The sequence below is a fragment of the Psychrobacter sp. DWR1-2-3 genome (genome assembly GCF_049896465.1).
Taxonomy (GTDB): domain Bacteria; phylum Pseudomonadota; class Gammaproteobacteria; order Pseudomonadales; family Moraxellaceae; genus Psychrobacter; species Psychrobacter maritimus.
Genome location: NZ_JAFCUJ010000001.1, coordinates 671,884 through 729,554 on the forward strand (window position 1 = coordinate 671,884; position 57,671 = coordinate 729,554).

Consider the following 57,671-nt stretch of genomic DNA (forward strand, 5'->3'; position numbering starts at 1 on the left):
CTAATAACAGCTTCCATTTACTATTAGCATCTGTCGTTGTTTTATTCTTACCAGCTACAGGGTTGTTTATAACATCACTCATCGTGCCTCTTCCTTTCAAACAATCGTCAAAGTCGTATCGTGACTGACTCTGAAATCATATTGTCATCAAAACAACAGTGATTAACAAAGCCTGTATGAATGCTGACATATCACTAAACCATGTCAGCCCTTGTTCTTTTATTCTTGCTTTAACAAAAACCGCTTATCAAAAACAATTAAGTAATAAAGACCGCTATGCTTATATGGCGGCATCGGTATACTGCAAATCTTGTGCAAGCAAGCTTGGCATAAACACATACCAATCTTGCTCATCCTTAAAAAACTTGCCATGGTTATAAGGCGCAAATGGCGAGCTGGGCTCAAGCGCTTCTGGACGATATTGATCTTGAGTGAACTGCTCAATACCCAAGACTTGATCGACCAGCAACCCTGAGAACACATTATCATGGTCAATAACGATAACTTTACGTTGGCTCATTTGCGACAACTGACTAGGCACTTGTAAAAAACGCGACAAATCGGTTAAAGGTAACAAGCGCCCACGAATATTGGCGATGCCAAGCATCCAAGGCTTTACTAAAGGCACGCTGGTATATTCTGGCATGGTCAATATCTCTGATACCTGACCCATTGGTGCCACCAAACGCTGACCACCAATCTCAAATACCACACCTTGCCAGTCAAACTCTTTGCCTCCGCGGCGACCACTTTTGCGCGCGCGTGCTAAGTCTGCTATCCGTAGCAGTTCAATAAACCCTCTGGATGCCACAAGCTACTCCATTACTCTACGAATTATCTGGACCAGACCACTTTCATCAATCGGCTTAGTAATATACTCTTTAGCGCCTTGACGCTTACCCCACACGCGATCAGTTTCTTGATTTTTGGTACTAATCATAATGATAGGAATATGAGACGTGGTTTTCCCACGGGTAATCTTACGAGTTGCCTGAAAGCCGTTCATTTCAGGCATCACCACATCCATTAAGATGACATCTGGCAGGTGGTCAATGGCCATCTGACAGCCTTGCTCACCGTTTGTCGCTTCTAATACTTGATAGTTATTCTTCGCAAGCATGTCGCGAAATTTCGCCATCTCAGATGGCGAGTCGTCAATGACTAAAACAGTAGTCATAGGTGTTTCCTTTATTTTCGATGATATCCATTAGGATATATTATTGATACAAATCGATTAAAATAAGTCGCTATGAGTCAGTGGCCGCATTATTCTCATCAGGGTAAAAATTAAGCAGCAAACTTGCATAACCAACTTTCCTAAACAGCGTCTGTAAGCATAACTGTAAAGACAACTTATCTGCTGATTAGCGACTTATATTGGGTTTTTATAGCAGGCTATTATTTATAAGGGGCTATTTATAACAGCTTATAATAAGTTTTAAAAAACCTACCGCTATGAGCGATACTGGTTAATCGCCTCAAAAAGCTCATCTTTACTAAATGGCTTGGTCAAATACTCATCAGAGCCGACAATGCGACCACGGGCTTTGTCAAATAAACCATCTTTCGATGACAACATAATTACAGGCTTGCTGGCATAATCAGGATTGTTTTTTATCAATGCGCAGGTCTGATAACCATCTAAACGTGGCATCATAATGTCCACAAAAATAATATCTGGGTTATGATCGACAATCTTAGCCAAGGCATCAAAACCATCAATGGCGGTTACAACTTCGCAGCCAGCTTTTTGCAATAACGTTTCTGCGGTACGGCGAATGGTCTTTGAGTCATCAATCACCATTACTTTTAAACCATCAAAATTATTTTCCATTATCTCTGTCCTATTAATGACTATTTATTCGTAATGCTATCTATAAGTACAGATTATCACTCTAATCTGCCAATCTAAGCTATCAATACAAAACAATAAGCGGTTATCTTAATTTATCAGTGAACGTATTTTATCTAAAGATAAACAGCAAACCCTGTATTGTGCTCGATCATAATAGCTAAATTTTCACCATCAGTATCTGCCTACTTACCAGCGCATTACCATCAGTCACTATACGCACTTTATGGTAAATATTCTTAGCAAATTGCGCGGTATTTTAAGTGCTATTAAGCGGTGATAATACCTATATCAGCGTTGCGCAATCATATTATTCAGTCATCGATACAAATCCCAGCTAACCGAACTGCGAGCCTTTTCAGCAATCTTTCATTAAAGCTTAGTTATTAAAAGTAGTTCATTCTTACTAAAAGTAGTTGCTGTTACTTAACAGGATTTGATTTAGATGACAATAAAGCCAGATACGATATTTGGCGTTGCTATATTTTGGCATTATATAGAAATAGCGTGCACCTTACCGAATAATTTTCTTTTGTCATAAAAATGTATCAATATATTTTATTATGTTTGTTTTAGCACAGTTGCAATGCCTTTTCCAGTCATTTAGTGAATTTATGTTCAAATAAATCAGTGTAAATTCATCGCTCTAGCGCAACCCCTTTATTTTCGGCCTGTATTATTAGCGCTGCCTATCAACGCAACATTCAACTCAATCAATGCCCATTAGAAAAGACAGGCTAATCATTTCACCGCAGCAAAATTCACTATATAATGAAAATTCGTTGATAATGGTGACTGGTATGACAGATTCTATGTGCTCAAGGCGTTTAAGCACGATATTTTCAAGTGCGCTATTTCTAGCTTCTAGCCCTTTAAAAAAGAGCTTGTACCTCTTAAGTGCTTTGCTCATTATCGCCTGTCAACCCTCCCCTCCGACATCAGAGCCCGTCACTGCCGAAAATAGCGAGACGGTTAATACGCCGCTTTTGATTCGCGCTGATAGCATCACGATGACCCCTGACCATATCCTGAGCGTCAAGCCAACCCGTTATCAGCCAAGTCTTGGCTTAGAAGGTGAAATTGAGCCTATTAAAAAGGTCAATCTGACTGCCGGACAAGCGCTGACGGTAGAAAAGGTATTGGTGAAAAAAAATCAATGGGTAGAAAAAGGCGCGCCCTTATTTATTGTTCGTCGTCAAACGACCGAGATTCAACAGCCAGCTGATGTAGCAGTAGCGGCTACAAACTCAGCAGAAACCGTAGAAATTAATAAAAATTCTGATATTAAGCCTGAGCAATCGGCTGTCAATAATCAAAATTCGGCAGATAATACCGTTATTGATAGCGAAAATCAGACAAAACAAGCGGTAAAAAATGACGCAGAAAGCGATGCGAAAATGACTGCCGCTAACAGTAAAAATCCAACTACAGACAACGCTATTAGCAGTGGCAGTAATGACGAGCTTAATAACACTCAAGAGGCTGCACCATCAGAAAAATCATACAACTTGATCACGGTGCGGGCGAGTTTTTCTGGTCGTATAGAAAAGCTCTACATTAAAAACGAACAGAAGGTAGAGCCGCATCAGCCTTTATTAAAGCTCAGTGACGAGACGGAACTGCATTTTATTGCCACCCTTCCCATTGACGCTGAATCGCAAATCTCTGTCGGGCAAACGGTGAATTTTACCGCCGAAGGTTTAATAGATAAATTTACCGGCCAAGTGAGTAAGCTGACCACCACTCAGCAACCCAAACAGCTGTTGGTTGCTGTCAACGTGGTTGATAACGAAGTCAGTCGCAACCAGATAAGACCTGATATGAAGGTGACAGGACGTGTTGACTACGGACAGATACAGGTCGGTACCACTGTCCCTAAGCGTGCCCTGCATAATGTAGATCTCACTGTGCTGCACAAGCCGCCTTATAAGCCGCTGCGGCCTTTAATCGCCAATGTATGGATTATCAAACAAGACCAGCGTTTGACGCGCCAGCCTGTCGAGGTCATTGAGTATGACCCGCTGACCAAACAATATTTAATCGCGGGCATTACCAATGACAGTTTGATTTGTTTGGCAAATTTACCGGTTGAGTCTGAAGGTAAAAAGGCCGTAGTTTCATAAGCATTGAAGCAACTAGTTACATTGTGTAGAAACATTAACAAAGCATGTCTTGTTTAATAACATCCTGTTTAGGCAATATAGCGTATGCTAAATAGCAGTGATTGAAAATTAAGGGCGCAGTACTTTTAAAGCAGTACTTTTAAAGCAGCACTTTGAAAATGCAGGTTTAAAGCAGTACTTTTTAAAATGCAGATTAAACAAACTATAACAACAACTAGAGGAAAAATTATGAGTAAGCAGATTTTACTAATTGAAGATGATCCAGATTTAGCCGAGTTAATCAGTGATTATCTGACCATGAATTATTACGATGTACACCATGCAGGATTGGGTCAAGAAGGTCTAGATTTATTAGACACCAAAGAGCGTGATATTGACCTAGTCGTACTGGACTTGATGCTTCCTGATATGGATGGGATGCAAGTTTGCCAAAAAATACGTGGCAACAAAAACAACATGACCAATAAAGTGCCGATTATTATGCTGACGGCAAAAGGCGATACCACTGACCGCGTATTGGGTTTAGAGATGGGTGCCGATGATTATATCGCCAAACCATTTGAGCCACGTGAGCTATTGGCGCGTATTCGTGCCGTTATTCGTCGTCATGAGCAGCCAAACCAAGCCGACAGTCAATCAGACAGCCTGACTTTCGGGCGCTTGAGCGTCTTTCCTGACAGTCATGAGGTCACTATCGATGACCAACCGGTACGTCTAACGACGCATCAATTTCAATTGCTGCATTATTTTGCCACTCATTCTGGTAAAGTACTAAACCGCGAGCAATTATGGCAAGCGATGCCAAATGATGACAGCTCAGACAATATTGATCGCGCTATCGACGTGCATATTTCGCGTTTGCGTGCGCTTATTGAAGACAATCCACGTCAGCCAAAACGTATTATTACCGTACGCGGTGTGGGTTATCAATTCGCAACCGATCAAGTTTAAATGGCGTATGTAATCAAACGACGTTAGGTTAAGCGATAGTGCCAACAACACCGATAAAACGGTTATGAGCGTTTGATAATAGAGATGATTTAATGCAACAACTGGGTTTTCGTTCCGTATTTGCCAAGCTATTTGCCAGTGTCATGCTGGCACTTATCTTATTTGCGGTAGCGATGGTGTTATTGACGCAGTTGGTCCATGACAAAGACGCTGGCATTCGCTCAGAAATCTTAGCCACGCAAATCTTGGGTCAAATAGACCCTTTTTTGCATGAGCTAAACATCGCGGTCAGCAAGGACAATCGCTTACAGTCGCGCTTTATGCTGGCGGTGGTCAAAAAAAGTTTTGATATTTTTGATGAGTCGTTGCAGGCAAAGATGGGTTTGTATGACAGCGAAGGTCATTTGCTTATGCAAACCGACAATAGCGATTTGCCGTTAGAATTGCCGGCGCCGCCCTCTTTATTAGCACGCGTTTTTCCATCATTTGCTGAAACCTCCCCAACCAAGCAAGCCCAAGTCTATAGTAGTACGGGCTACACACTATTATATGAGTCACGCTTAGCACCTAAAAAGCCTGTGCTCTCAGCGGCGCTAAACTTATTTACCGGTACCTTATTGCTGCTGATTATTATGGCAGGCGTGCTTTGGTGGATTGCTCGTACCATTACTTGGCGTATCAATCAGATGAGTCAGCAGATGGCTGAACTTGGTGATGGCGACTTTAGCGTGCGTGTCAATGCACGCGGTAATGATGAGATTGCCTCACTCGCCCGCGGTTTTAACCAAGCGGCACAAAAGATTGAGCACCTTATTAATGCCAATAATCTATTGTTGGCACACGCCTCGCACGAGCTGCGCACGCCTATCACCCGTATCCGTTTACAGATTGAGATGATGGATATGCTAGCAGCAGCCTTGCCGAGCGATACCAAAGAAAAATTTGATAAACGTGCCCATGCGATCAATCGTGATCTGTCGGGATTAAATGATTTGGTTGAAAGTATCTTGCTCGTCAGCCGATTAGACGCCGGTCATGCGCTACAGCAAGTTGAACATTTAGACTTATATGACTTGGTCAATCAGGAACGCCAGCATTATCCTGAAGCGACGTTGATTGGTGAACACATCGTCATTGACGGTCAATCATCTATGCTTACCCATTTAATTCGCAACCTACTGACCAATGCCATGCTACATGGCAAGCCGCCTGTTACTGTATTGCTTTATGGCGTGCAAACCTTAGAGGAAGCCAATGATATCCCTGACTTCCTACTGCAAACCATACTGTGCAGCAGCTTTGTCGACTATAACAGCTCCGACTTTGATTCTTATGAAGAAGTCACTCATAGCGTTAATCAGCTTGAAAACGCGCAAAACAATCAGCATGGCGATAATGACTCTATTGACGCTAGTGACAGAAAACCTAAGCCAACGTCAGCAGAAGCAACAGAAATAGCATTATTACCCGCCCCCGCTATTTATAAAAATGGTGAAAACGTCACGGCGCTTACTGATGCTCAGAATGAAATCATTGAGGTTGAGGGTGATAGTGATAGTGATAGCGATAATGATACGAGCTTAGTCACGGATAAATCACAGCCTTCAGAACTTATTGACGTACCTAGTAAGGTAAACACTGACATAAGCAATGCCATAAACACTGACATAAGCAACGCCATAAACACTGATATAAATAGTAATGATGAGTCTAAAACTATTAATGAGCCTTCGCTTAGATCCAATTATCAACGCTTCACGAGCGATTTAACCGATAAAATTAAAAAAGTCATTTGGCGCGCGGTTCCTGAAAATCAGGAGATATCACTTCTCAGTATTGAAGACAATGCTATCAATCAAAATGCAGAAAACACCGATAAAAACAATAGTACTGAGAAAAATGACGCTAAAGATAACTCTAAGAGCAATAATAAAGAGAACGCCAAAGATAATGGCGAGACAGCAAATACACCACGTAAAGAAGGTTTGTTTAGTAAGCATCTAAAGAAAGCAAAAACCGAACCAACCCGCCCGCTACCAAAATATGCCGTGTTGGCAGTGATTGATGAAGGCGACGGTATCCCTGAGAATAAACGCGAAGAAGTTTTTAGTCCCTTTGTACGCTTACAGCAAAAGAATAAAGGCTCAGGACTTGGCTTATCCTTGGTTGCCCAAATTGTCACCGCGCACCAAGGGCGTATCCTCACCGACACCATTAATGGTCATACGCGATTTTTAGTGGTGCTACCTGTGAAGCACGACCCTCATTATCATCATGAAAGCCGTGATTAATCCTATAGCTCAGTCTTAAAAAACTGCGTCTTAAAAAACTAATTCTTAACAAGCTCAGTGGCAAAAAACTTACTGCTAAAAAATCAGTGCTACAAACATGCTTGAAAATGCCTGCTGATGTTATATTGCTTCTTTATTTCATAACCATTTATTCGAAATGACGATAAATTTACGCGCTACCAGTTTTGATTGCTTGGTTACTTAATAGCAAGCAAGCCAAGATTATCCTTAAGTCATGGATGTCCATATCCAAAACACTGCATAATATGCTATATTAGCGCCCCTTATTATGGGGTTATTGAATGTTGTTTTTAACTGTGCTCTTTACGATGTAAGAGACCCTACAACCGCTTCATGACTATTAAAGTATTTATTGAATTTTGAGCCCTCCATGAGTGACATGATTGTCTTAAACGATGTGACCAAAAGTTTTCTAAGCGACCGGTCTATAAAAGATAAAGACGGCAAGCCACATTGGTTTACTGCTGTCGAGCCGACGTCTTTAACTGTGCAGCAAGGCGAGATATTTGGCTTGATGGGCTATTCGGGCGCGGGTAAATCTACCCTCTTACGCCTGATTAATTTGCTTGAGCGTCCAGATTCCGGTCAAGTCATCGTCGATGGTACGGATTTGACCACCTTATCCGCTAGTGATTTACGTATCGCTCGCCATAATATCGGTATGATTTTTCAGCAGTTTAATCTGATGTCCAATCGTACGGTCTTTGATAATGTCGCCTTTAACTTAACGGTGGCAGGTTATCCGAGCGCCGATATCCATAAGCGCGTGATGGACTGCTTAGAAATCGTCGACTTGATCGACCGTGCCGGGCATTATCCCGCGCAGTTATCAGGGGGACAAAAGCAGCGTGTCGGTATCGCGCGCGCCATTGCGCCAAGCCCGAAAGTATTATTGGCGGATGAGCCGACCAGTGCGCTTGACCCTGCGACCACGCGCAGCTTATTGACTTGTCTACGCGATATCAATGAACAGCTTGGCGTCACCATCGTCATTGTCACGCATGAAATGAGCGTGATTCGCAGGCTATGCGACCGCGCAGCGTTGTTACATCAAGGGCAATTGCTTGAAGTTGCTGATATTCGCGACGGTCTGATTCAGGCCACCACAACGATTGGCAAAGGCTTGGTTCACGAAGACTAAGAGGTAGGAGAATAGACATGTTAACTGGTGCTGAATTATCCGCCTCGATAGACAAACTGCTCGCGCTGCGCAAAGAGATTTGGCAGGCGTTTGTAGATACCTTTATTATGCTTGGTATCTCAACGACGGTCGCCATAGTGATCGGCGGTTTGTTTGGGGTTTTCTTATTTTTATCTAGTGATCGGCAGTTTTTGCAAAACAAGACGCTATACGGTGTGCTTGGGGCGATTACCAACTTTATGCGCGCCTTCCCATTTGTGATTTTGATGATTGCCATGAGCCCTTTTACCAAAGCCATCGTTGGCACCGGTATTGGACCGATTGCCGCCTCTTTGGTACTGGCGATTGCGGGTTCCTTTTACTTTGCACGCTTGGTTGAACAAAACCTGCGTGAAGTGCCACGTGGTATTATCGAAGCAACTGAATCGATGGGCGCCCGTCCTTTTACCATTATCAAAGTGCTGCTTAACGAAGCGCGGTCTGGCTTGGTATTGTCGGTCACCATTTTATGTATCAGCTTACTGTCGTTTTCGGCAGCTGCCGGTATGATTGGCGGTGGCGGTTTGGGTGATTTGGCGATTCGTTATGGCTATTATCGCTATCAGACTGAGGTGATGGTATTTATTGTCGTCATGCTGTCGATTATGGTTATCGGCATTCAGGCCTCAGGTAATTGGATAGCCATGCGTTTGGATAAGCGCTAAATTTTATCTATAAAATAAATATAAACAGTATTAGTCATTGGCTCTTAAAGTACGCATATTAAACGTTTGATATGAATAATGCTCAAGCTTTAATGCCGATTCATCCTAAGCAAATGCTTGACTTTGTAACTGATTCCCTTTAATTTTGATACTATCTTAACAACCCTTAACTTAGCAGCATTACTATTCATAATGTTGCTTTTTTAATGCGGGTTTTAAATGTTGATACTCAATCCCCTATTCCCATCCCTTATTAAGGAAGTTTCATGAAATTAACAGATATCAGCCGTCAAGTAGCCACAGCATTTGCTGCGGTTGGCGTATCAGGTCTTGTATTGGTCGGTTGCAACAACTCATCAGCGCCAGAAGCCAACAAAGAGCCAGTCACTGAAGGCGCAACGGAAACAACGACCACAGAAACAGCCGCGACCAGCGATATCGATCCTGAGCATAGCAAAATTGTCATCGGCACCACCGAAGGTGACTTTGCCGATATGGTACGTAACCAAGTAAAAGGCTCGTTAGAAGCACAAGGTTATGAAGTTGAGCTCGTCACATTTACCGATTATGTGCGTCCAAACATCGCCTTGGCTGATGGTGATTTAGACATCAACATCTTCCAGCATAAGCCTTATCTTGATACCTTCAAAAAAGAAAATAACCTTGATTTGGTTGAAGTCTTCCAAGTACCAACAGCCCCACTTGGCATCTATTCAGGCAAAAAGACGAAAATCGATGAGGTCTATAAAGGCATGAGCGTTTCTGCGCCTAATGACCCAAGTAACTTTGCGCGTGCGTTAGTGATGATGAATGAGCTAGGTTGGATTACGTTAAAAGACAATATCGACCCATTGACCGCCTCAAAAACCGATATCGCTGATAACAGCAAATACGACATCAAAATCGTTGAGCTAGAAGCTGCCCAGCTACCACGTGCGCGTGATGAAGTTGACTTTGCTATCATCAATGGTAACTATGCAACTGATGCCGGTATCAAGCTGACTGAAGCGCTATTCCAAGAGCCAAGCTTTGCTTATGTCAACTGGTCAGCTATCAAAACTGCTGATAAAGACAAAAAATGGGTAAAAGACGTGACCAACGCTTATAACTCAGAAGCCTTTAAAAAGTATGCGCATGATAGTTTCCCAGGTTACAAATACCCAAAAATCTGGGGTACTGATACCGCTGCTGCCCCTGCGACTGCTTCTACAACAGCTACTGCTCCTGTTACAGAAGCTGCTGCTCAGTAATTGCTTGCCTCATGATTTGAGATAGTTTATGCCAATAAAGTATCTTAAAAATTAAATAGAAAAAGCCCATTATTAAATAATGGGCTTTTTTTGATCTGTATTTTAGTAATGATAAACAAAAAATAATTTAAATGACGTTACAGCCTGTTTGTCGTTTGTAGGAAAGCGTCACCCGTCCTTTCACTTACCGCTACTTTTTTCTATAGTGGTTAGGTTAAGCTTAATAGAAGCTGAGGCTAATAGAAATTGAGAACATTATATTTCTGATTAAATCCTATATTAATAAATATAAAAGCTATTAATAAATCACAAAAACAACAAGGACAATAATATGCGTGCTAAAACTTATAATATTCGCACCGCTGGACAAGCGAACATTCCGGTACTCGGACTGGGTACATGGCAATCAACGGGACAAGACTGTATCGATGTCGTCAGCCAAGGCCTAAAAATGGGCTACGAGCACATTGATACCGCCCAAGCTTATGATAATGAAAAAGAGGTGGGAAAAGGCATTAAGCAATCAGGTGTTGCTCGCGATAAGTTCTTTTTAACGACCAAAATATTCCCTGATGACATGAAGTTTGAGCCAGAAAAGCTTATTGCTGCTGCTAAGCGTTCATTAGAAAACTTAGATACCGATTACGTTGATTTGCTGCTACTACATTGGCCTGATGATCGTGTGCCTTTATCCGAGACCATCCCCGCGCTTTGTGAGCTCCAAAAACAAGGGCTGACGCGCAATATCGGGGTGTCTAACTTTAATATCGCCAATATCATCGAAGCCAAGCGCTATGCTGATGTGGCTATTGCGGTCAATCAGGTGGAGTTTCACCCCTTTATTAAGCAAAAAACGTTGCAGACCTTTTTAAATAATCACCATATTTTATTAGAAGCGTATTCGCCGCTTGCCCGCGGAGATGTGTTTGATAATAAAATCATTAAAGACATCGCTGATAAGCATGGGATTACCCCAGCACAAGTGTCGCTGGCGTGGATTTTATCCGACAAGCAGCGTCTTGCGATTCCAAAAACGTCCAATCCTGAGCACTTACAAGGCAACTTAGATGCTGTCAAGGTAACGCTCAGTGCAGATGAACTTGAGAAAATCGGCAGCTTAGCGCGTAGCGACGGGCGTAAAATTAAGCATCCGGATTATTCACCAGAATGGGATGATTAATAAATAATATTTATTTGAATACTAGCAACAAAAAAGCCAGTGATAAAGGTCACTGGCTTTTTTATATTTAACGCTTTTTACGATAACTATTGATAATTATTATTGTCAGCGCGATTACTGCTGTAAAGTCTTGGTTTCATGTACTTTTTCAGCAGGATTATATTGCTCAGAAGAAGGGATTGCGCCATTACGATTGTTCTCTTTCATCGATTTGGCCACTTCTGGCGGCATATAATTTTCATCATGCTTGGCCAATACTTCGCCTGCGACAAAGGTGTCGCCTTGCATTTTACCGGTTGCAACCACGCCTGAGTTTTCAGCGAACAAATCTGGCAAGATACCTTGATAAGTCACGGGCACGGTCGATTCAAAGTCGGTGATAGCAAATTCAATGCTTAACGGGTCATCTGGCGCACGTTGGACACTACCAGCAACTACCATACCGCCAGCACGGATACGCTTATCCTGCGGCGCTTCACCTTGTGCAATGGCGGTGGCGTCAAAGTAGTAATCGGTCTGTTGCCCAATGGCATAAATCACCAACACCACGGCAATCGCCGCCCCTGCAAGCGTAAACATAACCCACATCAGTTTTTTGCGACGAACTGCGTTCATACCTCTACCTCATTGATGAGTCGCTGTTTTACAAACTGCTCGTCTGCAAAACAGAAAATATTAAAGAAATTCCTATTAGACTGACTTGATAACAAGCCCGTCCAACCGTACTTTTCTAATACCTATATGGTAGCATTTTTTGCCCAAATCAATAAGCCCCCTCGCAACTGATGAGATCATATATTTACTATTGGATAATAATAATTTTATAAGCTAAAAATTTGATATTAAAAAGGACTGTTTAAGGAGAATTGTTAAGAGGATTGTTTGGTCGCAGGATTAGGGGTTTTAGCAGCGCGCTGTGCTTGACGCGCTTGCTGAATCGTTAGCTGCTTGATAAGCGCTTGCCGCTGACGACGGCTATAGATGATAAAAATCAGCATCATGCCGACCGTAATTGCCCAGCATGACCAGACAAACACCCCATGCTCACCCATGGCGATAAACTCAGAGACGCTATAAAAGTAAGGCTGCATCATATTTCCCTAGCCGTTATTTGGTTTGTTCATGGTTATATTTTATGGGACTATTTATTTTGTCCACGAACGTATTCTTTTACCCACGCTTTACCTTGGTCACGGTATAAAATCAGAGTATTGGTACGATAAATAGCCAACGTTGCAACCAATAAATAACTGCCAATAATCATCAGTAATAATGGCAGCCACATATCCGCCGACATTTTTGGTGCTGCAGTCAGCGTAAAGGTTGAGCCTTGGTGCAAGGTATTCCACCACTGTACTGAGTACTTGATAATGGGTAAGTTGACAGCGCCAACGATGGACAAAATAGCCGCCGCTTTACCACGATTGGCGGTATGTTCGAAGGCGGCAAACAATGCCATTACCCCCGCATACAAAAACGCCAAAATGAGCATAGATGTCAAGCGCGCATCCCAAACCCAATACGTACCCCACGTCGGTTTTGCCCAAATAGAACCGGTCAGCAAGCTAATCACACAAAGCAAAAAACCCATCGGCGCTAACGCTTGCGCCACAAGGCTCGCGGTTTTAATTTTCCATACCAGATAAATCACACCCAGTACGGCTAAAGCAAAGTAAATGGAGATAGCCAAACTGGCGGCTGGTACATGGATAAAGATAATGCGATAGCTATTGCCTTGCAGATAATCAGGCGGCGCAAATGCCAAGCCCCAAACGCTACCGATGAGCAGGCAGAGACCGGCTAGTATCGCCAGCCACTTAACCCAAGGCGCAAAGATGCGAAAGAACTCCTTAGTACCCACTGTGGTCAAGAAAACTTGCCAGATGCGTTGCCACAGGCTAGGAGATGAGACATTATTCAGGTTGGGCATGGGAATAAACCTATTACGCAGCTAGTAGTTATCGAGTAAAACGCATGATTCATACGACTACCCGCTAACTTGCTGGCGTTGAACGCTGGATAGAATCTACACGTGACTGTTTGTTTAATAGACTATTATAGCAAAGTTGCCGGTTTTCACCATGCTGTTAATATAAAGGGTTTTAATGAGAAAAATAATGACATACCAGCATGGGTTTTTAATTAAGCCATGCCATTTTTAACGTCATTGCAATCACCCATGGCATCACCAGTACCGAAATAATACTACCTGCCAATAATAAAGCCAAAATCGGCAAGCCATTGAGACCTGTGGCAAATAAATCAACCGCACCCGTGGCAAAAATCAATACCGGTAATTGCATTGGTAAGGCTATCAAAGGCACTAACACGGCACCATTTTTTAGCGATAACGTCAGACTACTGGCAACCGCTGAAAGCATAAGCAGCATCGGACTGCCAGTGATAATAGACGCCATCAATATCCACGCCTCAAACCAGCTCAGCTGAAATAAAGGCACGGCAAGCAAACTTAATACGGCCACGATACCACTACTAAAAATCCAATGGATAACCAAACGAATCAGCACCCATAATGGCAGCGACGCTTTGGCGACGACCAATTGTGCCAGCGTACCATTATCAAGGGCAGGTTTAAACAAACCGTCAACACCCATCACCAGTGACAATAGAGCTGCAATCCAAACTGCCGACACCCCAAGGCGTTGTAATAAAGCAGGCTCGCTACCAACGGCTAACGGAAATAAGGTGATAATCACTAAAAACAATACCAGAGGATATAACCACTGTACTGCCCCTTGCTGCTTGACCTGCCATTCGCGCCGCCAAAGCTGCATAAAGCTGATAGCGCGCGCAGCAGCTGCACTAGCATTCGAAGTATTAGCATCCGAGCTTGTATTCACGGTTTTTACTGCACTGTCTGTGTCTATCATTTATTCGCTCTTCCACTAATGCTTGTCGCACTTATATTGACGCTTGTTGCAGTTAGATTGATGCTTATGGCAGTTATATTGCTAGAATTTACACCATATAATCGGACAAATCGAGTACTTGATTGGCAACGCCGACGGCCTGATGACTGGTCATTAATATCGCACCGCCAGCCGTGGCAAATTCGCGCAATCTGTCTTCCATGCGCGCCACCATATCGACATCAAGCGCGGTAAAGGGCTCATCAAGCAGCCATAAAGGGGTGACGTCCGGCGTTAATAAATACAAGCGTGCAAGGGTAATGCGCCGCGTCTGTCCCGCAGATAAATGGCTTGAGCTGATGGTCTCAAAGCCTTGTAATCCTACCCACGTAAGGGCGTCATCAATATCAGCCGTACTTGGGCTAATGCCATATAAATTGAGCAAAAAGGTAAGATTTTGGGCGACGGTCAGGTTTGGATGAATGCCCAATTGATGCGACACATATAAAGGCTGCACGGGTAAGCTTACTGCTCCTTGATAAACAACTTCACCGCTTAGCACTGGCAATAATCCAGCTAATTGCATCAGTAGCGTCGTTTTGCCCGTACCATTAGCACCAACCAAGTGACAGATGCTACCGGCAGCCAGATTGAGCGTCACCCCTTCACATAAAGGAGTTTCACCGCGCTGAACCGTCAGCTCATCGAGCGCAAGTAAAGCTGTATTCAGAGCTGTCATCCAAACCTCTCATTATTTATTAAGCAGCAGGCAATATTCATCACAAACACAGATGAGGTTCATGGCATAATACTTTATGCTTACCACAACCACACAGTATAACAAATTGTCGATTACTATGACCTCAAAACCTATGCAGACTTCAAAAGATATTCAAAACCCAGCGCAAAAATCAGACACGCCGATGCTAACCCTAGACAGCTTAATCGAGGCACAAGTTGCCTTTATGCAGCAATGGCTATGTACACAAGCGCAGCCGCTATCAATGCAAGCTTGGCAGTGGTTTGGCGAGCAGCCACTGAGTAAATATATCAGTAGCGATGATTTGCAGCATCTTATTAATGACTGGCTTCTTAAACAGCCGCTCAGCGAGGTGGTACGTCGCGATATTCGTGATATTTTGCATACTATTATTTATCATCCCGTTAATGATAATGTGCCTTTATCAGAATTGGTCGATGACACGCAAGTTGAGATTCTAGCCAGCTACGTCGGTAGTCATGAAGAGCAGCGTAATATCTTGGTTCATACACTGGTCGGTAATGAAACCTTTGCAGACTTATTAACGCAAACGCTGTATCACGCTATCAATGATTTTATGGAATCCACGCTAGATAAAGCCGGTGCTGCCGGTAAACTCATGAAGTTTGGACGTAGCTCGTTTGAAAAAGCAACCAATCGCAATCTTGATGAAAAACTGCAGACGTACCTGCATCGCAATATTAAAGATTTAGCGCATAAAGCAGAAGCCAATGCCCAAGCGCATTTATCCAATGAAGAGGTTGCGCGTTTATTGGTAACCGGTTGGGGGCGCATCAAAGAAAAGCCGATTAGCGAAATCCAAACTTATTTACGTGATGAGCCTAACGATAGCAGTATTGAGCATATTGAAAACAGCATCCAACAAAGCTATAACCGTTTGCGCCTATCCCCTTATTTACACAGCCTTGTGGCAGCGGGCGTCGATACTTGGTATAGCAACCATCAGGCCGATAGCATGGCCAATATCGCGGCAAGCCTACATATCGATGAGCAGGCAATAATGCAATTGAGTACTGCCCTGCTCCCTGTCGTCACTGACGCCCTTGAAAGCTCATGGGTTACGGCGCATATAACAGATATGCTGCAAGCGTTTTACGCCCAGCCTAGTATCAAAGCAGGATTGATATTTGGCAGCGATTAATCTGCTGTTGTAGCGTACGGTTTATGATTTAGTTTTTAAATTTCACCTTTTATTAGTTAGCCTACTATCCTATGAGCCAATCTCCTAAACTCAGCTTATGGCAAAGAATTAAACAGCTGCTTAACATATCGGCTGTGCAGGCTATTATTGATGATATCAAGGCGGCTAAAGACTTAGACTTAGATTTGGGTTCAGATTTAGACATAACAGAACAGGATAATAATAACTCTCATCCTTCAAAAAATAAGAAAGATAGTATTCAAACTCGTCCTAAAGACAGTGACAATGACAATGACAATGACAATTATGATACGGATGTCAGCGGCTTTAATCCTGATTTAAATAATAATTTAAATCGCAACATAAACCACAGCTTTGATGACCGTTCCGATGACGTCATTTATAACAGCCTTAGTAGCAATATTGATAGTAGGTTAGATAGCAGCACTGATACTGATACTGATACTGATACTGATACTGATACTGATACTGATACTGATACTGATACTGACGCTTATTTTGATAATGATATCGAAGGTATGACAAAGCAAAATAGTGATGATGACACCCCGATTGTCAATTATCTTAAGCAGTATTTTGACGAGCAACAATGGCACTATAACCATTATCGACCTAGAACCAGTGGCAATAAAAATATTGACAGCCAGCAATCACACCATTTGTCTTTGAGGATGCGTAATAAAAAGCTTGATTGCGGCTATCTTTTTCGTGTGCAAGAAAAAAGCAACTTACTGGCGGTCTACGGTATTTTGCCGTTTTTGATACCCGAAAGCCATCAAAGCGCCGCCATGTTACTGATTACCCAAATCAATTACGACATGCTGATTGGCAATCTTGAGATGGATATCAATGATGGCGAGATACGCTACAAAAACGCCATCGATGTCGAAGCGGTCGGTATGGATGAAAACACCATTGAGCATTTACTACAAAGCGTCATCGCGATGACCACGGTTACTTATGAGATATTTAGTGACTTGGTCAACAATCAAAATCCTGCTACAGAATTGCAAGACTTACTGATGACGCTACATCAGCAAGAGGATGCACGAACTTTTTTCTTACCAACCCAATTTGTTCAATAATCAATCAAACTAGATATCTGTGCTTTTATAACTTCTCATTAGTATCTTATTCTCAAAAGCCTATTTTCAAAATCTTACTTTCAAAGTCATTAAAACCCTTTAGTCTTAAAAACTCTCTCAAATAGAAACCATTTAATATTATGCTAAAAATTGCTTACTCTGACATTTTTCGTTATTCCGTACCCGAAAAGCACCGCTTTCCCATGCAAAAATACACCATGATTCCTGAGCGCTTATTGGCTGAAGGAACCATCAATAATGAGAATTTTTTTGCTCCGAAACGTCTAAGTGAAGAGGAAATTTTAACCACCCATACAGCGGACTATTGGCAGCAGCTTAAAACCCAAACCTTACCACGTAAAGAAGCGCGCGCCATTGGCTTTGAGATGACACCAGAATTGGTAGAGCGCGGGCGTTATATTGCCCATGCCACTTATGAATGCGCGTTATTCGCCCAGCAATATGGCGTGGCGATGAATGTCGCTGGTGGCACCCATCATGCCTTTGCCAATCATGGTGAGGGATTTTGTGTTTTTAATGATGTGTGTATTGCCAGCAATTTATTATTAAATCGCGGACAGGCGCAACGAATTTTAATAGTTGATTTAGACGTTCATCAAGGTAACGGCAATGCCAGTATCATGGCGGATGAGCCGCGCGTTTTTGTCTTTAGTATGCATGGCGCGAAAAACTACCCGTTTCGTAAACAAGTATCAGACTTAGATATTGAGCTGGATAATGATACGGGTGATGTAGAATACTTACAGATATTAGAGGATACGCTGCCGCGCTTAATCAATGAATTTGCGCCAGATATGATCTTTTACCAATCTGCGGTCGATGTATTAGCAACTGATAAATTGGGCAAACTTAGTCTGACGATAGAGGGTTGTAAGGCGCGTGATGAGTTTGTCCTACAACAAGCTAAAGCGGCCAATATTCCCGTGGCTATCGTCATGGGCGGCGGCTATTCAGAAGATATCGAAGATGTGGTTGAAGCGCACTGCAATACATTTCGTTTGGCACAACAGCTGTTTTTTGCAGAATTGATTGAGTAATGTGCAACTGAGAAAAAGGCGCGACAAAATAACGTAAGAAAATTAGAGAGATTAGCGAGAGTCTAGATGGCAAAAATATTGATAGGCATAGGCATTTTTCTGGTTATTATCGGCGTTATTTGGCTGCTGTTTCCAAATGCGTTTTCATGGATAGGCAATATGCCAGGCGATATCAAACACACTTCAGGCAATACCAGAATATATTTTCCAGTCGTCACCATGATTATCATCAGTATCGTTGCCACCATACTGTTAAATTTGTTTAATCGCTAAACTTATTCAATCGCTAAGTTTATAGCAACGCCGTTATCCCCTGCCAACCCACGCGAATACCTAGCACGATGAGAATCAGTAAAATAAGCTGGCGAAAGCGTGCTTGTGGCAAGTAGCGGCGTAAGCGAATACCAACTAACAGCGCGGCGATAGATAGAACACTAAGCAGAGTAATCAGCTGCCACTCACCGTGACTGAGCGCCATGATAGGCTCACGCAAGACAATAATCTGGGCAATTTTACCCAAGAAATAGCACATGTTGCCGACTTTGGCGATGGTATGCTTATCGTCACTTGCGGACAATAAATACATCATTAATATGGTCGACATGGCATTGGTCGCACCGCCAATAATGCCTGCACTCAGACCAACGATAATCAGCACAGGCTTGGTATTGGGCAGACGAACTTGCTTACCGAGCAAGCTACTGACGACATAAAAGCCAATAACCGCTGCCAATACCAATAAGATATAAGCGCTATCGACCCACAGCAACAATTTTGCACCGAGCATACTACCGAGCAGGCTGGTGAGTGCCAACAACCAATAGCGCCTGCCGTAATAGATGAAATTTTGCCAAATAGTACGCCCGCCACCCGCTAGCCAAGTCATGGCATTAAGTAATAATGAGGGAAAAATCACTAGAACAATAGCATGGGGTAACGGATAGATACTGGCAAGCGCGGTGGTGGTTACTAACGTCACACCCAATCCGCTAATACCGTGCAGCAATGATGCCAGTGCAAAGATTGCTATCAGTAATAACGTCTGGGTGCTATCGTTATCCATCATATTCGTCATAGAAACTTACGACCTAATAGCGATATTGACAACAGATATCGACGACAGTAGAAACAGCATCACGAGGCGGTTTCTTATGATTGGTTATGATTGATGACGTTGCCAAATTGTTTCGCCAATAATAGTAGCCAGCTGCTTGGCTATCTCATCTTTGCTCGCTTTCTCAAGTACTACGCTATCGTGCTCATAACGCTCTGAGAAAAATACTTGCATGGCATTATCATCACTGGCAAAACCAATATCTGCACGTGAGACGTCATTACAAGCGATTAAATCTAAATCTTTAGATACTAGCTTGCCACGCGCATAGTGCTCGACATCTTGCGTTTCTGCTGCAAAACCAACGACAAACAGCTCAGGATGGGCAAGCGAAATCGTCGCTAGGATATCAGGGTTTTTAACCAAGCTTAGCGTCATGGCATCTTGGGTTTTTTTGATTTTTTGCGGCGCCGCTTCTTCAGTACGATAATCAGCGACCGCCGCAGTGGCGATAAAGATATCAGCAACTTTTACGCTGTCATCGGTGATAATCTCAGCATGTTCATGTTCATGTTGATGCGCTTCACCGCAATCACAATCGCCATGCTGATGAGCATGGTCGTGGCTGTGTTCATGAGAATGATCGTGAGAATGGTCATGATCTTCTTCAGGCAGATACTGTAGCGCGATATGCGTACCATCGACACATTGCTGCGCTGCTATCAACATGTCCTTAGCTGACAGGACATCAATGCGCGTGACATTGAGCGGTGTTGGCAGCGCAACTTTGCCACCAGCAATCAAAATAACCTCTGCACCAGCGGCCACACAAGCACGCGCTAAGGCAAAGCCCATTTTCCCTGAAGAATGATTGGACAAATAACGCACCGGATCGATGGCTTCTACCGTCGGACCTGCAGTAATCACCACGCGTTTACCTGCCAATAACTGCGGCGTGGTTTGCATGGCATTAAAAAGCAGTACTTCGGCTAATAACTCTTCAGGCTCAGGCAAGCGCCCTGCTCCGACATCACCGCATGCCTGCTCGCCGCTGGCTGGTTGGATAATTTGGTAATTCATATCGCGCAGGGTTTGCACATTCAGATTCACCGCCGGATGCGCCCACATTTGCTGGTTCATCGCTGGCGCAATAATGACCGGCGCTGTCGTTGCAAGGCAGACAGTGGTCAATAAATCATCTGCCATACCCATCGCAAGCCGTGCCAAAGTATTGGCTGAGGCAGGTGCAATGATAATTAAATCGGCCCATTTAGCAAGCTCGATATGACCCATCCCCGCTTCTGCTTGCTCATCAAGTAATGAGATATGTACCTCATTGCCCGTCAAAGCCTGCAAGGTAAGAGGCGTGATAAACGCTTGTGCGCCTGTGGTCATAATGACGCGCACATCAAAGCCCGCCTTGATAAGTAGACGGGCAAACATAGCAGATTTATAAGCGGCGATACCGCCGGTGATAGCAAGCACAATATTTGACATAAGCATGGCATCAATAAAAAAATGAAAGATAAAAATTGCGCTTATAGTAACAATTATGCGATAAGTTAGGGGAAGTTTTGTAGATTTATCTCCGTTATCTGACACTTATCCCCATTATGAAGGAGTGACAATGGCAATTAAAGACTGGCATGAAGATGATAGACCGCGTGAAAAACTGCTGAAATTTGGCGCCGCTCATTTATCTGATGCTGAGATATTAGCGATATTTTTGCGCACAGGTACCCAGTCGCAATCGGCCATTGAGCTTGCCCGTCATTTAATAGACCAGTTTGGGAGCTTAGCTGAGCTGTTGGCCGCGCCGCAAGAGACGGTACTTGCTTGTCACGGTATTGGTCCTGCAAAATACGCCCAGATACTGGCATCGCTTGAGATGGGCACGCGCTACTTAGACAGTCAGCTTAAGACAGGTCAGGCCCTTGGACGCTCGCAAATGGTCAAAGACTATATCAGCACCCAGCTGCGCGGTGAGCACCGTGAAGTCTTTGCCGTACTATGTCTGGATAATGCGCTGAATCTAATCAATTTTGAGATACTGTTTACCGGCGGTATCTCTTCTTGTTCGGTCTGTATCAAACACGTTTTGCGTCATGCGTTGAGCCATGCTGCCAGTCAGCTTATCGTCGCCCATAATCACCCGCATACCAATGCAACCCCTTCAACGGCCGACAACTTATTAACTTACGAGCTAAAAAAGGCTTGTGACTTAATAGATTTGTCATTGGTTGACCATATCATTGTCGGACGTAATGATACCTTATCTTATGCCGAGAGCTGCTTGCCACCTTTTGGCTAAAGATCGATAACAGCTGGTTATATAAGCAAAGCTTGATACATATTATCGACACAGCGTAGCATTTTGGCTCTTGATAGTTATAAACAACTGTTTCATATTGGTAGTTAACTTTATTTTTGCTGTGGCAGTTATCGGTAAGCCTACTATTGATAGATTTATTTAGTCGTGGGTTTACCCTTATTAATTTTAAAAACTGCTAGAAAAGAAGTACCAAACAGGCATTTATTTTGTCATACACATTAACTTATCGCATAAAAAATCTGATGGAAAAATAAAATAACAATTAGAATTATTCCATCAGTTTTTATTCATTTAAATTTTACGCTTGTGCATTCAGCGTTATAAAGGAGACAGTCATGGCCATCGGCTTATTTATTTTGGCAGTAATCATTCAGTTAGCCATGGTCTTGGCCATCTTTTTATTATCCTTATCCCGTGTCACCGGTAGTATCGTCGCCCTCGTGACCGTCCTTGTCACCGCCTTTATCAGTCCATGGTCGCTCATCTTAGGCATACCGTTAGCGCTATTATGCTTAGTATTGCTAATCGCGCCGCTGCGCCAATCATTGATTACTAAGCCTGTTTATAAAGCCTTGGGCGGTGCGATGCCAAGCATGAGCGATACCGAACGTGAAGCCCTCGATGCCGGTACCAGCTGGTGGGAAAAAGAGCTGTTTATGGGCGCGCCAGATTGGGACACCTTTGCTAAGTATCCGTATCCTGAATTATCAGAAGAAGAGCAAAGCTTTATTGATAATGAAGTAGAAGTGCTGTGTGCCATGCTTGATGAATGGCAAATCCATCATGAAGATAAAGAGCTGTCACCAGAGGCGTGGCGCTTTATTAAAGCCAATGGCTTTTTGGGTTTAATCATTCCGAAAGAATATGGCGGATTAGAATTTAGCTCGTATGCTCAAAGTCGGGTGATGAGTAAAATCGCTTCGCGCTCACCGACCGCTGCCGTTACTTGCATGGTGCCGAACTCGCTCGGCCCCGGTGAGCTGCTGATGCATTACGGTACCGATGAGCAAAAACAACGCTGGCTACCAGGTTTAGCCAAAGGCGAAGAAGTTCCTTGCTTTGGTTTGACGGGTCCTGAAGCGGGCTCCGATGCAGGCGCGATTCCTGATACGGGTGTGGTTTGCTATGGCATGCATGAAGGCGAGCAAGTGCTCGGCCTGCGTATGAACTTCTCTAAGCGCTGGATTACTCTAGCGCCTATTGCCACCGTCGTTGGTTTGGCCTTTAAGATGCATGACCCAGAAGGTTTGCTTGGCGACCCTGAAAAGACCGATTACGGCATTACCTGTGCGCTCGTTCCTGCTAGCCATGAAGGGGTTGTTACCGGTCCGCGCCATAATCCAATCGGCTCGCCATTTATGAATGGTACAGTCGATGGTAAAGACGTCTTTATCCCGCTAGATTATATTATCGGCGGCGTTGAAAATGCCGGTCGCGGTTGGCGTATGCTGATGGAATGCTTGGGCGTTGGACGCGGTATCTCTTTGCCAGCGCTATCGACCTCTGCCAGTGAAGTCACCTATTTGACCGTTGGCGCATTTGCAAAGGTTCGCGAGCAGTTTAAAATATCTGTTGGTAAATTTGAAGGCGTGCAAGATGCCACCAGTCGCATGGCCAGTAACACTTATATGCTCGAGGCCTTTCGTCATCTAGTCACCTGTGGCTTGAACCAAGGTGGTACGCCATCGGTGATGACGGCAATGGCAAAATACTATGCCACCGAAACCATGCGTATGGTGGTCAATGATGGCATGGACGTGGTTGGCGGTCGCGCCGTACAGATGGGACCGCGTAACTTTTTAGCGATTCCTTATCAAGCCATTCCCGTCTCTATCACCGTTGAAGGGGCGAATATCTTAACGCGCTCATTGATGATTTTTGGTCAAGGGGCAATGCGTTGTCATCCTTATCTATTTGATGAGCTGCAATTATTGCAAAGTGATGATAAAGAAGGCGCGCTCAAGCAGTTTGATAATTTATTCTTTAAACATTTAGGCTATACCTTTAATCGCGGTGCCAAGGCATTTGTCGCAGGCTATGTCGGTGGCAGCAGTCATGCACCAAGCTTTGCCGATGGCTTTACCCGTCCTTATTATAAAGACATCAACCGTTTAAGCGCAGGCTTTGCCCTAACCGCCGATATGTCTTTAGGTTTATTAGCAGGCGATTTAAAACGTAAAGAGATGCTGTCTGGGCGCTTAGCTGATATCCATTCGCATCTATTTATCTGTACAGCGATTTTACAATTTTATGAATATGGCTCTAAATCTAAAGCCGAACGTTTACATGCAGAAGTGGCACTAAAAAATAGCCTTTATACCATTCAAGAAGCGTTCTTGTCTTTATTTGCCAACTTCCCAAATCGTATGGCGGCAAGCTTAGTCAGCTTTGTCACTTTCCCAAGTGGGCGTATCTTTGCGCCGGTCAGCGATGAGCTAAAACGCCAGTTGGGCGATACCTTTATGGATGATTTTGAAGCCAATCCATTCCGCGATTATCTTAAAACCATGGTGTATTACAATACTGAGCCTGATGATGTCACCGGACGCATGGAACACGCTTATCAAACGCTGCTTGACGTTGAACCTTTATGGCAGAAATTTAAAAAGGCGGAGCATAAAGACAGCTTTGAAGGTCTTACCTTTGAAGATCATGTGGTCTATGCCAGCCAAAACGGCGATATTACCGAAGAAGAGGCTGAAGTCCTTATTCAATATAACGCCATCCGCTATGATTCGTTATTGACCGATGTGTTCGATAAGCATTTATCTAAAGCGCAAGAACGCACCAATCCGCACAGTTTAGAAAATGCAGTTTATAAGCTAACGGATTATGCGCAATTGAAAAACGATGCCCAAATAAGAAACGGCATCGCGACTGCTAGTACTGCGCAAACAGCTGAGCCAATGACTGATAACCTTGAGCCTACAGCGGATGATAAACAAGAAGCAACCGGTGATGCCAATCCTGACCATGGTTATGAAAGCGATGGCGATGTCAAAATGGTCAGTGAGCAAGACACCGTAAAAGAAGTTCAGGCACAAACCGATTTTGCAGAGTCAAACCCTGAAGCACAAGCGCTTGACCCGCGTCACCGTGATGCAGAAACGCACTTAAGCGAGCGCATGGGTCATAATCACCGTTTGAATCGAGCGGCTGATACTCATGCTGATAATGCAGACAGCTTAGACAGCTCAAATGGTCTTGAGAATTCAGAAAGCTTGCAAGCAAAAACAGACCGCTTAGACAAATCGTCTAACGCTGATAACAAATGGCAAGATGGCTTACGTCGTGACGAAAACGATAAGGTCTAAATAGCTAAAAACCAGCACTTTTCTAAAACTTGTTTTTCAACTTAAGCGAGATTATCCAACATGGATAGTCTCGCTTTTTTTGACTGCACTATGGCTATTACACCTAAATCTACGCCAAAAACCCTTATGTTATTCAATTTAATCTAAAAATTTTTGCCGTTAAATAAATCCTGACCACAGCAAGGCGACAATGTCACGTTATTAAAGTCATAAAAATTTCTTGCAGTATCCCCAACAATTCTTTTATATTGTCTCCAAAATCTGACTTAAATGACAGATAACACACTTATAGACGTAATAAACACAGTAATAGACACGATTTTGCCGCTTATACGGCCTGATATATCGTGTTTATTGCTGTGCATTACGGCAACCAAGGACAGTAGTTATGTGGAAAAATATGGGGCTGACTGGCAAAATCATTGTTGCCATGGTGCTGGGTATCATACTGGGTTTATTTATAAACTATTCGGGATTGAATGCCGAAGGTAGCTTTGTTAATACCTATATCACCAATGGGTTTTTTGCCATTATCGGCAAGTTATTTGTTAACTCGCTAAAAATGCTGGTTGTGCCCTTGGTACTAATCTCGCTTATCTGCGGGGTTTGTGGCATCGGTGACATCCGCTTGCTTGGTCGTATCGGCACCAAAACCTTTTTCATCTATATGATGACAACGGCACTGGCAATTGCGACTGCCATCGGACTTGGCGTACTCTTTGGTATCGGTAAAGGCATGGATATCAAAACGGATGCGGCGTTTGAAGCGCAATCCGCACCGCCATTGCTTGATGTGTTCTCCAATATTATCCCATCAAACCCCATCAGCGCGATGGCGAATGGCGATATGCTATCGATTATTTTCTTTGCTATCTTAATCGGTATCAGTATCTTGATGGTTGGTAAGCCTGCTAAAGGCTTGGTGCAAAGCTTGGAGCTTATCAATGAGGTCATCTTAAAGATGGTGACCATCATTATGAACCTCGCCCCTTATGGTGTTTTTGCGCTGTTAGCAAAAGCCATGTCTGAGCTTGGCTTAGACCTTATCTGGTCGCTGCTTGGTTATGTCGCAGTATTGGTTGGCTCGCTTGCCTTCCATTTCTTTGTAACCATGATGATTGTCCTGAAGCTGGCTTCAGGCTTATCGGTTAGAACCTTTTTAACAAAAATGCGCGAAGTACAGATTTTTGCGTTTAGTACCTCAAGCTCAAACGCGACGATTCCAATTACCTTGCGTACCGTGACCAAACGTATGGGCGTCAACAACTCTGTCGCCTCGTTTACCGTGCCATTTGGTGCTACCATCAATATGGATGGTACGGCTATCATGCAAGGGACGGCGACCATTTTTATTGCCAATATCTATGGTATAGATTTGGGCATCACCGAATATCTGACCGTTATTTTAATGTCGGTACTTGCCTCTGTTGGTACGGCGGGCGTTCCTGGTGTTGGCCTAATCATGCTCTCGATGGTATTTGCGCAAGTAGGCTTACCAATCGAAGGCATTGGTCTTATCCTAGGGGTTGACCGTATCCTTGATATGTTGCGTACTGCCGTCAACGTCAGTGGCGATGCCGCTGTGACCGCTATCGTAGCAAAGTCAGAAGGCAAGATGGATTTGGCAATTTATAACGACCCTGATGCGGGTGCAAAAGACGTATTCGATGGTCATATCGATGAAAACAGCGAGCGCGAATTCTCTGAAGTCTTTAGCGATGGCATTATGGGCAGTGAATACGACGATGTTAAGCGTGATTAAATGAAACGCGGCTAGCTTTAATACAAAATAGCCAATGATAAAAGTTTAGAAATAAAAAAACCTCAGTTCACAATCGGCTGAGGTTTTTTTCCGTCTTGAATAAGGTTTTTGAAATTAATATATAGACAAAATAACTTAAAGCCATGACGTTACTGCTGGAATAAATTTTTTGAAGCCTCTGGAGTGCGAAGCACACAGCAAGCGAAAAAAATATTCCAGCAGTAGACGACTATAAACAAAGCGCTTTTAATTGACACAGACTATCCCAGCCTCAACATAGCTAACCTTAACCAAACACATATTTCGTCAGCATCGCCATACAAACCAAAACAATCATTGGACGAATAAGTTTACTACCGCCTTTGACAACCATATGCGAGCCAAAATAAGCCCCTATCGTCTGCCCTACCATCATTGCCAGTCCCACTTTCCACAACACATTACCGCCCAAAATAAAGAAAATAAGCGAGCCAATATTGGTGGACAAATTCAGCACCTTTGCCGCCCCTGTTGCTTCAATAATTTGACGTCCACGCAGCGCCACATTTCCTAAGGCAAAAAACATTCCCGTACCCGGTCCGATATAACCATCATAAAAACCTATCAAGGGTGCCACTACTTTTTGCCACTTGCTTTCTGAGATGCGCGGTGCGGCTTCCACTTCACCCAGTCTTGGGGCAAATAAGGTATAAATACCAATCGCCGCAATCAAAAACGGAATCAGCTTTTCTAATAAATCAGGCGGCGACAACTGCACGGCAATCGTACCAAGAACAGAACCGATAAAAGCCGCGATAATCGCCGTTTTTATATTCTTCGGTTTGACGACACCTTTTCTAATCATCGTAATGGACGCCGCAAGCGCGCCTGATGCTGCTTGTAACTTATTCGTCCCCAAGGTTAGTACGGGTGGAATATTGGCAAGCAGCATGGCTGGAATGGTCAATAAACCACCGCCGCCTGCGATAGCATCGATAAAGCCTGCCAGCGCGGCCACGACCGTCAGCATTAAAATAATCTCGATAGAGAGCGATATGTCCATGACACCGACCTTGAAAATTTATGACATAAAAAAAGCAAGCCTGAAAAAATCAGGCTTAGAATACGTTGGTTGATAAAATAGCGGCTATTTTTTTAATCGATACCACTCTTTCATCAGTACCAAACTGGATATGAGGATTTGCTTAACGGCGCTCATTATAAAGATAAAAATGTAAAAAAAGCCAAAAACCTAACAAAGTCTGCTAGATTTGTCATATCGACTGTCTTATCGATATATCCTTTGATAATCGTTGAGTCTTCAAGGAAGAAGCATAAAACCGTTAACGTATTTAATTGTTTATATGAATAAAATTGTGAGAAACTAGAGACACCTATTTGTTATATCAATCTATATCACTATTATCTATGTCATTATTAATGGTGGTCTATCGCTTAACTATGCTGAGTAGTCCTGAGCTGAGCTGAGCAGAGCTAAGCAAACCAAACCAAATAACAATAGGTACTTGAAGTTCTTGAATGATTTAGCACGTTTTATTTAGTTAATGAGGATAATATGGCAATACAAAGAATCAAAGCATTTTTCAACCTCGAGGCGTCAGGCGGCATTGTCTTAGCGCTGGCAGCTATCGCGGCAATGATTATTGCCAATACCCCTCTGAATACTTGGTATGAATCCTTTATTCATGCCCCCGTTGTCATTCAAATCGGCAGCTTTGCGATTGCAAAAGACGCCCATCATTGGATCAACGATGGTTTGATGGCAGTGTTCTTTTTCTTAGTCGGTCTTGAGCTCAAGCGTGAAGTGCTCATCGGCGAGCTCTCGAACGTCAAGCAAATTATCTTACCAGCTGGCGCGGCATTGGGCGGCATGATTATGCCTGCTATCGTCTACTTGCTTTTTAACTATAATGAGCCTGAGTTTTGGAAAGGTTGGGCAATTCCGGCGGCGACCGATATTGCTTTTGCCCTTGGCATCTTAAGCCTACTTGGCAATCGGGTGCCAAACTCACTCAAAGTCTTTTTGGTATCCATCGCTATTTTTGATGATATTGGCGCTATTTTAATCATCGCTTTATTTTATACCAGCGACCTATCACTTGGTTCATTGGCTATCGCCGCTTTGTGTTTACCGTTCTTATATCTACTCAATCGCCGTAACGTCACCAGCATTACCCCTTACATATTAATCGGGGTAATTATGTGGATTGCCGTGCTCAAATCTGGCATTCACGCGACCTTAGCTGGGGTGGTACTCGCGTTATTCATTCCGTTATTTGACCGTACTGACCCTGAACATTCCCCGCTTGAAGAGCTTGAGCACGACTTACAAAACACCGTATCTTACGGAATTTTGCCATTATTTGCCTTTGCCAACTCAGGTATATCGCTCAAGGGCGCAGGCTTTGCAGAGCTATTTCATTCCGTACCCTTGGGTATTGCCGCCGGACTGTTTATTGGTAAGCAAGTGGGCGTGATGCTTATGTGCTGGTTAATTTTCAAACTGGGTATTTCTACCATGCCAAAAGGCATGAACTTTAAGCAAATCTACGGGGCAGCGTTACTTTGTGGCGTTGGCTTTACCATGAGTTTATTTATCGGCGGCCTTGCTTTTGGTGGCGCGACACCATTATTTGATGAGCGCTTAGGTATCATTATGGGTTCAATCGTTTCTGGTATTGCCGGTTATCTGATGCTAAAAGCCACTTTAAAAGACGATGTTAATAATACCTCAGTAGATTTAACCCATCACTCATAATGACTGATTGAGTAACTTTATAATAAAGTTGCTCAAAGCGTTTAATCTTGGTTAATAAAAAGCAGTTGCTAAAGAATGGCTTATAAAAATGGATTCCATCGATATTACTAAAAAAACCGCTAAAACAATTGCTGCCAGTGGTCGGGGAAATGCTAATTCCAATCAAGCGCCTGATTCTTATCAGCGTCATGGGCGCACGACGGCGATTGACGACCATAGTGACCTGCAAGTCTTAAAGCGCATCAAGCGCTATTTATTGCCAAAAGACTTTGTTATCTCGCAAGGTTTATTAGAGGAAATGGTTGCGGGTTACGATATCGGTGATCCAGTGGCAGATGCATTAGCGGCTGATGGTATTCGTTTTGCAAAGCCCTTACAGCAATTTATTATCAGCGACAGTAACAGTGGCAGTAACTTCGACGCTAACCTTACAAATAACCCTGCATTTAACGCCTTAACCGAGCAATTTAGCAGCCATCCTACGTGGTTTGACCCCAAGCTTGCACAAATCGGTGCGGTTGCCTATCGCCGTTATCCGCTTATGCTGATTTGGTTATTACGTAACGTGGCGCTAATGGCAGGATATAGTATTCCTGCCCTCTCCCTGCCGCTCATTCAAACAGGCGCATTGATGCACGATGCTCTACCGCGTTTGATGCGTACCTACGCTTATATCCTAGCTGTCTCTGAGCATCCTCCATTACACAAGTCGCATACGAGCGCAGGCAATCAGCGTCAGCCTATCGAGCAGGTATTGGCGATTGGCTCAGAAGGTTGGCGGCAGTCTATCAAGGTGCGGCAGATTCATACCCTAGTACGGCAAAACCTGCTTAAAGGTAAAGGCAATCCGGCTAAGGGCGTCATACCCAACGCCGAGCAGCACCATAATCCAGATGGCAGTTGGAATAGCGCCTATTGGGGTATTCCGATTAATCAAACCGATATGATTGCTACCCATTTGCAGTTTTCATTGTTGATTATGCGTGGGTTACGACTGCTTGGCGCTCGTATCAGTACTGAGGAAGCCGAAGGTATCCTGCATTTATGGAATCTTGCCAGCTATTGGATGGGCGTTGATTTACAGCGCTTGCCTAAAGATGAAGCTGCTTGTTGGGAATGGCTCTATACCTATTTATCGATTCAGCAGTTGGATTTTAAAATGGGCCAGCCGCTAGCAAAAGCCCTGCACGATTTGCCGCGGCAGCTGATGGGCGAGGACAATCGCCGTGGACGTTTCGTTGAGATGGTCAATGCCAGTGTCACCCGTACCTTGGTCGGCGATGATATCGGCGATGGGCTGGATTTACCAAAATCAAAAATCCGTTTTGGCGTTTTATCCTCAGTACCCATTCTTTTCGCCCTCGATACAGCACGTCAGCACAATCAAACGGTGGCTGAAAAGTTAGAAGCCTTCCGTGCCAAACGCCAAGACAATATGAATTGGTGGCTGAAGAAAAATGACGATTATTATAAATAAAGGATGATAAATGCAGAATAATAAAAGCAGAAAAACCGCTCAACATTAAGTAAATCTATAACAAATAACAGTATTAAAATCTATAAACCATAACTACAAAGCATATGTCGAATATTATTAGTAGTAAATAGAATATGTTAAGCCATTATCAACAGCGTCTACAATAACTATAATAAATCCGCAAAAGACGCGCTTGGTTTAACTAGAGAATAGTGATGGTGTAGATCATTCAGTCCATAACCTCAGCCACTTTACGGGTTAATTACGCGTATTTTGGATGCGGTAATACCACTCAAGCTGCCTATCAAAGCCCGTCTCTAACAAGCTGGCAATGACGCGTCCTGTCAGACCCCAAACCGTTTCACCATCAACCTGCCAGCTGGGCGTGAGAATGGTCGCGGTCTGATCTTGCATCGTATACTCTACCGCATATTCTACGGTAGGCTGAGTCAGCAAGGTCTCAAAATCTGCCCAAAAAATACGTGAGATTTCGCCAAGCTCAGGCACTAACAATAAATCCGGTGCAATCAGCGCCACAATAGGACGGACACTCATACCGCTTTTAGAAGTTTGAATCGGTAATTGACCAAGTAGCTGCACCTTATTGGGCGGTAAGGCGGTCTCTTCACAGGCTTCACGCAAAGCGGTGACAACATTATTACCATCGCCGGCGTCATGTTTTCCGCCTACACAAGAGACTTCGCCGGCGTGACTGTTCATATGCGCGGCGCGGCGCGTCAGTAGCAGTTTGGGATGGCGTTCATGGGTGATGGCAACCAATACCGAGGCATCGGCAATGGGTGTCTGATATAAGCTATCTAAAATGCGAGCGCTACGAGAGGTGTTAGAGCCGTCGTACAGCGCCGGACTGGTGACCGCATTTAAGGTTTCATGCTGCACCCGTTCCGCCAACTTTCGAATGGTCGGATAGCGAATAAAGTCTGGCACAGCGACTGAAAACTCATCAAAACGTAGCGACTGCGGGGGGAGTAACATTATTATTGCCCTATATTTTTATCAGTATGAAGCATCAATGCAATTAACTATAAATAGCAATTAAATATCAATATTGACTACTCAAGTATCAATGTCAAAAACCAAATGTTTTTAGGATATGCTCGTGGATAAGATTTTTTCATTAAATAAAATGCAGGGCAAGACTGATGATTGCCCGCAAAGATTGCCATTAATCATCATCGCCATAGCTTGGGTTGGCGGTACGTTTGCCACTGCCATACTGGCGCTACTGGGCAATTGGCAAAATGTCGCCATGATTTTGGGCTCATTTGGTGCCAGCTGTTTGCTTATTTTCGCTTATCCCGAGAGCCCCTTTGCACAGCCTAGAAACATCGTTGGCGGTCATCTTATCACCACTTTCACGGGCTTATCATTTTTGACCTTGTTTGGTATCGAATGGTGGAGCTTGTCGCTGGCAGTTGGTACGGCGATTGCGCTGATGCTATTGCTGCGCGTACCGCATCCACCGGCTGGCTCCAATCCATTAATCGTTATGCTTGGCGGCGTCAAATGGCACTTTTTACTTACCCCTACTCTGGTCGGTGCGCTCGCCTTAGTGGTGGTTGCCCTCATTTATAACAATATCGGTCGCGGCCGCCATTACCCACGTTATTGGTAAAGCTATCCTTCAAGGTAAAGCTATCTTTTAATAGTTAGCGTGAGTCTAGCCTAGCGCAATCTGACTAAAGCTGCATAGACTTTATGTGACTGGACTGGATTAGGCGGCGTTGTCTGTTGCGCTTAACAATGTATTTATTAATCAGGGCAGCTTTAACGGCAAGCAGTTGCGCAAACCTGTAGGGTTTTTATTATCACTGCCAGTGCGATGAGAATTTGTGTTATCTTAGGCTTAATGGCTATTATCAAATAAAAATTGATAAGCTAAAGTCATACTATTTTATAAAACAAGAATTATAATTCTTAAAATACCGAAAACCTTTTTCTCATTTCTCCTTTTCATTATATAAGGCAGTTGATATGCGCTATTGTCTACAATGCGGTCATGAAGCAGAACGCAAAATACCAGCCACCGATAATATCCCGCGCTTGGTATGCCCAAATTGCAATTATATTCATTATGAAAACCCAAAAGTCATTTGTGGCTCATTGGTCGTACATAAACACCGTGTACTGCTATGTCGCCGCGCGATTGAGCCACAATATGGCTTATGGACGCTGCCCGCAGGCTTTATGGAAAATGGCGAAACCATGGCAGAAGGCGCCGCCCGAGAAAGCTTTGAAGAGGCGGAGGCAGTCGTTACCAATCCGCATTTATATTGCCTCTATGATATTCCTGATATCGGGCAAATCTATAGTATTTATATCACCGAGTTAAAAGACGGCGCTTACGGTATTGGCTCTGAAAGTCTCGACTGCGCTTTGTTCACCGAAGAAGACATTCCATGGGATAAACTTGCCTTTGAAGCCGTACGTCGCACTTTAAAAAGCTACTTTGCCGACCGTCAGCAATACGATAACCATGAAGATTTCCCCATTCATCAAGATATGATTGGCAAAGACCAAGCGATTAAGCGCTATTAGCCACAATCTTATAAAAACGCACTTTAATAAAGCGCTTGAATAACAACCTGCAGACTAAATAGTAGCAAAGCGGCTTTACAAAAATGCTTGGTAAAGACCATTGATAAGAATTATGCTAAGTTTCGAATATAGCGACTTATCAATGGTTTTTTATTGCCTAAAATTAATCGTTTAAGCTTATTTGCGAGGATGCCATGCTGACTTTATTGCAACGTGCTTTGCCCCTGTTCCCCTTAACCATTGCCATGACTCTTATCAGCATGCCAAGCCATGCCGACGATGCACGCTTAACGGCCAAACAATCAGACCCACAAACCCTTGGTTGGATGCAAGGTTTTCCGCCGCCCCAAGATAAGCTTATTGCGCAGCCCTCCTCTGATTTCTTTAGTTTCCCAAAACTGCGTTGGACGGTCTGTCATATCCGCGAGTTGATGCCCACCACTGACGTCAGTCGCGGTATCGGCGCACCCTCCAAGCTCAACTACGAGTTAGATAAAAACATTGATGACATCACCTTTACGCCCACTAATAGTAAGCGCCCGATGACGTGGAAGCAGTCACTGGATGCCAATTATACTGACGGCATTATGGTCATGCATCATGGCAAGGTAGTGTACGAGCGCCAAAATGGTTGCCTCAATAAGCTTGGCAATCATGCAGCGATGTCGATGACCAAATCCATGACTGGGCTGCTAGCAGAAATCCTTGTCACCGAAGGTAAGCTTGACGATAAGGCGTTAGTCGCATCTATCATTCCAGAACTTAAAAACAGCGGCTTTGGGGATGCAACGGTCCGTCAAGTGATGGATATGACCACCGCCCTCGATTATAGCGAAGACTATGCTGACCCTAATGCCGATATCTGGCAGTATTCAGAAGCAGCAAGCCCACTACCGAAACCAAAGGATTATAGCGGGCCTAATGGTTATTTTGAGTATCTGCAAACGGTGAATAAAAAGGGTCAACATGGGGCAGAATTTAACTATCGCACCATCAATAGTGATGCGCTTGGCTGGATTATCTCGCGTACCACTGGCAAAGCGGTCAATGAGCTACTCTCAGACCGTATTTGGCAAAAAATCGGTGCTGAACAAAGCGCCTATATGACTGTTGATGCTAAAGGTACGCCATTCGCTGGCGGCGGTATCAGCGCAGGCCTGCATGATATGGCACGCATTGGTAGCTTAATGCTCAATAAAGGCGAAATTAATGGTGAACGCTTATTCCCAGCGGCGGTCGTTGATAATATAGAAGCCGGCGGTGATAAAAACGCTTTTGCAAAAGCGGGCTATAAACAGCTAACCAACGGCAGCTACAAAAGCATGTGGTGGTTATTTAATAATCCCACGCCCATCTATGCGGCACGCGGCGTCCACGGTCAAACCATTTATGTTGATCCCGCAGCCGATATGGTTATCGTGCGTTTTGCGTCATATCCAGATGCCAGTAATAGCAAAATTGACCCAACCTCACTACCCGCTTATAAAGCGCTGGCAAATTATTTAATTAAAAAGTAAGCCTTTAAGAAATAGCGCTTTAAAACACTAACCCAAAATAAAACCGCCGCTTTCATTTTTAGCGAAAGCGGCGGTTTTTCATAGCAATTAAGTCAATAGACTTTAAGTAAACTAGCTTTTAATTTTACACACTTTAAAGCCAAGCGCTTTCACTTGCTCTTCTTTATCATAAGGTGCTAGTACCGCACGGACATGCTTTTGCCCTTGCAGGTATTGCTTAGCAACACGCTGCAAGTCAGCAACTGTCACGGCCAATATGGCTGCACGCATTTTACGTTGCCAGTCGACACCGCGATGATGCAGATTGGCAAAGCAGGCTTTGACCGCTTCACCTGCTGGAGAGCCTGGTTTATCCATACCTGAGATAATACCTAAGATGGCTTCTTCTAATTGCTCATCGGTTTGCGGCTCATTTAATAGCCATTCGATACTGGCATCGAAATGCGCAAAGGTCTCAGCACACTGCGGATCGCGGTAGCTAAAGAACTTAAAGGCGCAAGCATTGGCATCGTAGCCTGCACCGCCACCATAAGCACCGCCGCGCTCACGGATAGCACTATGCAAGTAACCATTACGCAGATAAGGCGCTAATACCATCAAGGCAGCGGTATCAGGATGGTCGGCTGCTGGCACGGTATATGCGCTAGCATTATGATAGACGTTGGTCGGAACTAGCCACGCCAAATCTTCAACATCGAGCGCCACACCACTTTCTATTGCTTTGACCGCGTCTGTTTCGCCATTTAACGCCGCATCAAGTTGCAACTCGGCAAACTCGCTTGGGATATTGTCTTCAATACCCGCATCAGAGTTTGTGATTTTTTCAGCAATTTTTGGCGCTTGGCTGTCTTTCCAGCTATCAACGATTAAGTTACTTAAGCGTTCGGTTTGCTCAGCTTCACAGATAATAACGGCGTGCTTAGGCAAGCTGATTAAACGTTGATGTAAATCCATCAAGCTGGTTGCCAATTTATCCCACTGTGCATCATCAGTACTGGCATGGGTTAAGAAGTCTTTTAGCGCATTCAATGCTGGCAGACCGCTGCGCACATATTCTAACTGTGCTTGGCGACTCATGCCGCGACTGGCAGTTTGCATCGCATACGAATGCCCTGAACCGGCAAGGTTTGATTGCCAACCTGCTTGACGCTGCTGCAAGATTTCTTTGATACGGTCATGCTCACTAAAGACGCTATGCTCCATGACTTCTTTGAGCAAATCAATCGCTTCAGGTTTACGATTTAGCGCGCGCGTTGCCACAACAAAGTAGCTGCTAATCGCTTGGCTGTCATCGATGTTGGTACGTTGACTGATACGCGCCGTCACCCCTGATGAATGCGCCGCTTGCTTAGCTTGCATTTCATGAGCGCTTAGCGAATCCGTGCCCAGTTCTGACAATAAACTCAGGTAAATAGGCAACAATGGATGATTAATCACTTCATTAACGGGTAGCTCGCTGGTGTCCTGATTACCAATCGCATCGGTCAACGGCACAATCACTTGATAATAATACAAGCCATTGGTACCCGCTTCATATTCAAATAAGGTGCTGTCTTGCCCGCTTAAATTCACTTGTTTTTGCGTGCCTTGCTTAAAACTAATATCCGTTGGCACATCTTCTAAACCAACTTTTGGCAATAGGCTTAAATCATCAGGTGCTGCTTGGCGCGCTGCCAAATCAAGCGCTTGTTGTTTTAAGATAGCTTTATCATCAGCGGTCAAATCCATCGCAATCGTATCAAGACGGGTTTGCTCAGCTGCTGCAAGGCGGGCAGTTTTTTCGCTGTCAGGTGTCAAAGTGACACGGACACGATGCTGATTATCAAGTAAATGAGTCTTGATTAGATTCGGTAACCACTGCGCATCTTTTACTTGTTCACGTAGCCACTGCAAATGCTCGTCGACTTCCCAGACATCGATAGGGTTGCCATCATGAATCGCCGTACTAAAGCCTTCTAACATAAGATTCAAACCATACGGCATGCTATCACCGCCGATATGGCGCTGATCAATCTCAATTTGATGCAAAATGGTTTCAATGGTTTCATCATCAATCGGTTTGCTCGCGACCTCTTTAAGCAAATCAATAATGCCCTGCTCCACCGCTTCGGCATGCTCAGGGTTTGAACCGCGCAGACCGGTATAAAAGACCATTTCATAATGACTGTCGTCGAGTCCCAATAGCGGACTTGGCGCTTTACCAAGTGGATGGCTGTCCAAATACGCACGCAATGGCGAACCAGCATGCTCAACCAATACCCCTTCTAATAGACGTAACGCCAAACGCTGCTTTGGATCAGTAATTGATGGTAATAACCACGCCACCACGTGATGCGTTTGGTCAGGACCGGCTTCATCTGCAGTATAAGTATCAACCGCGCTAATCGGTGCAGACAGGCGTTTTTCAGGACGCGAGACGTGTTTTTTGCCTGCTTCAAATTGAATCAAGGCATCTTCATGGATTTTCGCCTGCGTCTCAGCGACCGGAATATTACCAAAGCTCATAATCACGCTGTTTGATGGGTGATAATGGCTTTGATGAAATTCAACCAGCTCATGATGGGTCAAGTCAGGAATATCAGCAGGATCGCCGCCCGAATTATAATGATAGGTTGTCGTTGGGAACAAATGATGGGCGACCGTATGATATAACTGGTCAATCTCGCCGCTCATCGCGCCTTTCATCTCATTAAAAACGATACCTTTAAACTGCGGCTTATCATTTTCGTCTAACTCGACACGAATACCTTCTTGGGCAAAATCAAGCGGATGAATATTCGGGAAAAATGACGCATCAAGATAAACGGCAAGCAAGTTAAAGTAATCGTTTTTATTTTGCGTCGCATACGGATAGGCGGTCCAATCGGCAGCAGTCATCGCATTCATAAAAGTGTTTAGTGAACGTTTAATCATCGAAAAAAATGGGTCACGTACAGGGAATTTCTCAGAGCCACATAAAGCCACGTGCTCTAGAATATGCGCCTCACCTTTTGAATCCATTGGCTGAGTGCGAAAGCCGACCAAAAAGGCATTTTCATCGCTCGGATGTGCCAAATGGTAATGCATGGCCCCAGTCTTAACATGCTGACTGATCAGCACATCCATCGATAGCGCCTCAATGTGGCGATGCTCAATCAGCTCAAACGCTGGATGTAGCGTTAAATCCGCAGTAAATGGCGTGTCAGTCATAGTTATCCTTATCAATGATAATGTATATCGTGCCCTGATTTTCAGGGCTCATAAAATGGTGTCTATAGCGCTAATAGATGGGGCTTACCTATGGATAAGTCAAGCTAGCCATATGGTAATAACGGCTCACTAGGTAAGATTTATCAATGAATATTTTAAAAGTAGTATTAAGGCAATATCCATAATCAAATAATGGTTTTAACCCTTAACAAAGGTAGCCAGCACTGCTACTATAAAGTTAACTACTATTTAGGAGCCCCTGATGAGCTACCAACATATTTTACTGGTCACCGACTTATTGTCCGATGCTGACGAGGTTGCCCTAAAAGCCAAACGTATCCTTGCAGGCTCGCCTGAAGCTAGGTTATCTGTCTTACATATTGTTGAAGATGATATGGTGCGCTTCGGCTTTGAGCTGGTGCCTGCTTCTAGTTTGTCAGGTGATTTCGATGGCGAACATTGGCAAGAAGCACGCACTAAATTGGCGCAATTCTTAGAACGCAATGAGCTAAACGCGGTCAATTCTGAGGTCACTGCTGCTATCTCTAACAGTAAAGGCATCGTCAATTATTGCCGCGAAAAAGAAGTCGATTTACTGATTATCGGTCGCCATGAGCGCCGCGGTATCGCCGCTTGGTTAGTCAAGGCAACCGCCGACAGTATCTTGCCAAACGTACCTTGCGACAGTCTCGTGGTAAAACTCGATCAGCCCGTACCAAAATAACGAGATAAGCAAGCAAGGCACTAAAAAAGCTACTGTTAAGCGTAACAAATATCCTTATAAGATATAGACAAAGATAGCTCAGCAGCACTTAACAGAGCTCGGTAGGAGTGCTATAGTAAATACTATCTGACATGAGGAAGACGCTATGAGTTACGAACATATTTTATTGGTCACCGACCTAATGTCCGATGCTGATGTGGTCGCCCAAAAGGCCAAACGCATCGTTGAGAATCGTCCTAACGCCAAGCTATCGGTGCTTCATATCGTTAAAGATACTATGGTTGGCTTCGGCTATGAGCTGGTGCCTGCCTCAAGCTTATATGATGAAATTGACGATGAACGCTGCCAAGAAGCGCGCGCCAAATTGGCACAGTTTTTGGACCGTAACGATTTACATGCGGTAAATTCTGAAGTGACCACCGCCATCTCTAACAGCGAAGGTATCGTCAACTATTGCCATAAGCATGATGTTGATCTATTGGTCATCGGTCGTCATGAACGTCATGGTATCGCTGCTTGGCTCAGCGGCGCAACAGCAGATAATATCTTGCCCAATGTCCCTTGCGACAGCTTAGTGGTGAGACTGGACAAACCGGTTAATAAATAACTCTAAGAGCAGACTTAACGTCGTTCCCAAGTTATTTGAAACTATTAAAAAAGCTCATTAACAAAAGCGCATTGTCTGACATTGCGCTTTTTTATTATTCATTAAAATAGTAAGTATCCTCGTCAGTACCTCTATATTCACCATTAAAATCAATCTTCTATCAAAATATCAATAAAGCTTTGCCAAATAGGGCTTTGATGGCGGGCTTTGTGCCAAACTAGCCACCACGTACGTGATAAGTCTATACCCGCTACTTTTACCTGCACCAATTTTCCTGCTGCCAGCTCCCCCTCAATAACATGCTGCGATAAACAACCAAGCCCAATATCGGCGCTTACCATATGTTTAATGGCTTCTGATTGCTGAATCGCCATCACAATCTCAGCATGCGGCAAGTATTGCAATAATTGCTCATCAATAATTTGCCGCGTACCCGAACCCGCCTCTCGTACCAACAGCGGCAGTATTGCCAATTGTTCTGCACTCAGCTCATAACATTTTCCTTTATCGTTATAATTCATACCTGTCAGCCACTTACTATGACGCTTAGCAAAGACCATCAAGGTATCGGTCCGCCAAGCGCGCTGCTCAATCACCTTCATATCTGTCGGGCGCGGCATGCCCTCTACGAGCGCAATATCGATGTTTAATTGCTCAACCTCGCCGACTACCTCTTGGGTATTGGCAATATACATATCGATATGAGCATCCGGTAGCGCTGCATATAGCTTGGCAAGCAGCGGCGGCAGCACATAATTGCCGATAGTGGTACTGGCACCAATATGAATCTGCCCCGCTTGGTGCTTATGATAATGCTCTAGAGTAAAGGCCTGCCCCAAGATGGCTTGCGCCTGTATATAGACGGGATGAGCATTTGGATGTTGATTAAGCCTACGCCCGACGCGCTCAAACAATGGCATCTGCAATCTTGCCTCTAGCTCAGTGAGCGCGCTACTGACCGCCGACTGCGACAAATGCAACTCCTCACTGGCACGGCTGGTGCTGCCAGTTTGATAAATACTGACAAACACCGACAACTGCTTAAGGGTAATCTTCGGCAGCATCTGTATGGGTTTTTTCATAATGGCTCTGACATCCTATGCTGCCTATAAATTCCAAAAACCTAAATTTCAAAATCGCTTCTTAACCTAAAAAATCGATAGCTTGTATCTTATTAATCTGTTTTTATTATAAATCGACATGACTTATACTGTCTATTCATAAGCTTATGCTTATTTCGATTATAGATGATAAATAATAGGTGCGTACGACATGAACGCTTTAGCACAAAACATGCATAACTACTTTCCGCATAACCGCCATATTTTGGGGCTGATTGTCGTGCTGATTGGTAGCTTGTTTTGCTTGTGGCTGAATATGAGCTTAGATACGTGGTCGGACGGGCGTATTATTGGGCTATCTTCTTTAACCCTAGCAATCTTGCTTGGGATGATATTGGGCAATACGCTATATCCAAATTTTTCTGAACAACTTAGCGATGGGGTTAACTTTGCCAAAGGTCAAATATTGCGCCTTGCCATTATTTTTTATGGCTTTAAGCTGACTTTAACCCAAGTTGCTAGTGTCGGTATGCCAGCGGTAATGACGGATGCGCTGGTATTAACCTCAACGTTTTTACTCACCTATTGGCTTGGCATCAGATGGCTCAAAGTCGATAAGCAAACGACGTTATTGATTGGTTCTGGCGCCAGTATTTGCGGCGCAGCAGCGGTGATTGCCGCAGAGCCGGTCGTCAAAGCGGAAGCGCATAAAGTCACTATTGCTGTCGCAACTGTGGTGGTCTTTGGCACGATTGCCATGCTGCTCTATCCGTTTTTATATCAGCTTGGCTGGCTGCAACCTTGGCTAAACAGCCAACAATACGGCATTTATACTGGCTCAACCATTCATGAAGTCGCGCAAGTGGTGGTCGCTGGTAATGCCGTTAGTACCGAAGTTGGTAATACGGCGGTCGTCACTAAGATGATACGGGTGATGATGCTTGCGCCCTTTTTACTGATTTTATCGTTTGCCTTAACCGCAACCAGTAGCAAAAATGGCAAAAAACTGTCATTGATGAAGCGTGTACAACAAGTCAAAGTGCCATGGTTTGCCTTTGTCTTTATATTAGTAGTGTTACTACATACTTGGGTGCCAATGGCGGCAAGCTTTGAGCGTAGCATGGTCATGCTCGATGATGTGTTGCTTACCATGGCGATGTTTGCGCTGGGCTTAACCACACACCTAAGCGCCATTAAACAAGCAGGGGTTAAACCGCTTATCTTAGGCGCAATGATGTTTGCTTGGCTTATCATTGGCGGCGGACTGATTAATATCGGCATTGCTTCACTCTAATCACTTCACTCTAAAACAGTTACTGACTACACACCAAATTCTTAACACCAAACCAAAAATGCCTACGACTATAGTGATAGTCGTAGGCATTTTTACTTTAAAAGCTTTGCTTAACGCCCTATTATTAAGGCATTTACCATAAGCGATAAACATAAATAATAGACGAAAAAAAACGAACCCGAAGGTTCGTTTTTTATTCATCTTGCTCTAGTTGTCTATAAAGACAAATTAGATAGCAACGATGTTATGAGCTTGTGGACCTTTTTGACCTTGAGTTACAGTGAACTCAACTTCTTGGCCTTCAGCTAAAGTTTTGAAGCCTGAACCAGTGATTTCGCTGTAATGAGCAAAAACGTCTGCGCCAGTTTCTGGAGCGATAAAACCAAAGCCTTTAGCTTCGTTGAACCACTTAACTGTACCTTTTTGAGTATCTGACATATTGATAATCCTACTTTTTAATTTATTAATGGTCTAGTGACCGGTAACGCTTGCAAATAGCTACTGAACGATAAATATTAAAACGAAGGATTATAACTAATACTACGAGGTAATGATTTGGTGCAGAACTGCTCTTAAGCTTGGTCGTATTATAGGGAGGTTAGTTCAGTATCGCAAGCCTTATCTCACCTTTCGTGTAACTAAGTGCAAAGATTGACTGTTTTTTGGCCCTATTCAGCCTATTTTTAAGCATTGGGCAGACGAAATAAAAACACCGCTACGCTAGTACAGACAACGGCTAGCAGCCATGCGACCCATATCATATCGGCAGGAATGTTAAAAAATAACATTATTGTTGATATGGTCATCATTATAGTTGCTAACCACTTCGCATATAGCGGTACGGCGCGGCGATCTTCCCAATCACGGACGTATTTACCAAAATATTTATGATTAATCAGCCAAAAATGGAAGCGTCGTGAGCTACGCGCCCAGCAACCCGCTGCCAATAAGATAAAAGGCGCAGTCGGCATCACTGGTAGCAAGATGCCAATGATACCCAAGACAAAGAATACCCAGCCCAGTATCAAAAACGTCCAACGTACGGTTGGGCTGTTATGCTGATTGGTCTTAGGTCGATAATAAAAAGCTTTTTTTGGTTGAGTCATGGGAGTTTTATCAGTCAGTATGAGACATTCGGTCGTTAGGTATGGACTACCTATATAAGCTATCAAAGATAAAGAAGTTCAAAACTAGGTTCAAGACTGATTTTGCGCGGTTTTGCTACCGCTACGTAGTTTGTTTAGCAGTTAGGTAAATGTCGGGCATTATTCACTACGATTTGGCAGGATAGCTTTCCCAGTAATCGGCGATTGCCTTTGGAAAGCAGTATTCTTTTGGCATCACGGTAATGGCGATTGGTACTAATATGGATTTGGTCACGCCGCCAACACTCTCACAAGTGGCATCGGCAGGTACGTCATAATAAATCACCCGCAAGGTGTTTTGCGGACAGAGGTCTGAGCACTGGAATGACTTGACCACTTCGATACCGTTATGCACGCCAATGATTCTCTGCTGTGCGCCTTCAGTTGGTGAGGATTCTTTTTGCTCAGCAGCTCGAATAAGATCGGCATCTGTTAAAGTGTCTTCATTGGTCGGTAAAGAGACGCAAGCAGTTAAACTTGCTATTAAGAGGCTTAAGGTAAGAAATTTAGTCGTATGCATGGTGTTTCTCCTTTAGTTATTAATAGTATAACAGCCATAAAAAAACCGCTACTGCATGATACGGCAACGGTTTTTTTAGAAAGAGAAGTTTAATTTGAAACCAGTTTATAAGAAATATTTTAGACTATACCAATTTTAAATCTAGATCTAATATTATTTGTTCTTTTATCCTGTGAACTAATTCTGGACCTTTAGCAACTACGTTCGTTCCACCTAGTTCATCATAGAACTTGTAAACAATACTAATGGATTGTTCAATTTCTTTACTAGAAATTTTATTAACATCTATGTCAGCAATGTCTGTATTGGTAGGTTGTTTTTTCTGAGTAACTAGACAGGTAAGATACATCGATATGTGAAACTTTATGTCACCAATTTGTGTTCGAGTGAGTTTGGGGTTTTCGAAACTCCTTAGACAATCCTCTACTTTTTTCTGTATAAGTATAGCCTTGTAGTACATTTCGATAGGAAACTTCTTTTCGAAAATCTTCTCGTAATCTTGATCTTTCTTCAACAGAGTTGAAGGTCTAGCTCTTGCGTAATCAGGTTTCTGATTATATATTGCTGTTATTATTTGTGCTAGGTAAGAAATCCCAATGATTTTACTAACAGGCTTGCCATGGTTTTTATGATAGTTCTTTCTTCTATCGTAGTAAAAATCATGATGAATTAAGTAATCTTCTATATCTCTATGAATAGGATCTGTTGATTTCAAAGAAGCAGGGGGAATATTGGTTTGACTATTAGTAGCTTTAATAACATTGAGTCTACTTTTCTCATTCTCAACTTTTATAACTCTTATAAGAATATTTCTATCATCGTGATGACTTATATTGCTTTTAAAGTATTTATAGATTTCGAAGGATGTCTGTAAGCCATTTACTACTTGAGGATCCTGAATATCTATTCTCTTACTGGAGAAAGAGGCATTCGAAGCTGTGATAGTTACACCATTATTTAACCACCAGAAGTCTTCATTAAACTTTCGATTTTCTAATGTATCTTTAATATCGTTGTTTATATCTACACTACCCTGATAATCTCTAATATTTGCATCAAAGAAATAACGGATCAAACTATTTTCTTCGTCAGTTATAAATTCAAAGTAGTTCTTAATAGGTACAACAGCTATATAGCCACCGTCGTTTGTGGAAATCGGACTATCAGACAATGCAATCTCTTTACTTCTCAATTTTTCTCGTCTTGAAAGATTTAATAATTTGTCAGTTGTAATAAACTCAAAACTTACTTCTGCTTTATCAAACTTTTTCTTTATAGTATCAATTAGTTTCTTTGTCTTCTTTTCAACATTGTTATGAACAGTATTACCCTTAGCAACATAGAAATAGTGAAACTTTAGAAGTGGAAATTTTGAAGCTAAGTGAAGATATTGATTTCTAAAAATGTCAACATTTTCCAAAAGCTTAGCATTATATACAGGCTTTAAGGTATCTATATTATCACTCAAATCGAATATATCTTCTGCTGAAGAAATACATTTATCAACCGCAGTTCCACTAAAGCTTTTTGCATTTTTAGTCTGTATTACATATACATCAATTTTACAGTTTCTTTTAGCATCTATAAGATCAATCTTATCTTTGACTAACTCTTGATTGACGAAGGTATAAAATCCATCTATACCTCCATCTCCAGAGTCATCAACCGTACCCAAATCTATTTCTTCATAAGACAATTCTAGATCTTTCATTATTTGTTCAGTAGCAAACAAATGGAAATAATCGTTTTCAGTTAGTTCAGGATAAACGCGTTTTTGCGTTTCTTTAATTATGGTATCTAAAACTACGTGACTATTATCTGTCATTGAATATTCCCAATATGTCATTCTAATGCTTATTTAAGAGCATATAACATGAAAAACTAAATTATTGATGAAAAACGATCTACAACGCCTTCAACTCTTCCATCTGCCCCGCCATAGCCGTTAACTGCCCTTCTAGCTCAGCCAGTTTCGCCTTCTCAGCATCGACCACTTCCGCTGGCGCTTTACTGACAAAGCCTTCATTACCGAGCTTACGTGCGATACCTTCGGATTGACCTTTCAACTTATCATATGACTTACCTAAGCGTGCCAGCTCAGCCGTTGGATCAATCAGACCTTTCATCGGTACGAGTACACGTAGCTGACCGACCATACTTGATGATGATAGTGGCACCTCATCGCCCTCTTTCAGTATCTCTAGGCTCTCGACTTTGGCAAGCGCTTTAAACTGGTTTTTGATACGTGATAGGCGCGCATCTTCGTCGCTAGAGATATTTTGTAGTAGCACTGGCAGACGTACCGCATTACCGAGTTTCATCTCACCACGGATATTACGCACGCTAGCGATTAGCTCTTGTAGCCACGCCATATCAGCCTCAGTTTGCTCACTGATTTGGGCAGTATCGGTTTGTGGATAGTCAGCAACGACGATGCTGCCGGTATTCTTACGACCCAGTAGCGGTGCAACCGTCTGCCAAATTTGCTCGGTCAGATACGGCATGATTGGATGGCTAAAGCGTAGCGCGGTCTCAAGCACATGCAGCAATACATAGCGGATTTGCGCTTTACGCTCGCTTGATACCGAGTCATCATTGAGGCTGGCTTTGGCAAGCTCAACATACCAATCACAGTATTCATTCCAGATAAACTCATAAATATCATGACTGACCATATCGAGGCGATACTGGGCAAAATGCTGATGGATATTACTAATCGTCGAGTTTAGACGACTCATGATCCATTTTTCTGGCAATTCCCAAACATCCATGTTGGCCACTTGGTCAATCGCTTGGGCATTGCCTTCTTTATCGACACAATTCATCAGTACAAAGCGGCTGGCGTTCCAGATTTTATTACAGAAGTTACGATAGCCCTCGACACGCTTTAGATCAAAGTTGATATCGCGACCAGTACTAGCAAGGGAGGTAAAGGTGAAGCGCAGCGCATCGGTACCGTAAGCTGGGATACCTTCTGGGAACTCTTTACGCGTTTGCTTTTCAATTTTGGCCGCATCTTTTGGATTCATCATATTGCTGGTGCGTTTTTCTACTAGTGTTTCCAAATCGATACCATCAATCAAATCAATCGGATCTAAGACGTTACCTTTAGATTTTGACATTTTTTGACCATTGCCATCACGTACCAGACCATGCACATAAACGGTCTTAAACGGTACTTGCGGCGTGCCGTCTTCGTTTTTCACGAAGTGCATGGTCATCATGATCATGCGCGCAACCCAAAAGAAGATAATGTCAAAACCGGTGACCAACACGCTGGTCGGGTGAAAGGTTTTAAGGACGCGTGGATCGGCGTTAGGGTCTGCCCAATCAAGCGTACTAAACGTCCACAAACCCGAGCTAAACCAGGTATCAAGCACGTCATCGTCTTGGCGCAATTTTACGTCGTCGCTTAAATTGTACTTAGTACGTACTTCCGCTTCATCACGGGCAACATAAATCTCACCTGTCGCGTCGTCATACCACGCAGGGATACGATGTCCCCACCATAGCTGACGGCTGATACACCAGTCCTGCAAGTCGGTCATCCACGACATATACATGTTTTTATATTGTGCAGGGACGAATTCAATACGGCCATCTTCTACGGCATCAATCGCAGGCTTGGCAAGCTTACTTACTGCTACATACCATTGATCGGTCAACCACGGCTCAACGATCGTACCGCCACGCTCAGCACGCGGGGCTTTGAGCGCGTAGTCTTCGATATCTTCTAGCCAGCCTTGCTCGCCCGCTTGCTCAACAAGGAATTTACGCGCCGCAAAACGCTCAAGTCCAGCGTATTCACTTGGCGTGGTTTCTAATGTTGGCTCACGTGTTTGTAGATCAGGATAAACTTCCATCGCTGGCAAAATGTTAGCGCGCTCATCAAGGATATTAATCAATGGCAAGTTATGACGACGACCAAGTTCATAGTCATTAAAGTCATGGGCTGGGGTAATTTTTACGCAACCGGTACCAAATTCGATATCAACATAATCATCGGCAACGATAGGCACAATGCGACCAGTGATTGGCAAGGTAATGGTTTTGCCAATCAAATGCGCGTAACGCTCGTCCTTTGGATTAACCGCAACGGCGGTATCACCCAGTAAGGTTTCAGGGCGCGTGGTGGCGACGACCAGATAGTTTTTACCCTCTTGGGTTTGCAACTCTTTATCAGTGAAATGATAGCGGAAATGCCATAAGCTACCTTTTTCATCGACGTTTTCTACTTCTAAATCCGATAGCGCCGTTTGGAACTTAGGATCCCAGTTGACCAAGCGCTTACCACGATAAATTAAACCATCGTCAAACAGACGCACGAACACTTCTTTAACCGCATTGGATAAGCCATCATCCATGGTAAAGCGTTCACGCGACCAATCGACCGAGCTGCCAAGCCGACGAATCTGACGGGTGATATTATCGCCCGACTCTTCTTTCCATTCCCACACTTTATCGATAAAGTCTTCACGCGTCATATCACGGCGCTTAATACCTTGCGCTTCTAGGCGACGCTCAACGACCATTTGGGTAGCAATACCTGCATGGTCGGTGCCCGGTTGCCATAGCGTATTATCACCATCCATACGATGATAACGGGTCAGCGCATCCATAATGGCATTATTAAAGCCATGACCCATATGCAGTGAACCGGTGACGTTCGGTGGCGGCAAGGCGATAGAGAACGACTCGTCTTTATCAAAGCTTGGCTTAAAATAACCACTGTCTTCCCAGCCTTGATACATGCCTGCTTCGACATCGCTTGGATTGTAGGCGTTCTCTAATTGACTTAAGGCGGCTTGAATAGATTCGGTCAGGTTGCTCTTGGTATTTTCAGGGGTATTAGGAGTACTCATAATAGAATGGTCTTTTATTAAAAATGAATGTGGTCAAACAAAGTTATCGAAAAATAGGGAAAATAATTAATAGAGTGATTTTAACGCAGATGGGCAGATTTTGTTAGATGCTAAGGTAATTTATCAGCCTTACAGCGCGTCATTGCACCACTAACACCAGCAAATACCAATAAACAACCGCAATCAGCTGAACTTCCCACAAAATAAATCCTAGTCGTGTTATAAAATATGGGTCATGCGAGAACTTATATACCTATCGTATATAGCTATCGTATATAGCTATCGTATATAGCTATCGTATAGCATGATAAATGGCGTCTTTATCCTAAAATAATAATCTGATAAACAGCGAGCCGACCGTGTCCCAAGAGACTGAGCACACCTATAGCAATAGCAGCCATTCTAAAGCTGACAACATAGATGATAAGCGCTTGATTGATGAGAGCGCTAACCATCTATCTAGTGCTAACAACAAGAACGTTAGCAACGCTGATGTGCCAGACGACACCGATGCAACAGAAAATTTAGAATATGAGGATTTTTCTGAGGATATTAGCAAAGAAGACCAAGAAACCATCAAAAAATTCGCCAACGATGACAATTTAAGTCAAGCAAAAAGCTATGCCAGTATCTTAGTTGAGCAAGTGATGGATGCTAGAGAAACCTTTGAGCGCTCGCTTGGCTCGCTATTTACCAGTGCTTTTACCGCTGGCCTTGAAATTGGCATCAGCTTCTTTATGATTTTATCGGCTTTTGCGCTTTTGAGTGGCGTGCTACCAAGCCATTATGCCGTGGTACTCGCCTCCCTACTTTATCCGATTGGTTTTATCATCGTCGTCATCGGTCAGTCGCTATTATTTACCGAACAAACCTCACTCTTAAGCCTACCCGTCCTCAATAAAATCGAACCGCTCAATAAGCTGCTACGCCTGTGGGGCATCGTCATCGCTGGCAACGTCGTTGGCGGCTGTTTATTTGCGGCATTGATGATAGGTTTAGGTTTAAATATGCAGCTGTTTAGCGTCAGCGACATTGATACTTATGCCGAGCATATCTTAGGGTTTAGATGGTGGGTGATATTCGGCAGCGCCATCTTAGCAGGCTGGATGATGGGCGTCACCGCGTGGCTTGTGACTTCAGCGCGCGATACCCTTAGCCGCATCGTCTTGGTGACGCTTATTACTGGCAGTATCGGCTTTTTGGGTTTGCATCATAGTATCGTGGGCAATATCGAAATCTTTTCAGCCTTGCTCTATGGCAATACCGTCAGCTTAGGGCGTTATTTGCTATTTTTAGCCGTGGTGTTGGTCGGCAATACCGTTGGTGGCGTGGTATTTGTCGCGATACTTAAAAACCGTACCTTCCTATTTGAATTAGCCAAAGTAAAGGAAGAAACAGCTAAGGATAAGCTAGAGGCAAAAAACAATATCCGTGGACCTTACTAGAGATAATCAGCACCGTATTTTTAAATTTAACGCTAAAATCCCATAACCGACGTTAACTATAATAATTCCATTTAAAAATAGTACAGGGCTGCTGGGATAAATTTTACGCCGCCTCTGGCGTGCAAAGCACACAGCAAGCATGGAAAATTTACCACAGTAGCCCTTTATAACATTTGTACTTATTTTATTTAGCACTGACTATATCGAAAGCGGGTATGCAGCTTTATAACTAAAAAATGATAATCGAGCAATTATGCCTGAATAATTGTACAAATAACGCATCCCTACTTACAGCATACGCGCTGCCAACACACTACTTTCTATCTCAGACTTTCTCAGCTTATTGTGCCGAGCGCTAAATATACGCACCAAAATCCCTGCCGTTAGGAACATTACTAAGGTATAAATGGCGGGCATCATCGACATGTCATAATTAGATAATAGCGTTAATGCCATAAATATCGATAAAGTACTGTTTTGTAGACCGACTTCTAGCGTCACCGAAGTTCTTTGCGCTAAGTTAAGGCCGAACCATTTGCTACTATAATAACCGAGCGCCATGGTTGAGACGTTTAATAATACCGATACAGGGCCAGTAGCGATAAAGGCATCGACAATGATATCGCGTTGCACATAACCCAAAAACAGCACTAAAAACGTTAAAAATATCACCCCAAATCGAGACACATAGACTTGTGAGCGATCGGCAACTTTTGGGGCGTAGCGTTTAATCAGCATTCCGATACTAATAGGTACAATCGTCAGCACCACCAAGGTAAGCACGGTTTTTACTACCGGCAATTCAAACTCACTACCGCTACCCATAAAATAAATCAATGAAAAACTCAGCACAATGGGAATGGTAAATACGGTAATAACGCTGGCAATCGCTGTCATCGTCACCGACAGCGCCACATCGCCTTTAGCCAAATAGGTAAATAAGTTTGAGGTAGTGCCGCCCGGACACAGAACGAGGAGCATAACCCCAACGGCGTATTCCGGGCGTAATGGCATGATATTAGCTAGGGCAAAGCCAATGATTGGCAACAGTATCAGCTGATTGGTCAAGCCAATACCGACAGCTTTTGGGTATCTTAATACCCGTTTAAAATCATTGGTAATCAGGGTCAAACCCATACCCATCATGATTAAAAACAAGCAAACAGGAATAACAACGGTATTTACTAAGGTGACTAGAGCCAGACTTTCCATAACTACATCCCTGTAGATATGACCTATTGCTAGGTCAATTTATAATGATTAAATGATGCCTGATTAGCAATCCTTGCTAATGCTTATAGATAACGGACATCACCCGTTTTAAACAATACTTATTTTGAACGATTTTTTATAGCATCTTTCATAGCATGTTATTGCTAACTATCAACAATAATTAAGAATTAATAAAGGGAGTATATAGGGCAAAAGTTAGGTTTAGCTGTTTTATTCAACGACTCACCAGTCAAATACGGCATATAGAGATTGAGTAGGAATAACAGAGGTTTAAACGGGGGCATTTACGGTGTAATTTTAGAGAATTAGCGCTAAATACTACTTTTAGTTAAATAGCTATGACGGTATAAACGCTTATTTTTTGGAAATGTTGATTGAGGTTTTGGTAGGCATAGTGATGGAAGCGTCAGTAGGCGCTTTAGTAGAATTTTCAGTACTAAGCACTGCCGTACCGTAAGCAATGGCTTCGACCATGCTGCCCAACTGATTGATATTACTCACTTCAAGACGTAAACCATAGATATGGTTATAACCTTGCGCCTGCGCTTGGGTGCGCATACGTACCAATGCTTCACGGCGAGCGCGGTCAAGCAAGGTTTCATAAGTGGTCAGATTTTTGCCAAAGATACTTAAGATGCGCGCTATGACCATTTTGAAATAATCTTGTGCAATCACCACGCTGCCCATGACCAACTGGCACTCAGTATCCGCAGAAAGTTTTGGCACATAAAAGCGCTCACTTGAGACGATAATATGACTGAGTTCTTGCTCTGCGACTCTTAATTGCGCCAAATGCTGCCGCTCATGCCGCGCCCCAAAAAACCAGCCCAGCACAAACAGAACGATAAGCGGCGCGTAGTTCATCAGCATTTGGGTAAGAGAGTTATTCATCGGACGTCTCGTATCATCAAAAAGCGTTGCCGCTTTTTATGGTTTATTAACCAAAAGGGTTGAAACGTGGCAAATCATCAGCAGCGGTGCTGGGCGATTGAGGCGCCGCTTGGCTGTGATTGTGACTCTGATCGTTATTGTGATTATTGAAACCCGTATGACCAGAGTGATTGCTCGGTGGTTGCTGCGGCAGCGGGACGGCTTTGACCGCTGTACCATAAACAAACAACTCTGATGCACCTTGGGCAATGCTCGAGGTCGAAAAACGCAAGCCCACGACCGCATCAGCGCCCAAAGCTTCTGCCTTAACCACCATACGATCGATCGCTTCTTGACGTGATTCTTCTAACAGCTCGGTATAAGCCGTCAACTCACCGCCGACGATATTTTTAAGCCCAGCAAACAAGTCCTTACCGACATGCTTTGAGCGCACGGTACTGCCATATACGACATCTAAGCGCTCGGTAATCTGATAATTGGGTAAGTGCTCAAGATTGGAGAGTTGCACAGTCATAGTACAGCCTTATCGGTGACTTATAGGGAGTTCAAAGAATATTTAAGGATTCAGCAAATAGTAAGGAAGAATGCTTATCGACAGTATTAATTTATAGACAGCATCTACTGGGATAAAGATATCCATTAACGCTGCCTATCTGTTTCTTTATTTAGCTATCTGTTCGTTCGTCTGTCTATTTATATACAAACGGCTCTAGTCGTTAGTATGGAACAATAAAAACAGCTCAGTCAAATTACCTTCGATACTATTAGCCATTTGCGCCATTTTATCTTCATCGGCACGCATTTGCGCAAGCTCAGGATCTTCATCATCGATGCCACTGAGTACAATCATCGGCAAGGTTAAGACCGCCACATCTTCTGCAGTTTCTTCATCTTCAAACCAATCACTGGCTTCATCGCCATACATCGCATCAACAAAGCCAATCGACCAAGCTACGATATCTGACTCGTCTGAAAAATCGACCGCCACTTCTTCGTTACCGGCATCTTCACCAAATGGTAGCTCAATCGGCGTCTCGTTTTTTAGTTCCGCCATAATCGATTCGCGCCAGCGCTGGATACCGTCGATAACATTTTCTGGAATTTCACTGACATGACCTTCAAACAATGCTTCTATCCAATTTGGCAACGGACGGCCAATGACAGTCGCGGTCAAAAAACCATGGGTGGCAACACTATCGAGCACAAACGCGCTTTCTTCATTGTCCAAATAGTCTAATAATTCATCGAAACTGAGTGGGTTATTCATAGTGTGATAGTCCTTGGAGGATAGATTACGTCAGGCGCAATAAATAAGTTATGAAATACAAGAAATATAAAAGGCGGGAAAGCTAAAAATCAAGGTAGACAACAACAAAAACTGTCTGAACGCATAAAACCTGTCCAAAGCACTTTTATAAAATATGTCTATTGAAGAGCGCTGATTGCCGCGTTATTTTTAATAAACCAATAGCATTAAGAAGAATAAAAGTACTTAGAATAATAATACTAAGAACCCTCATCTTAAAAACAGTATTGAGCAATATTATCAAAAACACCTAACAACCAGCTTAGCACAATGCATTCGACAGCAGGATTTTAAGCTTGTGAATCGGTTTAATCAGTTAACAACTTTCGGCTAAAAATCACGGAACCAAGCCATTTTCCTGATCCGTTAAATGGCAGCTGCAACCCGATAATGGGCATGACGATTTAGAGATCGTCATCATCCCAGTCATCACCATCTTCATCAAAATTATCGATGTCATCAAGATCGTCTTTTAGCTCTTTGGCCAAACGTTTTTCTTCTAGCAAATTATCGATCAAACGGCGTTTCTCTAGGCTGCTTAAGCGTGTACGCACACTTGTTTCGGCCTCTTCCACCATCTTTGCATCATCATCATCTACAAAATCATCATCAAAATCGTCATCAATATCAGCGTCACTCATGACAAACTCCTATCATTTTTCGGCAAGGGTATTAAAAATACATGAATATATATATGCCTTATAAAGTCTCTATTGAGTGTTGTCAATCCTTTTTATCACTATCATAGCATCACGTACAAAGTTAAAGCCTGCGCAAACGCTTATCGCACAGGCAATTGTAGAGGCTCACCTGTATCTAACGCTACGATTTACTCTTGCTCTTCTGTCTCTTCAATCATTAATACTGCATTGCGCACATCGGCCAAACGCTGAATCATAGCGTCATTGCCGCCATCAAATATCGCGCATTCGCGCTCATAAACAGTGGTGGGACGCATGATGCTTTGTACTTGTACATGATGGCTGATTTGTTTAAGACCAGCATTGGGCAGCAAGATAAGCATTTGCTCCTTTTTACCCACGCTATCTAACAGATGGCTCATTGCCTCGACTTGCGCATTATCGCTCACCCCCGCTTTTGCTGGTAAGGCAAATCTTGATAGCTCGACATGCTTATCATGAATGATTTTATTCAGCATCAAATACAGTTTGCCAAGCATCACACCTGCCAACGCGACTTTGGCGTGGCTGTTGTCTGCTTTTAGCATCACATAAGCGCCGCTTTCATCAAAGTGTGGCTCATTGAGCGCGCTGACCCCAAGCAACAATGGCTGCTTAAGTAGCTCATTCACTGCTTGGTTCAATAATTGGGTACATAACGCCAAATAAGGCAGGCGCTGCGATGGCGCTAGGCGCTCAAGCATGTTGAACTCATCGTGAAAGACTATCTGAACGCTAACACTATCGAATGGACGCGTAGCCGACAAGCGCGCAGCACTAGCAGATTTATGGCTACTGCCATTCTCATGACTAGCCGCTATTTCGTCTTGCGTGCTGTCCGTGTTATTACTGCCCGCACTATTTACCGTATAGTTTTCAGCGTCATTGACATTATTGCCCTCATTACCATTATTATTGTCATCAGTGTTCAGCGCGGTGTCCTGACCTTGTTGCCCTCTGACATACTGATTTACCGCACTATGAATGTTTAATTTTCGAGTATGCGGTTTTTTGCTACTGGTATCGTGAGCGGTTTCTTTAATCGCGCTATCGAAACCAGTTGGGTTAGAGGCAGATCCAGGGTTAAGCCCACTGTCTGATTCGCTTTCACGTTTAAGGTTGCGCTCATAACCGCGCTCAAATTCACGTTGATCAAGTTGTCGATACTGCTCGCGATGCAAGTCTTGAATATCACGGCTTAGCGCATTGATTTGCTCTCTACTTGGACGCGCAATATAACCATATATCAGCCATAACAATAAATGCAGCAACATCGAGCCAATGACAAACGGCCATTGCATGGCGATAATCTCACCCTTGCTAATATCTTTTAGCGTTAACGCCACACTACCGATGACCGCATCGCCTTTGGTGGCGATTTGGCTAATGGTATCACCCTGCTGCATCGGCGCATTCCCGACCGGCACCAAGACATCACCATTATTGTCTTTAATCAGTATGCGGGTCACGTCCTGCTCACTGGTATAGCGATTGGCTATGACGCTGAGGCTGACGCGGTCTTTATTTTCTAAAGACAAGCGCGCCTCATCAATAAGCTGGGCGACCATTTGCTCGCCCTTTTGGGCACGGCTATTGCTCAGCTGCTGATCGGTACTGATGACCAATAATAGGGTCTGCAAACAAAAACTAACCAGGAGAATAATGGCAAACAACCCTTGCCGCGGCGCTAAATACGTCATGATATGTTAAACTTTTTTGGATAAATGGAATTAAAAAACGAGGCTATGGCTCATTTTCTGGAAGAGTATGCAGCTATCTTTTTTATATTTACTTTGGCTCAATTTACTACCGCAGCTACTCGCTAAATAATATTTAATCAAATGTCATTTACGAGACCTGACTATCGTACATGAGATTTGTTGTGCAAGTATGTTTGGCGCACGCGCACATCGACAAATCCCCGTTTATTTTCTCTACTATATCACCATACTAATGGTTATGGCGTCAGCTAATATCATAAATTTATTGTAAGAATTTTCTTTTATTCAACGGCGATTTTTGCTCATACCAAGCATTTTTATCTGACTGTGAGACTTTGTACCTCATCTATAGGCGCTGCCCGGTAAAACTGTTATTATTCCTAATCTTATATCAGCATACAAGGGACAATTGAGCGATGCAAAAAAATACATCTTACTCGTTACCAAAAGACAGCAAAGCATGGCAACAAGCCGTCGATTCTGTAGCGTCATTATTGCCTGCGGGTACTAATCTGCATGATTTTGATGCGCTGCAATCCTTGCCTATTTTTGCGTTGATTGTGGTATTGCCTACGCATGTATCTTCGCTCGATATCCATCAATATGTGCAATCATGGGTGGATGAGCAGCCAAACTGGCATTTGGTGACCGTAGCAGAAGATGCTGATGCCAATTTTGTTGATGTTGAGATTGCTGATATAGATACTACGCAGCCATTTGCCAAGCACTCGTTTATTGATGTGCAAGTGTTCCGCTATTTGCTGGTGCCAGTCACCGATACGCTGATGCACCCTGCTAAAAAGACAGCAGCAGCGCACATTATCGATGACCAATTGACCACGCGTCTACGTCATGACTTAGCCGAAGACTATAAAAACTCGCAAAGTGCAATGAGTAGCGACCATTTAGATGTTGTCGATTGTCATATCTTATCGCTCGGTCATATGTTACGTACCCATAAGCTTGCCTGTTTCGATATGGACTCTACGTTGATTGAGCAAGAAGTCATCGTTGAGCTGGCAAAAACCGCTGGTATCGGTGAGCAAGTCGAAACCATTACCGAAGCGGCGATGCGCGGTGAAATGGATTTTGACGAATCTTTTGCTCAGCGCGTGGCCTTATTAAAAGGTATTCCAACCAGCGTGCTCGATGATATATGCAGCCGTTTGACCTTGTCGACAGGTGCGCGCACGACTATCAGTGCGCTTAAAGCCTTGGGTTATCATACGGTCTTGGTGTCAGGCGGCTTTACCTATTTTGCCCGTTATATCGCTGAACAGCTGGGCATCGATGAAGTACATGCCAATGCGCTAGATATCGAAGATGGCGAAGTCACCGGTCATGTGCAACTGCCGATTATTAATGGCACGAAAAAAGCAGCGATTGCTGAACATACCGCCGAACGCTTAGGTATTGATATGTCGCAAGTGGTCTGCGTCGGTGATGGCGCCAATGATTTACCGATGATGGCACTGGCAGATTTGGGTGTGGCGTTTAATGCCAAGCCCATCGTTCAAGCGCGTGCAGACGCTGCGGTCAATGTCACAGGGCTTGAAGGCGTGCTTTATGCGCTTGGCTATCCAGCCTTTGTACGTACAAAATAACGCTTCACTATTCTAAAAAATAAGCTAGGTTAAGGATTTGTCTTTGACCTAGCTTTTATGATTGAAGACTTTATGTTAAAGCCTTTATATACCTATATCTCTTTTATCCTATTCATCTCACTTTTATCCTGTTAAATAAGAAAGGAA

The 57,671-nt window shown here is 43.5% G+C and carries 49 protein-coding genes; 24 read left to right on the forward strand and 25 right to left on the reverse strand.

From position 1 onward, the window contains the following. Positions 1-280: 280 nt before the first annotated feature. From ACP7AA_RS02770 to pilG, 3 genes are all read right to left on the reverse strand, one after another. Positions 281-811 (reverse strand): chemotaxis protein CheW, encoded by a 531-nt coding sequence (locus ACP7AA_RS02770; RefSeq protein ID WP_201565077.1) that lies wholly within the window; start codon positions 809-811, stop codon positions 281-283. A 3-nt stretch (positions 812-814) separates the two neighbouring features. Next, complete coding sequence (locus ACP7AA_RS02775; RefSeq protein WP_183620243.1) at positions 815-1,177, reverse strand: response regulator; 363 nt, start codon at positions 1,175-1,177, stop codon at positions 815-817. A 276-nt stretch (positions 1,178-1,453) separates the two neighbouring features. Beyond that, positions 1,454-1,834 carry a twitching motility response regulator PilG gene (gene pilG, locus ACP7AA_RS02780; RefSeq protein ID WP_149488687.1) on the reverse strand — a complete coding sequence of 127 codons (381 nt, stop codon included), beginning with the start codon at positions 1,832-1,834 and terminating at the stop codon, positions 1,454-1,456. An 818-nt stretch (positions 1,835-2,652) separates the two neighbouring features. On the opposite strand from pilG, the gene ACP7AA_RS02785 reads away from it, so the two are divergent. From ACP7AA_RS02785 to ACP7AA_RS02815, 7 genes are all read left to right on the forward strand, one after another. Beyond that, positions 2,653-3,975, forward strand: a complete 1,323-nt coding sequence (locus ACP7AA_RS02785) for an efflux RND transporter periplasmic adaptor subunit (protein WP_426222581.1) — start codon at positions 2,653-2,655, stop codon at positions 3,973-3,975. 228 nt (positions 3,976-4,203) lie between these two features. Further along, positions 4,204-4,926 carry a response regulator transcription factor gene (locus ACP7AA_RS02790; RefSeq protein WP_057761578.1) on the forward strand — a complete coding sequence of 241 codons (723 nt, stop codon included), beginning with the start codon at positions 4,204-4,206 and terminating at the stop codon, positions 4,924-4,926. A 92-nt stretch (positions 4,927-5,018) separates the two neighbouring features. After that, a complete protein-coding gene (locus ACP7AA_RS02795) occupies positions 5,019-7,217 on the forward strand; it encodes an ATP-binding protein (protein ID WP_426222582.1) in 2,199 nt (732 codons plus the stop codon). Between the two features lie 391 nt (positions 7,218-7,608). Then, positions 7,609-8,379: a methionine ABC transporter ATP-binding protein gene (locus ACP7AA_RS02800; RefSeq protein WP_201565075.1), complete on the forward strand. Its 771-nt coding sequence runs from the start codon at positions 7,609-7,611 to the stop codon at positions 8,377-8,379. A 17-nt stretch (positions 8,380-8,396) separates the two neighbouring features. Next, positions 8,397-9,083 carry a methionine ABC transporter permease gene (locus tag ACP7AA_RS02805; protein ID WP_149488683.1) on the forward strand — a complete coding sequence of 229 codons (687 nt, stop codon included), beginning with the start codon at positions 8,397-8,399 and terminating at the stop codon, positions 9,081-9,083. A gap of 266 nt (positions 9,084-9,349) precedes the next feature. After that, complete coding sequence (locus tag ACP7AA_RS02810) at positions 9,350-10,333, forward strand: MetQ/NlpA family ABC transporter substrate-binding protein (protein WP_426222583.1); 984 nt, start codon at positions 9,350-9,352, stop codon at positions 10,331-10,333. 331 nt (positions 10,334-10,664) lie between these two features. After that, positions 10,665-11,513 (forward strand): aldo/keto reductase, encoded by an 849-nt coding sequence (locus ACP7AA_RS02815; protein ID WP_426222584.1) that lies wholly within the window; start codon positions 10,665-10,667, stop codon positions 11,511-11,513. A 114-nt stretch (positions 11,514-11,627) separates the two neighbouring features. On the opposite strand, the gene ccmE is transcribed toward ACP7AA_RS02815, so the two are convergent. The 5 genes from ccmE to ccmA all read right to left on the reverse strand — a co-directional run bounded on the left by ccmE (position 11,628) and on the right by ccmA (position 15,122). After that, a complete protein-coding gene (ccmE, locus tag ACP7AA_RS02820; RefSeq protein WP_426222585.1) occupies positions 11,628-12,128 on the reverse strand; it encodes a cytochrome c maturation protein CcmE in 501 nt (166 codons plus the stop codon). A 254-nt stretch (positions 12,129-12,382) separates the two neighbouring features. Further along, complete coding sequence (gene ccmD / locus ACP7AA_RS02825) at positions 12,383-12,607, reverse strand: heme exporter protein CcmD (protein ID WP_372830399.1); 225 nt, start codon at positions 12,605-12,607, stop codon at positions 12,383-12,385. A gap of 47 nt (positions 12,608-12,654) precedes the next feature. After that, positions 12,655-13,443, reverse strand: a complete 789-nt coding sequence (gene ccmC, locus ACP7AA_RS02830; protein ID WP_201565070.1) for a heme ABC transporter permease CcmC — start codon at positions 13,441-13,443, stop codon at positions 12,655-12,657. Between the two features lie 208 nt (positions 13,444-13,651). Beyond that, on the reverse strand, positions 13,652-14,308 hold the full coding sequence (locus tag ACP7AA_RS02835) for a heme exporter protein CcmB (RefSeq protein WP_426222637.1): 657 nt from the start codon (positions 14,306-14,308) through the stop codon (positions 13,652-13,654). A 184-nt stretch (positions 14,309-14,492) separates the two neighbouring features. After that, positions 14,493-15,122, reverse strand: a complete 630-nt coding sequence (gene ccmA / locus ACP7AA_RS02840; RefSeq protein ID WP_296173975.1) for a heme ABC exporter ATP-binding protein CcmA — start codon at positions 15,120-15,122, stop codon at positions 14,493-14,495. Positions 15,123-15,198: 76 nt separating this feature from the next. On the opposite strand from ccmA, the gene ACP7AA_RS02845 reads away from it, so the two are divergent. The 4 genes from ACP7AA_RS02845 to ACP7AA_RS02860 all read left to right on the forward strand — a co-directional run bounded on the left by ACP7AA_RS02845 (position 15,199) and on the right by ACP7AA_RS02860 (position 18,742). Continuing rightward, complete coding sequence (locus ACP7AA_RS02845) at positions 15,199-16,305, forward strand: hypothetical protein (protein ID WP_426222586.1); 1,107 nt, start codon at positions 15,199-15,201, stop codon at positions 16,303-16,305. A 71-nt stretch (positions 16,306-16,376) separates the two neighbouring features. Next, on the forward strand, positions 16,377-17,411 hold the full coding sequence (locus ACP7AA_RS02850; protein ID WP_426222587.1) for a YbjN domain-containing protein: 1,035 nt from the start codon (positions 16,377-16,379) through the stop codon (positions 17,409-17,411). 140 nt (positions 17,412-17,551) lie between these two features. Continuing rightward, the gene (locus ACP7AA_RS02855; RefSeq protein ID WP_426222588.1) at positions 17,552-18,469 is read left to right on the forward strand and encodes a histone deacetylase family protein; all 918 of its coding nucleotides are present in this window, start codon (positions 17,552-17,554) and stop codon (positions 18,467-18,469) included. 66 nt (positions 18,470-18,535) lie between these two features. Then, positions 18,536-18,742, forward strand: a complete 207-nt coding sequence (locus tag ACP7AA_RS02860) for a DUF2905 domain-containing protein (RefSeq protein WP_201624653.1) — start codon at positions 18,536-18,538, stop codon at positions 18,740-18,742. Positions 18,743-18,761: 19 nt separating this feature from the next. Here the strand turns inward: ACP7AA_RS02860 and ACP7AA_RS02865 are convergent, their stop codons facing one another. Together ACP7AA_RS02865 and coaBC are read right to left on the reverse strand one after the other, a co-directional pair. Next, entirely contained in the window at positions 18,762-19,544 is a 783-nt protein-coding gene (locus ACP7AA_RS02865) for a TSUP family transporter (protein ID WP_426222589.1), read from the reverse strand. Between the two features lie 84 nt (positions 19,545-19,628). After that, the gene (coaBC, locus tag ACP7AA_RS02870) at positions 19,629-21,020 is read right to left on the reverse strand and encodes a bifunctional phosphopantothenoylcysteine decarboxylase/phosphopantothenate--cysteine ligase CoaBC (RefSeq protein WP_426222590.1); all 1,392 of its coding nucleotides are present in this window, start codon (positions 21,018-21,020) and stop codon (positions 19,629-19,631) included. 130 nt (positions 21,021-21,150) lie between these two features. Here coaBC and radC point away from each other — a divergent pair, with 130 nt between their 5' ends. From radC to ACP7AA_RS02885, 3 genes are all read left to right on the forward strand, one after another. Next, a complete protein-coding gene (gene radC / locus ACP7AA_RS02875; protein ID WP_426222591.1) occupies positions 21,151-21,834 on the forward strand; it encodes a RadC family protein in 684 nt (227 codons plus the stop codon). Positions 21,835-22,190: 356 nt separating this feature from the next. Next, on the forward strand, positions 22,191-25,169 hold the full coding sequence (locus ACP7AA_RS02880; protein ID WP_426222592.1) for an acyl-CoA dehydrogenase: 2,979 nt from the start codon (positions 22,191-22,193) through the stop codon (positions 25,167-25,169). Positions 25,170-25,557: 388 nt separating this feature from the next. After that, positions 25,558-26,931, forward strand: a complete 1,374-nt coding sequence (locus ACP7AA_RS02885; protein ID WP_201628284.1) for a dicarboxylate/amino acid:cation symporter — start codon at positions 25,558-25,560, stop codon at positions 26,929-26,931. A 286-nt stretch (positions 26,932-27,217) separates the two neighbouring features. Here the strand turns inward: ACP7AA_RS02885 and ACP7AA_RS02890 are convergent, their stop codons facing one another. After that, the gene (locus ACP7AA_RS02890) at positions 27,218-27,973 is read right to left on the reverse strand and encodes a TSUP family transporter (protein ID WP_201628285.1); all 756 of its coding nucleotides are present in this window, start codon (positions 27,971-27,973) and stop codon (positions 27,218-27,220) included. Positions 27,974-28,486: 513 nt separating this feature from the next. Here ACP7AA_RS02890 and nhaA point away from each other — a divergent pair. Continuing rightward, positions 28,487-29,689 (forward strand): Na+/H+ antiporter NhaA, encoded by a 1,203-nt coding sequence (nhaA, locus tag ACP7AA_RS02895; protein ID WP_201619224.1) that lies wholly within the window; start codon positions 28,487-28,489, stop codon positions 29,687-29,689. A gap of 88 nt (positions 29,690-29,777) precedes the next feature. Further along, positions 29,778-31,166: an oxygenase MpaB family protein gene (locus ACP7AA_RS02900; RefSeq protein ID WP_426222593.1), complete on the forward strand. Its 1,389-nt coding sequence runs from the start codon at positions 29,778-29,780 to the stop codon at positions 31,164-31,166. A 258-nt stretch (positions 31,167-31,424) separates the two neighbouring features. Here the strand turns inward: ACP7AA_RS02900 and ACP7AA_RS02905 are convergent, their stop codons facing one another. Next, the gene (locus ACP7AA_RS02905) at positions 31,425-32,162 is read right to left on the reverse strand and encodes an NUDIX hydrolase (RefSeq protein ID WP_201565058.1); all 738 of its coding nucleotides are present in this window, start codon (positions 32,160-32,162) and stop codon (positions 31,425-31,427) included. A 118-nt stretch (positions 32,163-32,280) separates the two neighbouring features. On the opposite strand from ACP7AA_RS02905, the gene ACP7AA_RS02910 reads away from it, so the two are divergent. The 3 genes from ACP7AA_RS02910 to ACP7AA_RS02920 all read left to right on the forward strand — a co-directional run bounded on the left by ACP7AA_RS02910 (position 32,281) and on the right by ACP7AA_RS02920 (position 35,242). Further along, complete coding sequence (locus tag ACP7AA_RS02910; RefSeq protein ID WP_201565057.1) at positions 32,281-32,802, forward strand: HPP family protein; 522 nt, start codon at positions 32,281-32,283, stop codon at positions 32,800-32,802. Between the two features lie 359 nt (positions 32,803-33,161). Next, positions 33,162-33,725 carry an NUDIX hydrolase gene (locus ACP7AA_RS02915; RefSeq protein WP_201565056.1) on the forward strand — a complete coding sequence of 188 codons (564 nt, stop codon included), beginning with the start codon at positions 33,162-33,164 and terminating at the stop codon, positions 33,723-33,725. 194 nt (positions 33,726-33,919) lie between these two features. After that, positions 33,920-35,242 carry a serine hydrolase domain-containing protein gene (locus ACP7AA_RS02920; protein WP_426222594.1) on the forward strand — a complete coding sequence of 441 codons (1,323 nt, stop codon included), beginning with the start codon at positions 33,920-33,922 and terminating at the stop codon, positions 35,240-35,242. Between the two features lie 111 nt (positions 35,243-35,353). Here ACP7AA_RS02920 and ACP7AA_RS02925 read toward each other — a convergent pair whose 3' ends face one another. Continuing rightward, on the reverse strand, positions 35,354-38,431 hold the full coding sequence (locus tag ACP7AA_RS02925; protein ID WP_426222595.1) for an insulinase family protein: 3,078 nt from the start codon (positions 38,429-38,431) through the stop codon (positions 35,354-35,356). Between the two features lie 262 nt (positions 38,432-38,693). Here ACP7AA_RS02925 and ACP7AA_RS02930 point away from each other — a divergent pair, with 262 nt between their 5' ends. Then, complete coding sequence (locus tag ACP7AA_RS02930) at positions 38,694-39,155, forward strand: universal stress protein (RefSeq protein WP_296173936.1); 462 nt, start codon at positions 38,694-38,696, stop codon at positions 39,153-39,155. 145 nt (positions 39,156-39,300) lie between these two features. Beyond that, on the forward strand, positions 39,301-39,762 hold the full coding sequence (locus ACP7AA_RS02935) for a universal stress protein (protein WP_087813544.1): 462 nt from the start codon (positions 39,301-39,303) through the stop codon (positions 39,760-39,762). A 149-nt stretch (positions 39,763-39,911) separates the two neighbouring features. On the opposite strand, the gene ACP7AA_RS02940 is transcribed toward ACP7AA_RS02935, so the two are convergent. Then, a complete protein-coding gene (locus tag ACP7AA_RS02940) occupies positions 39,912-40,844 on the reverse strand; it encodes a LysR substrate-binding domain-containing protein (protein ID WP_426222596.1) in 933 nt (310 codons plus the stop codon). Between the two features lie 190 nt (positions 40,845-41,034). Between ACP7AA_RS02940 and ACP7AA_RS02945 the strand changes: the two genes are divergently transcribed. Next, the gene (locus tag ACP7AA_RS02945) at positions 41,035-42,117 is read left to right on the forward strand and encodes a YeiH family protein (protein ID WP_426222597.1); all 1,083 of its coding nucleotides are present in this window, start codon (positions 41,035-41,037) and stop codon (positions 42,115-42,117) included. A gap of 228 nt (positions 42,118-42,345) precedes the next feature. Here ACP7AA_RS02945 and ACP7AA_RS02950 read toward each other — a convergent pair whose 3' ends face one another. From ACP7AA_RS02950 to ACP7AA_RS02970, 5 genes are all read right to left on the reverse strand, one after another. Continuing rightward, the gene (locus ACP7AA_RS02950; protein ID WP_010201661.1) at positions 42,346-42,555 is read right to left on the reverse strand and encodes a cold-shock protein; all 210 of its coding nucleotides are present in this window, start codon (positions 42,553-42,555) and stop codon (positions 42,346-42,348) included. A 245-nt stretch (positions 42,556-42,800) separates the two neighbouring features. After that, entirely contained in the window at positions 42,801-43,223 is a 423-nt protein-coding gene (locus tag ACP7AA_RS02955) for a YbaN family protein (RefSeq protein ID WP_201565049.1), read from the reverse strand. Between the two features lie 166 nt (positions 43,224-43,389). Next, entirely contained in the window at positions 43,390-43,782 is a 393-nt protein-coding gene (locus ACP7AA_RS02960; RefSeq protein ID WP_426222598.1) for a hypothetical protein, read from the reverse strand. A gap of 124 nt (positions 43,783-43,906) precedes the next feature. Next, a complete protein-coding gene (locus ACP7AA_RS02965; RefSeq protein ID WP_426222599.1) occupies positions 43,907-45,607 on the reverse strand; it encodes an AIPR family protein in 1,701 nt (566 codons plus the stop codon). A gap of 79 nt (positions 45,608-45,686) precedes the next feature. Further along, a complete protein-coding gene (locus ACP7AA_RS02970) occupies positions 45,687-48,644 on the reverse strand; it encodes a valine--tRNA ligase (protein ID WP_426222600.1) in 2,958 nt (985 codons plus the stop codon). Positions 48,645-49,003: 359 nt separating this feature from the next. Here ACP7AA_RS02970 and ACP7AA_RS02975 point away from each other — a divergent pair, with 359 nt between their 5' ends. Further along, positions 49,004-50,089, forward strand: a complete 1,086-nt coding sequence (locus ACP7AA_RS02975) for a formate/nitrite transporter family protein (protein WP_426222601.1) — start codon at positions 49,004-49,006, stop codon at positions 50,087-50,089. Between the two features lie 288 nt (positions 50,090-50,377). On the opposite strand, the gene ACP7AA_RS02980 is transcribed toward ACP7AA_RS02975, so the two are convergent. The 6 genes from ACP7AA_RS02980 to ACP7AA_RS03005 all read right to left on the reverse strand — a co-directional run bounded on the left by ACP7AA_RS02980 (position 50,378) and on the right by ACP7AA_RS03005 (position 55,899). Next, positions 50,378-51,301, reverse strand: a complete 924-nt coding sequence (locus tag ACP7AA_RS02980; RefSeq protein ID WP_426222602.1) for a bile acid:sodium symporter family protein — start codon at positions 51,299-51,301, stop codon at positions 50,378-50,380. A gap of 375 nt (positions 51,302-51,676) precedes the next feature. Beyond that, positions 51,677-52,213: a YbjQ family protein gene (locus tag ACP7AA_RS02985; RefSeq protein WP_426222603.1), complete on the reverse strand. Its 537-nt coding sequence runs from the start codon at positions 52,211-52,213 to the stop codon at positions 51,677-51,679. A 46-nt stretch (positions 52,214-52,259) separates the two neighbouring features. Continuing rightward, positions 52,260-52,727: a YbjQ family protein gene (locus ACP7AA_RS02990; RefSeq protein ID WP_426222604.1), complete on the reverse strand. Its 468-nt coding sequence runs from the start codon at positions 52,725-52,727 to the stop codon at positions 52,260-52,262. Between the two features lie 195 nt (positions 52,728-52,922). Further along, a complete protein-coding gene (locus ACP7AA_RS02995; protein ID WP_201565040.1) occupies positions 52,923-53,480 on the reverse strand; it encodes a UPF0149 family protein in 558 nt (185 codons plus the stop codon). Between the two features lie 443 nt (positions 53,481-53,923). Beyond that, positions 53,924-54,160, reverse strand: coding sequence for a PA3496 family putative envelope integrity protein (locus ACP7AA_RS03000; protein WP_045443968.1), 237 nt, complete (start codon positions 54,158-54,160; stop codon positions 53,924-53,926). A gap of 188 nt (positions 54,161-54,348) precedes the next feature. Beyond that, entirely contained in the window at positions 54,349-55,899 is a 1,551-nt protein-coding gene (locus tag ACP7AA_RS03005) for a hypothetical protein (protein WP_426222605.1), read from the reverse strand. A gap of 437 nt (positions 55,900-56,336) precedes the next feature. Here ACP7AA_RS03005 and serB point away from each other — a divergent pair, with 437 nt between their 5' ends. Then, positions 56,337-57,524, forward strand: a complete 1,188-nt coding sequence (serB, locus tag ACP7AA_RS03010) for a phosphoserine phosphatase SerB (RefSeq protein WP_426222606.1) — start codon at positions 56,337-56,339, stop codon at positions 57,522-57,524. The last annotated feature ends 147 nt before the right edge of the window (positions 57,525-57,671 follow it).

Excerpts from the sequence above, each read along its gene's own strand:
- ACP7AA_RS02775 (WP_183620243.1), bottom strand. The coding sequence starts at position 1,177 with ATGACTACTGTTTTAGTCATTGACGACTCGCCATCTGAGATGGCGAAA.
- pilG (WP_149488687.1), bottom strand. The coding sequence starts at position 1,834 with ATGGAAAATAATTTTGATGGTTTAAAAGTAATGGTGATTGATGACTCA.
- ACP7AA_RS02785 (WP_426222581.1), top strand. The coding sequence starts at position 2,653 with ATGACAGATTCTATGTGCTCAAGGCGTTTAAGCACGATATTTTCAAGT.
- ACP7AA_RS02790 (WP_057761578.1), top strand. The coding sequence starts at position 4,204 with ATGAGTAAGCAGATTTTACTAATTGAAGATGATCCAGATTTAGCCGAG.
- ACP7AA_RS02795 (WP_426222582.1), top strand. The coding sequence starts at position 5,019 with ATGCAACAACTGGGTTTTCGTTCCGTATTTGCCAAGCTATTTGCCAGT.
- ACP7AA_RS02800 (WP_201565075.1), top strand. The coding sequence starts at position 7,609 with ATGAGTGACATGATTGTCTTAAACGATGTGACCAAAAGTTTTCTAAGC.
- ACP7AA_RS02805 (WP_149488683.1), top strand. The coding sequence starts at position 8,397 with ATGTTAACTGGTGCTGAATTATCCGCCTCGATAGACAAACTGCTCGCG.
- ACP7AA_RS02810 (WP_426222583.1), top strand. The coding sequence starts at position 9,350 with ATGAAATTAACAGATATCAGCCGTCAAGTAGCCACAGCATTTGCTGCG.
- ACP7AA_RS02815 (WP_426222584.1), top strand. The coding sequence starts at position 10,665 with ATGCGTGCTAAAACTTATAATATTCGCACCGCTGGACAAGCGAACATT.
- ccmE (WP_426222585.1), bottom strand. The coding sequence starts at position 12,128 with ATGAACGCAGTTCGTCGCAAAAAACTGATGTGGGTTATGTTTACGCTT.
- ccmD (WP_372830399.1), bottom strand. The coding sequence starts at position 12,607 with ATGATGCAGCCTTACTTTTATAGCGTCTCTGAGTTTATCGCCATGGGT.
- ccmC (WP_201565070.1), bottom strand. The coding sequence starts at position 13,443 with ATGCCCAACCTGAATAATGTCTCATCTCCTAGCCTGTGGCAACGCATC.
- ACP7AA_RS02835 (WP_426222637.1), bottom strand. The coding sequence starts at position 14,308 with ATGCAGCTTTGGCGGCGCGAATGGCAGGTCAAGCAGCAAGGGGCAGTA.
- ccmA (WP_296173975.1), bottom strand. The coding sequence starts at position 15,122 with ATGACAGCTCTGAATACAGCTTTACTTGCGCTCGATGAGCTGACGGTT.
- ACP7AA_RS02845 (WP_426222586.1), top strand. The coding sequence starts at position 15,199 with ATGCTTACCACAACCACACAGTATAACAAATTGTCGATTACTATGACC.
- ACP7AA_RS02850 (WP_426222587.1), top strand. The coding sequence starts at position 16,377 with ATGAGCCAATCTCCTAAACTCAGCTTATGGCAAAGAATTAAACAGCTG.
- ACP7AA_RS02855 (WP_426222588.1), top strand. The coding sequence starts at position 17,552 with ATGCTAAAAATTGCTTACTCTGACATTTTTCGTTATTCCGTACCCGAA.
- ACP7AA_RS02860 (WP_201624653.1), top strand. The coding sequence starts at position 18,536 with ATGGCAAAAATATTGATAGGCATAGGCATTTTTCTGGTTATTATCGGC.
- ACP7AA_RS02865 (WP_426222589.1), bottom strand. The coding sequence starts at position 19,544 with ATGACGAATATGATGGATAACGATAGCACCCAGACGTTATTACTGATA.
- coaBC (WP_426222590.1), bottom strand. The coding sequence starts at position 21,020 with ATGTCAAATATTGTGCTTGCTATCACCGGCGGTATCGCCGCTTATAAA.
- radC (WP_426222591.1), top strand. The coding sequence starts at position 21,151 with ATGGCAATTAAAGACTGGCATGAAGATGATAGACCGCGTGAAAAACTG.
- ACP7AA_RS02880 (WP_426222592.1), top strand. The coding sequence starts at position 22,191 with ATGGCCATCGGCTTATTTATTTTGGCAGTAATCATTCAGTTAGCCATG.
- ACP7AA_RS02885 (WP_201628284.1), top strand. The coding sequence starts at position 25,558 with ATGTGGAAAAATATGGGGCTGACTGGCAAAATCATTGTTGCCATGGTG.
- ACP7AA_RS02890 (WP_201628285.1), bottom strand. The coding sequence starts at position 27,973 with ATGGACATATCGCTCTCTATCGAGATTATTTTAATGCTGACGGTCGTG.
- nhaA (WP_201619224.1), top strand. The coding sequence starts at position 28,487 with ATGGCAATACAAAGAATCAAAGCATTTTTCAACCTCGAGGCGTCAGGC.
- ACP7AA_RS02900 (WP_426222593.1), top strand. The coding sequence starts at position 29,778 with ATGGATTCCATCGATATTACTAAAAAAACCGCTAAAACAATTGCTGCC.
- ACP7AA_RS02905 (WP_201565058.1), bottom strand. The coding sequence starts at position 32,162 with ATGTTACTCCCCCCGCAGTCGCTACGTTTTGATGAGTTTTCAGTCGCT.
- ACP7AA_RS02910 (WP_201565057.1), top strand. The coding sequence starts at position 32,281 with ATGCTCGTGGATAAGATTTTTTCATTAAATAAAATGCAGGGCAAGACT.
- ACP7AA_RS02915 (WP_201565056.1), top strand. The coding sequence starts at position 33,162 with ATGCGCTATTGTCTACAATGCGGTCATGAAGCAGAACGCAAAATACCA.
- ACP7AA_RS02920 (WP_426222594.1), top strand. The coding sequence starts at position 33,920 with ATGCTGACTTTATTGCAACGTGCTTTGCCCCTGTTCCCCTTAACCATT.
- ACP7AA_RS02925 (WP_426222595.1), bottom strand. The coding sequence starts at position 38,431 with ATGACTGACACGCCATTTACTGCGGATTTAACGCTACATCCAGCGTTT.
- ACP7AA_RS02930 (WP_296173936.1), top strand. The coding sequence starts at position 38,694 with ATGAGCTACCAACATATTTTACTGGTCACCGACTTATTGTCCGATGCT.
- ACP7AA_RS02935 (WP_087813544.1), top strand. The coding sequence starts at position 39,301 with ATGAGTTACGAACATATTTTATTGGTCACCGACCTAATGTCCGATGCT.
- ACP7AA_RS02940 (WP_426222596.1), bottom strand. The coding sequence starts at position 40,844 with ATGAAAAAACCCATACAGATGCTGCCGAAGATTACCCTTAAGCAGTTG.
- ACP7AA_RS02945 (WP_426222597.1), top strand. The coding sequence starts at position 41,035 with ATGAACGCTTTAGCACAAAACATGCATAACTACTTTCCGCATAACCGC.
- ACP7AA_RS02950 (WP_010201661.1), bottom strand. The coding sequence starts at position 42,555 with ATGTCAGATACTCAAAAAGGTACAGTTAAGTGGTTCAACGAAGCTAAA.
- ACP7AA_RS02955 (WP_201565049.1), bottom strand. The coding sequence starts at position 43,223 with ATGACTCAACCAAAAAAAGCTTTTTATTATCGACCTAAGACCAATCAG.
- ACP7AA_RS02960 (WP_426222598.1), bottom strand. The coding sequence starts at position 43,782 with ATGCATACGACTAAATTTCTTACCTTAAGCCTCTTAATAGCAAGTTTA.
- ACP7AA_RS02965 (WP_426222599.1), bottom strand. The coding sequence starts at position 45,607 with ATGACAGATAATAGTCACGTAGTTTTAGATACCATAATTAAAGAAACG.
- ACP7AA_RS02970 (WP_426222600.1), bottom strand. The coding sequence starts at position 48,644 with ATGAGTACTCCTAATACCCCTGAAAATACCAAGAGCAACCTGACCGAA.
- ACP7AA_RS02980 (WP_426222602.1), bottom strand. The coding sequence starts at position 51,301 with ATGGAAAGTCTGGCTCTAGTCACCTTAGTAAATACCGTTGTTATTCCT.
- ACP7AA_RS02985 (WP_426222603.1), bottom strand. The coding sequence starts at position 52,213 with ATGAATAACTCTCTTACCCAAATGCTGATGAACTACGCGCCGCTTATC.
- ACP7AA_RS02990 (WP_426222604.1), bottom strand. The coding sequence starts at position 52,727 with ATGACTGTGCAACTCTCCAATCTTGAGCACTTACCCAATTATCAGATT.
- ACP7AA_RS02995 (WP_201565040.1), bottom strand. The coding sequence starts at position 53,480 with ATGAATAACCCACTCAGTTTCGATGAATTATTAGACTATTTGGACAAT.
- ACP7AA_RS03000 (WP_045443968.1), bottom strand. The coding sequence starts at position 54,160 with ATGAGTGACGCTGATATTGATGACGATTTTGATGATGATTTTGTAGAT.
- ACP7AA_RS03005 (WP_426222605.1), bottom strand. The coding sequence starts at position 55,899 with ATGACGTATTTAGCGCCGCGGCAAGGGTTGTTTGCCATTATTCTCCTG.
- serB (WP_426222606.1), top strand. The coding sequence starts at position 56,337 with ATGCAAAAAAATACATCTTACTCGTTACCAAAAGACAGCAAAGCATGG.